Origin of the sequence: Rhodobium gokarnense (genome assembly GCF_025961475.1) — a bacterium.
GTDB classification, from domain to species: Bacteria; Pseudomonadota; Alphaproteobacteria; order Rhizobiales; family Rhodobiaceae; genus Rhodobium; species Rhodobium gokarnense.
Window position 1 is genome coordinate 115,343 of the sequence record NZ_JAOQNS010000002.1, and the last position, 57,671, is coordinate 173,013.

42 protein-coding genes and 1 pseudogene (2 of these 43 running past the window's edge) are annotated in these 57,671 nt (G+C 66.3%); 18 read left to right on the plus strand and 25 right to left on the minus strand.

What is annotated here, in order from left to right; all coding sequences use genetic code 11:
- The 6 genes from M2319_RS03360 to M2319_RS03385 all read right to left on the minus strand — a co-directional run.
- Positions 1–970: the 5' portion of an aldo/keto reductase gene (locus tag M2319_RS03360; protein ID WP_264600026.1), read on the minus strand. Its footprint begins 74 nt before the window's first position; 970 of the gene's 1,044 nt are visible here — the first part of the coding sequence; its start codon is at positions 968–970; the stop codon falls past the left edge of the window.
- A gap of 126 nt (positions 971–1,096) precedes the next feature.
- Complete coding sequence (locus M2319_RS03365; protein ID WP_264600027.1) at positions 1,097–1,774, minus strand: class II aldolase/adducin family protein; 678 nt, start codon at positions 1,772–1,774, stop codon at positions 1,097–1,099.
- Between the two features lie 82 nt (positions 1,775–1,856).
- The gene (locus M2319_RS03370) at positions 1,857–2,825 is read right to left on the minus strand and encodes a TRAP transporter substrate-binding protein (RefSeq protein ID WP_264600028.1); all 969 of its coding nucleotides are present in this window, start codon (positions 2,823–2,825) and stop codon (positions 1,857–1,859) included.
- A gap of 50 nt (positions 2,826–2,875) precedes the next feature.
- Positions 2,876–4,135: a TRAP transporter large permease gene (locus tag M2319_RS03375; protein ID WP_264600029.1), complete on the minus strand. Its 1,260-nt coding sequence runs from the start codon at positions 4,133–4,135 to the stop codon at positions 2,876–2,878.
- Positions 4,136–4,139: 4 nt separating this feature from the next.
- Complete coding sequence (locus M2319_RS03380) at positions 4,140–4,757, minus strand: TRAP transporter small permease (protein ID WP_264600030.1); 618 nt, start codon at positions 4,755–4,757, stop codon at positions 4,140–4,142.
- 224 nt (positions 4,758–4,981) lie between these two features.
- On the minus strand, positions 4,982–5,842 hold the full coding sequence (locus M2319_RS03385; protein ID WP_264600031.1) for a VOC family protein: 861 nt from the start codon (positions 5,840–5,842) through the stop codon (positions 4,982–4,984).
- Positions 5,843–6,050: 208 nt separating this feature from the next.
- Between M2319_RS03385 and M2319_RS03390 the strand changes: the two genes are divergently transcribed.
- Complete coding sequence (locus M2319_RS03390; protein ID WP_264600032.1) at positions 6,051–6,722, plus strand: GntR family transcriptional regulator; 672 nt, start codon at positions 6,051–6,053, stop codon at positions 6,720–6,722.
- A 39-nt stretch (positions 6,723–6,761) separates the two neighbouring features.
- Here the strand turns inward: M2319_RS03390 and M2319_RS03395 are convergent, their stop codons facing one another.
- Complete coding sequence (locus M2319_RS03395; RefSeq protein ID WP_264600033.1) at positions 6,762–9,179, minus strand: sucrose synthase; 2,418 nt, start codon at positions 9,177–9,179, stop codon at positions 6,762–6,764.
- A 292-nt stretch (positions 9,180–9,471) separates the two neighbouring features.
- Positions 9,472–11,643, minus strand: coding sequence for an HAD family hydrolase (locus M2319_RS03400; RefSeq protein ID WP_264600034.1), 2,172 nt, complete (start codon positions 11,641–11,643; stop codon positions 9,472–9,474).
- A 506-nt stretch (positions 11,644–12,149) separates the two neighbouring features.
- Here M2319_RS03400 and M2319_RS03405 point away from each other — a divergent pair.
- A complete protein-coding gene (locus M2319_RS03405; RefSeq protein WP_264600035.1) occupies positions 12,150–14,099 on the plus strand; it encodes a methyltransferase domain-containing protein in 1,950 nt (649 codons plus the stop codon).
- Here M2319_RS03405 and M2319_RS03410 read toward each other — a convergent pair.
- The gene (locus M2319_RS03410; protein ID WP_264600036.1) at positions 14,096–15,253 is read right to left on the minus strand and encodes a L,D-transpeptidase family protein; all 1,158 of its coding nucleotides are present in this window, start codon (positions 15,251–15,253) and stop codon (positions 14,096–14,098) included. The genes M2319_RS03405 and M2319_RS03410 overlap by 4 nt on opposite strands.
- Positions 15,254–15,673: 420 nt before the next feature.
- Here M2319_RS03410 and alc point away from each other — a divergent pair, with 420 nt between their 5' ends.
- Both alc and M2319_RS03420 read left to right on the plus strand, forming a co-directional pair.
- Entirely contained in the window at positions 15,674–16,678 is a 1,005-nt protein-coding gene (gene alc / locus M2319_RS03415) for an allantoicase (RefSeq protein ID WP_264600037.1), read from the plus strand.
- The gene (locus tag M2319_RS03420; RefSeq protein ID WP_264600038.1) at positions 16,675–17,154 is read left to right on the plus strand and encodes an ureidoglycolate lyase; all 480 of its coding nucleotides are present in this window, start codon (positions 16,675–16,677) and stop codon (positions 17,152–17,154) included. The genes alc and M2319_RS03420 overlap by 4 nt, the downstream gene beginning before the upstream one ends.
- Before the next feature lie 361 nt (positions 17,155–17,515).
- Here the strand turns inward: M2319_RS03420 and M2319_RS03425 are convergent, their stop codons facing one another.
- Positions 17,516–18,859, minus strand: coding sequence for an 8-oxoguanine deaminase (locus tag M2319_RS03425; RefSeq protein WP_264600039.1), 1,344 nt, complete (start codon positions 18,857–18,859; stop codon positions 17,516–17,518).
- A 236-nt stretch (positions 18,860–19,095) separates the two neighbouring features.
- Here M2319_RS03425 and xdhA point away from each other — a divergent pair, with 236 nt between their 5' ends.
- The 3 genes from xdhA to xdhC are packed head-to-tail and all read left to right on the plus strand — an operon-like array spanning position 19,096 to position 23,722.
- Positions 19,096–20,580 carry a xanthine dehydrogenase small subunit gene (gene xdhA / locus M2319_RS03430; RefSeq protein ID WP_264600040.1) on the plus strand — a complete coding sequence of 495 codons (1,485 nt, stop codon included), beginning with the start codon at positions 19,096–19,098 and terminating at the stop codon, positions 20,578–20,580.
- The gene (gene xdhB, locus M2319_RS03435; RefSeq protein WP_264600041.1) at positions 20,571–22,886 is read left to right on the plus strand and encodes a xanthine dehydrogenase molybdopterin binding subunit; all 2,316 of its coding nucleotides are present in this window, start codon (positions 20,571–20,573) and stop codon (positions 22,884–22,886) included. The genes xdhA and xdhB overlap by 10 nt, the downstream gene beginning before the upstream one ends.
- Positions 22,883–23,722, plus strand: coding sequence for a xanthine dehydrogenase accessory protein XdhC (gene xdhC, locus M2319_RS03440; protein ID WP_264600042.1), 840 nt, complete (start codon positions 22,883–22,885; stop codon positions 23,720–23,722). The genes xdhB and xdhC overlap by 4 nt, the downstream gene beginning before the upstream one ends.
- A 152-nt stretch (positions 23,723–23,874) precedes the next feature.
- Here the strand turns inward: xdhC and M2319_RS03445 are convergent, their stop codons facing one another.
- Positions 23,875–25,287: a uracil-xanthine permease family protein gene (locus M2319_RS03445; protein WP_264600043.1), complete on the minus strand. Its 1,413-nt coding sequence runs from the start codon at positions 25,285–25,287 to the stop codon at positions 23,875–23,877.
- A gap of 116 nt (positions 25,288–25,403) precedes the next feature.
- The gene (gene puuE / locus M2319_RS03450) at positions 25,404–26,801 is read right to left on the minus strand and encodes an allantoinase PuuE (protein WP_264600377.1); all 1,398 of its coding nucleotides are present in this window, start codon (positions 26,799–26,801) and stop codon (positions 25,404–25,406) included.
- Between the two features lie 175 nt (positions 26,802–26,976).
- Here puuE and uraH point away from each other — a divergent pair, with 175 nt between their 5' ends.
- The 7 genes from uraH (at position 26,977) to M2319_RS03485 (ending at position 38,287) form a co-directional block, all read left to right on the plus strand.
- Positions 26,977–27,333 carry a hydroxyisourate hydrolase gene (gene uraH, locus M2319_RS03455; RefSeq protein WP_264600044.1) on the plus strand — a complete coding sequence of 119 codons (357 nt, stop codon included), beginning with the start codon at positions 26,977–26,979 and terminating at the stop codon, positions 27,331–27,333.
- 89 nt (positions 27,334–27,422) lie between these two features.
- Entirely contained in the window at positions 27,423–28,655 is a 1,233-nt protein-coding gene (locus M2319_RS03460) for a urate hydroxylase PuuD (protein WP_264600045.1), read from the plus strand.
- Positions 28,656–29,315: 660 nt separating this feature from the next.
- Complete coding sequence (locus M2319_RS03465; RefSeq protein ID WP_264600046.1) at positions 29,316–30,446, plus strand: helix-turn-helix transcriptional regulator; 1,131 nt, start codon at positions 29,316–29,318, stop codon at positions 30,444–30,446.
- Positions 30,447–30,775: 329 nt separating this feature from the next.
- On the plus strand, positions 30,776–31,264 hold the full coding sequence (locus M2319_RS03470; RefSeq protein WP_264600047.1) for a protoglobin domain-containing protein: 489 nt from the start codon (positions 30,776–30,778) through the stop codon (positions 31,262–31,264).
- A gap of 114 nt (positions 31,265–31,378) precedes the next feature.
- Positions 31,379–34,735, plus strand: coding sequence for a transglutaminase family protein (locus M2319_RS03475; protein WP_264600048.1), 3,357 nt, complete (start codon positions 31,379–31,381; stop codon positions 34,733–34,735).
- A gap of 258 nt (positions 34,736–34,993) precedes the next feature.
- The gene (locus M2319_RS03480) at positions 34,994–37,399 is read left to right on the plus strand and encodes a circularly permuted type 2 ATP-grasp protein (RefSeq protein ID WP_264600049.1); all 2,406 of its coding nucleotides are present in this window, start codon (positions 34,994–34,996) and stop codon (positions 37,397–37,399) included.
- Between the two features lie 9 nt (positions 37,400–37,408).
- Positions 37,409–38,287, plus strand: a complete 879-nt coding sequence (locus M2319_RS03485) for a transglutaminase family protein (RefSeq protein ID WP_264600050.1) — start codon at positions 37,409–37,411, stop codon at positions 38,285–38,287.
- A 1,247-nt stretch (positions 38,288–39,534) separates the two neighbouring features.
- On the opposite strand, the gene M2319_RS03490 is transcribed toward M2319_RS03485, so the two are convergent.
- From M2319_RS03490 to M2319_RS03510, 5 genes are all read right to left on the minus strand, one after another.
- Entirely contained in the window at positions 39,535–40,995 is a 1,461-nt protein-coding gene (locus tag M2319_RS03490) for a glutamine synthetase family protein (RefSeq protein WP_264600051.1), read from the minus strand.
- A 30-nt stretch (positions 40,996–41,025) separates the two neighbouring features.
- Positions 41,026–42,342: an aromatic ring-hydroxylating dioxygenase subunit alpha gene (locus M2319_RS03495; RefSeq protein ID WP_264600052.1), complete on the minus strand. Its 1,317-nt coding sequence runs from the start codon at positions 42,340–42,342 to the stop codon at positions 41,026–41,028.
- Positions 42,343–42,400: 58 nt separating this feature from the next.
- Complete coding sequence (locus M2319_RS03500; RefSeq protein WP_264600053.1) at positions 42,401–43,699, minus strand: TRAP transporter large permease; 1,299 nt, start codon at positions 43,697–43,699, stop codon at positions 42,401–42,403.
- Complete coding sequence (locus M2319_RS03505; RefSeq protein WP_264600054.1) at positions 43,699–44,229, minus strand: TRAP transporter small permease; 531 nt, start codon at positions 44,227–44,229, stop codon at positions 43,699–43,701. Before M2319_RS03505 ends, M2319_RS03500 begins: the two co-directional genes overlap by 1 nt.
- A gap of 75 nt (positions 44,230–44,304) precedes the next feature.
- Positions 44,305–45,318, minus strand: a complete 1,014-nt coding sequence (locus M2319_RS03510) for a TRAP transporter substrate-binding protein (protein WP_264600055.1) — start codon at positions 45,316–45,318, stop codon at positions 44,305–44,307.
- Between the two features lie 247 nt (positions 45,319–45,565).
- Here M2319_RS03510 and M2319_RS03515 point away from each other — a divergent pair, with 247 nt between their 5' ends.
- Positions 45,566–46,327: an IclR family transcriptional regulator domain-containing protein gene (locus M2319_RS03515; protein WP_264600056.1), complete on the plus strand. Its 762-nt coding sequence runs from the start codon at positions 45,566–45,568 to the stop codon at positions 46,325–46,327.
- Between the two features lie 80 nt (positions 46,328–46,407).
- On the opposite strand, the gene M2319_RS03520 is transcribed toward M2319_RS03515, so the two are convergent.
- From M2319_RS03520 to M2319_RS03530, 3 genes are all read right to left on the minus strand, one after another.
- The gene (locus tag M2319_RS03520) at positions 46,408–48,093 is read right to left on the minus strand and encodes a methyl-accepting chemotaxis protein (RefSeq protein WP_264600057.1); all 1,686 of its coding nucleotides are present in this window, start codon (positions 48,091–48,093) and stop codon (positions 46,408–46,410) included.
- A gap of 21 nt (positions 48,094–48,114) precedes the next feature.
- On the minus strand, positions 48,115–48,732 hold the full coding sequence (locus M2319_RS03525; protein ID WP_264600058.1) for a hypothetical protein: 618 nt from the start codon (positions 48,730–48,732) through the stop codon (positions 48,115–48,117).
- 623 nt (positions 48,733–49,355) lie between these two features.
- Positions 49,356–50,420, minus strand: coding sequence for a zinc ABC transporter substrate-binding protein (locus tag M2319_RS03530; RefSeq protein WP_264600059.1), 1,065 nt, complete (start codon positions 50,418–50,420; stop codon positions 49,356–49,358).
- A 249-nt stretch (positions 50,421–50,669) separates the two neighbouring features.
- Between M2319_RS03530 and M2319_RS03535 the strand changes: the two are divergent.
- From M2319_RS03535 to M2319_RS03545, 3 genes and pseudogenes are all read left to right on the plus strand, one after another.
- Positions 50,670–51,473 (plus strand): annotated as a pseudogene (locus M2319_RS03535) (ATP-binding cassette domain-containing protein); the annotation flags it as partial.
- A gap of 34 nt (positions 51,474–51,507) precedes the next feature.
- Positions 51,508–52,332: a metal ABC transporter permease gene (locus tag M2319_RS03540; RefSeq protein ID WP_264600060.1), complete on the plus strand. Its 825-nt coding sequence runs from the start codon at positions 51,508–51,510 to the stop codon at positions 52,330–52,332.
- Complete coding sequence (locus M2319_RS03545) at positions 52,329–52,736, plus strand: Fur family transcriptional regulator (RefSeq protein WP_264600061.1); 408 nt, start codon at positions 52,329–52,331, stop codon at positions 52,734–52,736. The genes M2319_RS03540 and M2319_RS03545 overlap by 4 nt, the downstream gene beginning before the upstream one ends.
- 25 nt (positions 52,737–52,761) lie before the next feature.
- Here the strand turns inward: M2319_RS03545 and M2319_RS03550 are convergent, their stop codons facing one another.
- From M2319_RS03550 to M2319_RS03570, 5 genes are all read right to left on the minus strand, one after another.
- Positions 52,762–54,657 carry a methyl-accepting chemotaxis protein gene (locus M2319_RS03550; protein WP_319801760.1) on the minus strand — a complete coding sequence of 632 codons (1,896 nt, stop codon included), beginning with the start codon at positions 54,655–54,657 and terminating at the stop codon, positions 52,762–52,764.
- 267 nt (positions 54,658–54,924) lie between these two features.
- Positions 54,925–55,656, minus strand: coding sequence for a hypothetical protein (locus tag M2319_RS03555; protein ID WP_264600063.1), 732 nt, complete (start codon positions 55,654–55,656; stop codon positions 54,925–54,927).
- A gap of 84 nt (positions 55,657–55,740) precedes the next feature.
- Positions 55,741–56,103, minus strand: a complete 363-nt coding sequence (locus tag M2319_RS03560) for a helix-turn-helix transcriptional regulator (protein WP_264600064.1) — start codon at positions 56,101–56,103, stop codon at positions 55,741–55,743.
- 12 nt (positions 56,104–56,115) lie between these two features.
- Entirely contained in the window at positions 56,116–56,361 is a 246-nt protein-coding gene (locus M2319_RS03565; RefSeq protein WP_264600065.1) for a type II toxin-antitoxin system RelE family toxin, read from the minus strand.
- Positions 56,362–56,438: 77 nt separating this feature from the next.
- On the minus strand, positions 56,439–57,671 hold the 3' portion of the coding sequence (locus tag M2319_RS03570) for an adenylate/guanylate cyclase domain-containing protein (protein WP_264600066.1). It continues 720 nt past the right edge of the window; only the last 1,233 of its 1,953 coding nucleotides appear in the window; its start codon lies beyond the right edge, outside the window; it ends in the stop codon at positions 56,439–56,441.

Genomic DNA, 57,671 nt, shown 5'->3' on the forward strand with positions numbered 1-57,671 from the left:
CGGCGCCGATGGCAGTCTCCAGTTGCGGGATCGAGGTGGCGCCGAAGATGACGGAGCCCATGAACGGGCGGGTCAGGCAGAAAGCAAGCGCCATCTGCGCCGGATCGAGGCCGTGCTTTTCGGCAGCGTCCAGATAGGCGTCGTGGGCCGGCCAGATGGTCGGAACGAGGCGCCCGTTGATGGTCGCGTTGAGGGAGCGGCGCGAGCCCGCAGGCGTCGTATCGCCGGCATATTTGCCCGAAAGGATGCCGCAGGCGAGCGGCGAATAGGCGAGGAGGTCGACGTCCTCGGTGCAGGCGAGTTCGCCGAGATCGAGGTCGAAGATGCGGCACATCAGCGAATATTCGTTCTGGATCGTCGCCACCCGCGGCAGGCCTTCGCGCTCCGACAGTTCCAGGAACATCCGCGTACCCCAGGCGGTCTCGTTGGAGAGCCCGATATGGCGCACCTTGCCGGCCTCGATCTGGCGCTGCAGTTCGCCGAGGATATCGGCGGTGTCCTGGCGCACGCTCGCCGCGTCGATGCCGGTCGGATCGTAGTCCCAGTATTTGCGGAAATGGTAGCTGCCGCGGTTCGGCCAGTGGAGCTGGTAGAGATCGACATAGTCGGTCCTCAGCCGCTTCAGCGAGGCATCGAGCGCCTCGCGGATCGCCTGCGGCGTGATCGGCGCGCCGCCGCGCGCCCGCGACGAGCCCTCGCCGGTGATCTTGGTGGCGAGCACCACGTCGCCGCGCCGGCCGGACTTTTCGATCCAGGTGCCGATATAGTCCTCGGTCTTGCCGGGATAGTCGGATGGGCCCGGATTGGCCGGGTACATCTCGGCGGTGTCGATGAAGTTGATGCCGGCATCGAGGGCGCGGTCGATCTGGGCGTGGCCCTCGGCCTCGGTGTTCTGGGAGCCCCAGGTCATGGAGCCGAGGCAGAGGGTGGAGACGCGAAGCTCCGTGCGTCCGAGCGTGGTGTAGTCCATGGAGCTCTCCTTGGAATGCGGGAACGGCCGTGACGCCGGCGAGGGAGAAAGGGGCGCCGGCCCGGTCGAAGGGAAGGGGGTACCCGCTTTTTAGTGCAGGAGAGCGAAAAGGGTAAGGGGTTTGGCCTATTCCGGGTCACCGGCCGTGAGATAATCCCACAGGCGCTCGAAGATCATGCCGGCGTCGGTGGCGCGGAGCCTGGCTTCCTCGGCATCGAGGACGGGCGCGGTTTCGGCAAGCCCGGCCTTGAGTGCTTCGATCTCCACCCGGCAGGCGTCTTCCAGGTAAAAGGCGAGCCCGACGGCCTTCTGCAGGGTCTCGCCGGCCGTCACCGCGCCGTTGCCGCGCATCATCACCGCCCGGCCGGTGCCGAGCGCGGCGACGACGCCGGCCGCCTTGTCGTCGTCGCGCACAAGCTGCGGATCGTCCCAGAGGGGAGGGGCCGGGGAAAAATAGGCGCCGAAGCCGTGCCGGGCCCTCGGTGTCCGGCCAAGGCCGGCGAGCGCCATCATCTGCGGTGACATGAACCGCACGACGCCGCCGACCTCCGGCCGCGTGCGATAGATGCGCTGGTGGATGCGCACCTCGCCGAGGATGCCGTCCGGCAGCGGACCCTCGACCGGCACCACCTGGCAGGCCTCGCCCGGCTCCGTCAGCCCCGGCGGCTTCGACGGCGTGACCAGGAACCGGTCCGCATCGATCCGCGCCGAGCAATGGCCATAGGCATGGACGAGGCCGTGGCGGCCGAGCGCGCGGGCGGCCTTTCGAACGGTCACGGAAAGGGCGGGATCGATATCGCTCATGGCAAGGGACCGGAGGAGAGGGGGACGAGAAAAACCGGCGGCACGGGTGCCGCCGGGCGGTTTTGCGGGGGTCGGTTGGCGGCTACATGGCCGCCGCTTCGGCCTCCAGCTCCTTCAGCAGCGGCGCGCGCTCGCGCCATTCGGCGTACCAGGCGTCGATCGCCTCGCCAAAGAAGGTGCGGTCGACGGTGATCACCGGCACCTTGCTGGTCTGCAGCTTGGCGAGATAGTCGGCATCGATGCTCTCGTAGGCGGCAACGAGGCTGTCGAGGCGGGTCGCCATCGCCTCGGCGATCAGCTTCTTGTCCTCGTCGCTGACCTCGCGCCATTTGCGGGCCGAGCCGACCGCGACCATCGGGAACATCATGTGGTTGGATTCGATGATGGTGCCGGCATGGGCGTAGTATTTGGAGTTCCAGGTGCCCTCAAAATCGATCTGCATGCCGTCGATCTGGCCGTTGGCGAAGGCGTCGTAGAGCGCCGGCAGCGGCATCGGCGTCGGCGCGGCGCCGACCTTGACCCAGAAATCGAGCTCCGGCTTGAACGGCACGGTGCGGATCTTCTTGCCGGCGAGCTGCGCGCCCGAGGTGATCTCGCCGCGCATGACGATCTGGCGAAGGCCCGCCATGCCGTAGCCGAAGCCGACGAGGCCGAGTTTCGAGACCGACTTCAGGAGTTTTTGCGCCGTCGGGCCGGAGAGCAGCTTGCGCGCCGCCGGCACGTCCTTGGCGATGTAGGGCGCAAGGAAGATGCCGTAGTCGTCGCGCCGGTTGGCGAATTCGCCGAGCGTCAGGAAGGCGAAGTCGAGCGCCCCGGTCTGGAGCTGCTGCAGCATCTCCGATTCAGAACCGAGCTGGCCGCTCGGAAAGACCGTCAGGTTGATGCGGCCGTCGCTCTTTGCCTTGAGGTCCTCGGCCAGCGCGGTCGCGGTCTTGGTCCACTGGTGCGGCGGCGGGGTGATGAGGCCGATGCGGTAGTCGTCGGCCGCGGCAAGATTTGGCGCGGCAAGGATGCCGAGGGCGAGAAGGGCGGCGGCGGGTCTGAAGTGCATGTCTTCCTCCGTGTGTTCTTGTTTGCGTTTGCTGGTTCGTTTGTCGGCGGTCAGATCAGGGACATGAGGCCGGGAAACAGGACGAGGAGCACGATCACCGCGGCGGCAGCGGCCAGGAACGGCGCGACCAGGAGCGCGATCCGTTCCGCCTTGATGCCGCTCATCAACGCGGCGGTGAACAGCCCGGTTCCGACCGGCGGCGTCAGCAGCCCGGCGGCGAGGTTGAGGCAGATGATGACGCCGAAATGGATGGCGCTGATCTGGTAGACGTCGGTGGCGACCGGCAACAGCACCGGCACGATCAGGATCAGCGCCGGGATCGGGTCGATGATCATGCCGACGAGCAGGAGAAGGAGGTTCAGGACCAGCAGGAAGACGATCGGCGAGGTCGTCAGGCCCTGCAGCCAGTCGGCGACGAGCGTCGGGATGTTCTCAAAGGTGATGACCCAGGAAAAGACGCCGGCCGCGGCAATGACGAAAAGGACGACGGCGGAGCTGCGCGCTGCCCGAACGAAGGCCGGGCCGAGATGGGAGATCTCCAGCTCCCGGTAGACGAACTTGCCGATCAGGATCGAGACGATCGCCGCCATCGCCGCCGCTTCCGTCGGCGTTGCCAGTCCGCCAAGGATCGAGCCGACGATGGTGATCGGGATGAGGGCGGCCGGCAGCGCGTCGACGACGGCCTTGAGGCGCGCGTTCCACGACATCTTCTCGTTGGCCGGAAAGCCATGGATGCGCCCGAGGATCGCAATGACGACAAGGAAGGCAGCGGCGAGCAGGAATCCCGGCACGATGCCGGCGATGAAGAGGTCGCCGATCGAGATCTGGGCAATGACGCCATAGACGATGAACAGCATCGAGGGCGGGATGATCGGCGCCAGCATCCCGGCGGCGGCCGTGATCGACATGGAGACGTCGCGTGGATAGCCGGCCCGGTCCATTTCCGGCACGGCGAGCCGGCTCATGACGACGATCTGGGCGACGGTCGAGCCGAGGATCGAGGCCATCATGACGTTGGCGGCAAGGTTCACATAGGCGAGCCCGCCGCGCACCTGGCCCATCATCGCCATGGCAAGGGCCATCAGCCGCCGGCCGATGCCGCCCTCGTTCATCAATTCGCCGAGCAGGATGAAGAGCGGCAGGGCCAAGAGCCCGTAGCTCTCCAGCCCGCCGAAGAGCTGGGACGGATAGGACTGGAAGAGGACGGTGTTGCCGCTGACGGCCACATAGATCAGCGCCGAGGCGGCGAGTACGAAGGCGATCGGCACGCCGGTGAGCAGCAGCGCGAAAAAGGAAAGACCGACCGCCACGCCGCTACTCCCAGCCGCCGAGCCGTCCGAGGCTCACGGCGATGTTGCTGAGGCTGTGGACGGTGGTGGTGAGGCAGAAGATCGGCAGGATCAGCCAGAACCAGAATTTCGGCACGCCGAGGGTGACCGTCGGCTCCTGGTAGATGAAGTTGAAGTCGATCAGGCTGAAGGCTTCCAGGTCCTCCGCGCCAAGTGCCGTCACCGGGTCGAACCAGCGCCAGATCAGCACCAGGAGAACGAGGATGAAGGTGAGGAGCAAGAGGTCGACGGTAAGCGCCAGCCACGCCTTCGGCCGTGCCGGCAGGGCGTCGGAGACCAGCGTCACGGCGATGTGGCCGCGGTGGTGAATGGCGAGCGAGGCGCCGACGAAGGCCATCCAGACCATGGCGAAGACGGCAAGCTCGTCGACCCACAGGATCGGGACGGAAAGGGCGCGGGTGACGACGTTGAGGAGGAGCAGGAGGAAGGTGAGGGCGGCGAGCGATCCGGCGACGATGGCCTCGCCGCGGGCGATGAGGCCGCTGACCCGGCCGATCCATCCGGCGCGGGCGGCAAGGGACGACGGATCGGTATCGTGGTGCTCCGCGGCCCTGACGGCTCTGTCGTTTGCGGCCGACGCCATGTCGTCCTCCCTCATGCTGGCCCTTTGCGAAAGGCTCTTAATATCGATAAAAATATGCTTTATATATAAATTATTCCATGTCAACCGACACAACGCAAAAATATCGTCAAAATGGGAAATATCGTTATTTTGATCGGCGGATTGCGGCGTGAGCACGGCCGTCATCGACCGCCCGCACTCGGCCGACGCCGTGACCGGCGCCGGCGGCAATGCCCGGGGAAGCGCTACTTGCGGAACTCGGCGATGTCCGGCTTGGCGCCGAACAGGCAGAAGGATTCGTCCTCAAGGGCGAACTGGCGCGGCCGGTAGTTGGCCTCGTCCTCGATGATCATCCGGTCGCTGGTGGAGAACTCGAAGGTGTTGCCGTCATGGCCCTCGAAATAGAGGAAGTAGCCGCCGGAGGTGGCGTGGCGGCCCGGCCCGAAGACGATCCGCACCTGCTTTTCCTGCAGATAGTAGGCGGCCTTCAAGAGGTCGTCGATGGTGTCGACCTGGTGGTTGATGTGCTGGATGCCGGGCCCCTTGGTCGGGAAGAGAGCGATCTGGTGGTGCCGGGCGTTGACGCGCATCAGCGGCGCCGGGCCGATCCAGTCGGAGATCCGGGCGTTGAAATGGGTCAGCCAGAAGGCCTGGTCGCGCTTCGGATCGGTGGTGTTGAGGCCGACATGGCCGAAGCCGGTAATGCCGGTCGGCCGGTTCGGATGGTAGGGCCGGTTGGCGTCGAACGGACGGGCGAGAAGCTCCACCCGGTTGCCGGTCGGGTCGATGAACCAGCCGAATTCGTGGGTGAAGCGTACGGCCGCTTCCTCGTCACTGCCGCGCCCGCAGGCAACACCGGCGGCGTCCAGTTCGGCCAGCGCGCCGTCGAGCCCGTCCCAGCGCATCAGCTCAAACGCGATGGTGCTGTCTTTCTTCTCGCCCTTGAAGAAGGCGACCGAATGGTGCCGCTTGTCGGAGCGCAGATAGACGTGATCGTCGGTCCGAAGCACGCATTGCAGGCCGAGGATCTCGGTGCCGAAATGCTGGGCGGCGTCGAGATCGTCGGTGCCGAGCCGGACGTTGTAGATGTCGCGAAGGTCGATCATGGGCTCTCCCCCTTTGGTGTCGCGCCGCCGGATCGTTTCGGCGGCGGTGCCCGGTTTGCCGGGCCGCGTTCCTGTTGGCGTTAAGAATTACTCGCAGCACGACAGGGCGTCAACAAAAATATCGATAAAATTTAAAATTACCGATAATTTGCCAATTGGGAGCAGTCATGCATTTTGTTGAGAAACAGGGGGGAGTGCGAGTCGACCCATGACGCTGATCGAACAAGTCTACGAGTCCATCCGCGAGGCCATCGTGCTCGGGCGCTATGCTCCGGAATCGCGGCTGAAGGCCCAGCACATCAAGGACGACTACGGCGTCAGCGGCACCATCATCCGCGAAGCGCTGAACCGGCTGATCTCCGACGGGCTGGTGATCGCCAACGACCGCCGCGGCTTTTCCGTGGCGCCGTTTTCGGCCGAGGACCTCGCCGACATCATCCAGGCGCGGCTGTTGATCGAGGTCGATGTGGTGCGCCAGTCGGTGGAGGCCGGCGACGATGCTTGGGAGATGGCGCTGGTCGGCGCCTATCACGGCCTCGACAAGCTGGAGCAGGCGGTCGATATCGAGAACGAGGCGAGCCTCAGGGCGCTGGAAACGGCGAACCGCGCCTTCCACGACCAGCTCGGCGCCGCCTGTCCGTCGGCGACGCTGCGGTCCTTCTACAACCAGCTTTTTACGCGGCACTACCGCTACCGGCGGGTGGCGCTGCGCGAGCAGGCGATCCTGACCGCGGCCCGCGACGACCACAAGGCGTTGCTCGACGCCGCGCTGCAGCGCGACGCCGCCCGGGCGACGGAGATCACCCGGACCCATATCCTGAGGACGCAGAAATTTTCAGACCGCCTGATCAGCGCCTTTACAAAGACACCGGCGGGATAGGGACGGCGGGAGCGTCAGAAAAACGCTCCCGTTTCCTGTTTAGCTCGCCATCTTCTCGACCAGCGGGCGAAGCTGCAGGCCGTAGAGCATTTCCAGATAGCGCCTTGTCTCGACCCGTTCCAGGTCGGTGACATAGCGCCAGAAGCCGTAGATCCGCGACAGCGTCATCAGCCGTTCCGCATAGCGGGTCCAGGTGTAGCGCTCTTCGACACGGCGAAGGGCCTGGTCGGAGATCGTCGTCCAGCGCGACGGGTCCTCCTTGCAGGCGGCAAAGAACGCGGCCATCTTTTCCGCCGCCTCGTCGCCGTGGTTCGGGTTGATGTGGAAGCCCGACTTGCCGTCGACGATGATTTCCAGCGGGCCGCCGAAGCAGGTGGCGAACACCGGCAGGCCGGTGCTCATCGCCTCGATCACGGTGAGGCCGAACGCCTCAAAGAGGGCCGGCTGCACGAAGGCGCCCTTGCGGTCGGCAACGAACCGGTAGAGCTCGCCGGAGAACTGCTTTTCCAGGTGCATGCCGAGCCAGCGAAGCTGGCCGTCGAGGCCCAGCTCGTCCATGAGCTGGTGCATCTCGTTGATCTGCTCGCTCTCTTCCTGATCGCCCGATTTGGACGGGTCGACATGGCCGGAGACGAGCACGAGATTGCATTCCTCACGCAGTTTCTCGCATTCGCCGAACCACCGGGCGAGGCCGGTGATGTTCTTGATGCGGTCCATGCGCGCCATGGAGAACAGGAGCGGCTTGTCCGGATTGGCGAACTTGCCGCGGATGTCGCCGCCCGGATCGCGGGTGAACACCAGTTCCTCGATTTCCGAGTCCAGATGCGGTAGGCGCCGCTCCGTGTCGCTCGGCGGGAAATAGACGTTGGAGTCGGCGCCCGGCGAGACGATGTTGAACTTCGGATCGAACACGTCGACGCCGTGCACGACCCGGTAAAGTCCCGGCATGGTGAAGGCGCCGTGGGATTCGTACTGGCCGACGCTGTCCGGCGTGCCGGCGATCTCCTGGAAGCTCGAGGTGATGATGAAGTCGGCCGCGTTCATGGCGATGAGGTCGGCCGTGAACTGGCAACTGAAGTGGTAGTGGTCGTCGTTCTCGTGCCAGAACAGGTCCGAATAGAGGTACTTCGTCTTTTCCAGCGCGTGGGCGATGTTGCACTGGGTCACCTTCAGCCGCTGCGACAGAAGCGTGGCGACCAGGTTGCCGTCCGAATAGTTGCCGATGATGAGGTCGGGCCGGCTGTTCAGCTCGGCCAGCACCTCGCGCTCCACGTCGTAGGAGAAGCGCTCCAGATAGGGCCAGATCTCGAACCGCGAGATCCAGTGCGGATGCACGGTGCCGTCGGCGTTGTGGAACGGCACGCGCAGGATGGTGGCGCTGTGGGTGCCGACGATCGGCTCCAGCCGCTGGTCGGAACTGGTGCCGTCGGCCTCCGGAATGAGCCGGGTGACGACGACGATGCGCGGCTCGATGTCGAGGCCCTGGCGCGCCAGCCGGTCGCGCATTTCCCGCTCCAGCGCCCGCACCTGGTCGAGGATGTAGACGATCTGGCCGCCGGTGTCCGGCCGGCCGAGCACGTTGGCCTGGCCGAACCAGCCATGCGGCGACAGGATGACGACGGAAAAGATCATCGGCACGCTGGACAGGAACTCTTCCAGCATCCGCGGCGAGGGCGCCTCCAGGATGTCGAGGAGGTTCTGCATCATCTCCGCGATGAGCTCGCCGTTGCGGCCCCAGCCGACCTCGAAGCCGAGCGGATGCAGCTTGACGGCAAGGTCGGCCCATTCGGTCTCGGGCTCCTCCCGCGAGAGGATTTCCAGCGCCCGGCGCAGCGCGTCGCGCAGGCCCGTGACGTCGCTGATGCGGTCGTTGATCATCAGCTGCTGGCCGAGATAGCGGTGGACGCGCAGGAACTCCAAGAGCTTGCGGTCGCCGTCGCCATGGCCGTCGAAGAGGAGGCTTGAGAGCCGCCGGTTGAGGAACTCCACGCCCGAGCCGATCGAGCGCGATTCCCGCATCTTGAAGAATTCGCGAGTGAACGGCTCGAAATCGATTTCCAGCGTCCACTCGTCCTCGCGCGGACCGGTGCCGAGGGCCAGCTTCTCCATGCATTGCAGGTAGGTGTCGGCCGACACCTCTTCGACGTCGAGCGTGTTGAGATGGATGCGCACATAGGCCCAGCGCGCGATCCGCATCCGGAGCGACAGGTAGAACCAGTCGCCGTCGCGGGCCGCCTCCTGGGCCTTTTCCAGCGTCTTGACGAGCAGCGTGTCCTGGATCGACGTGCCGTCCTGCGTTTCCTCGTCCGGCATCGACCGCAAGGCGTCGAGCAGGTCGGAGCGCAGCATGAAGCGGCGATCGAGAGAGTTGATGTGGTGTAGGACCATGTGCGTTGCCGGCCGGTGTTCATCGACAAAGGCCTTGAGGTCTTCGACCACGCCGTTTTGGATGCTCATATCCGCTCCCGTTCTATGGACCAGAGATTGGTTGGAAGGACCGCGACCGCGGTGCCGTATGCGGCATGGCCGGGAAGGCCGACGCCGGCATATGGCGGAATGTCTCATCCCTTACATAGGCAAGGGCGGTGCGGTTGTCGAATGCCGCCCCGAAGGGACGACGGTGCCCGTCTGGGTTGTTCGGTTTTGCTTGGCCGGAGCCGGACGGTTCAGGAAGATGTCATGCCGCCTTGGGGCCAGAACCCGATTCGTGGAGGGACGGCACCGGTGCATGCCAGGAGGCGCCCGGCGCTCATGTCTCCGCGCTTTCCGTTTCCTTTTCCTCCGGCTCCGGTGCCCGGCATTCACCAAAGAAGTCGTAATGGTCGATGGCTTCCAGGATGCCGCGGGCGAAGGGCTGGGTGGCGAAATAGATGCGCTCCAGGTCGACGAGCTGCGACAGCTCCTCGTCGTGGCGGTTGGCGACCACGGCGGCCAGGGTGTTGCCGCGCATCATGTCCTCGTCGGCGCCGGAGCCGCCGGCGACCAGCGTCTGGTCGATCGGAATGCCCCAGCGGTCGGTGACGTAGCGCACGGCAAGGCCCTTGGTCGCCCGGATCGGCAGGATGTCGAGGAACTGGCCGAAGGACAGCATGATGTTCACCGCCATTTCCTCGCGGTGCATCAGGCTGTTGAGCTCGTCCATGGAGGGCGCGACGCTGGGATCGTAATAGTAGCTGATCTTGAACCAGCTCTGTTCGGCCGGCGGCTGCAGGGCGAGGCCCGGCGTGTCGGCAAGGAGTTTACGCACCTTGCGCGGCATCCAGTGGTGGTCGATATGGCGCGCCCAGGCAATGTCGGCGGTCAGGTCCGGCGCATAGTGGATCTGGGTGCCGCCGGAGGTGATCAGCACGTCCGGCTCGGGGATCTTGTTGCGGCGCAGCGCCCGGAGCGCGCTGTCCAGCCGGCGCCCGGTGGCGATCCCGAAGCTCGCCGTCGACCGGTTGCGGCGCATCTGTTCCACGAACTCCGGCAGCGAATCCGGGTCGCCGAGGAGGTTCTGGTCGAGATCGGTGAAGATCGCCCGGTCGCGGTAGAACGAACCCTTGCGCCGCAATTCGGGCCGGAACAACAGGCCCGAGCGGTCGATGACCGGCACCGCCTCGTCGAGATAGGTCCGCGAATGGGCCTCCCAGGAATAGTGCGTCCTGACGCCCTTGACGCCGTTGCTGGCGTAGGTCTCCCAGACGTCGTCGTCTTCCAGCACCTTGCGGATCGCCTCGGTGATGGCGTCGGTGTCGAGGACGTCGACGAGGAGCCCGTTGTCGCAATTGCCGATGATGTCGCGCGGACCGCCATCCTCTGTGGCGACGATGGGAATGCCGCTCGCAGCCGCCTCGATCAGGGTCAGGCCGAAGGGTTCGGTCAGCGCCGGGTTGACGAAGACGCCCTTGCGCGCCGAGGCGAGCCGGTAGATCACCGGGACGTCGTCGGACTTGTGCCGTTTCGGATATGCGACCTTGCCGTAGAGGTCGTAGCGGTCGAAGAGGAGCAGCAGGTCGGTCAGCACCTCCTGCGCGCCGTCATCCATGTCGGCGATGTCCTCGCGGTTGCCGGCGACGATGACGAGGTTGGCAAGCTCCTGCAGCTCCGGGCTTTCGCCATAGGCGGTGACGAGGCCGGAAATGTTCTTGCGCGCATCGGGCCGCGAAAGGGCGAGGATGAAGGGCTTGTCCGGCTCGTTCAGGAACCGGTCGATTTCCGCGGTGATCGGGGCCTTTCGCGGGTCGCCGTCGGCCTCGGACGGCGGATAGAAACGGTTGAGGTCGGCGCCCGGCGGGATCACTCGCATCTGTTCGGGCTGGTAGTGGTCGTAGAGCGCGTACTGCTCCTCGATCTCCTGGTGGGTGCTGGTGATCACGCGTTCCGCCGTCGCCAGCGTGTTCTCCTCCGCCTCGATCCGCCGGCTCATATTGTAGCGGGCTTCGATCTGCTCGCGCGACAGGCCGGTCGCCAGCAGCCGGCGCCGCTTGACCCGGCCGAGCGAATGGCCGGTGTGGATAAGCGGCACGCCGAGAATGTGCGCCAGCCGCGTGCCGACATAGCCGCCGTCCGCGTAGTGGCTGTGCAGGAGATCGGGCGTGCGCCCCTCGGCGCGGAAATGGGCGAGCGCGTTGTCGACGAAATTGTCGAGGTGGTCCCAGAGGTGCTCCTTGTAGAGATATTCCTCGGACGGGCCGGCATCGATGCGGACGATGCGCACATTGTCGCCGATCTCCTCGATCGGCTCGCCATAGTCGGCATCGACGGCGGGGTCGGCGACGAGCCGGGTGAAGAGGTCGACCTTGCCGACCTCCTTCATGCGGCTGAGGGCCTCGACGAGTTCGACGACGTATTTCGTCTGCCCGCCGGTGTCGGCGTCTCGTCCGAGTTCAAGATTCTGGCCGCGGATCAGTCCGTGAACGCTCAAATGAACGAGGTACAAGTCCCCTTCCTTGATGTTTACCACGACTGATCAAGCTCCTTCTTGTCTTTGGCCCATCTTCTTGGGCCTGAGGGCAACGCGTTGGCGCCTTTTCCGGCAAGCCGGCGACCGGATCGTCCCTCTATGATACAGGATTCCTCGCCCCCGGTATAAAGCCTCGCCCGGCGTTTTGTCACGGCGTGCCGGAGAATCGGAGGCAAATCGCGGCTCGCAAGGAGCACTTCCGCCCGCAGGACGAAATGCTGCAGCGCCCGTTCGGTTCCGTCCCGGGCGGCAAAAATTTTTGCAGTGCAGCGAGGGGGCTGCGGGCGGCAAAAATCGTGTTGACTGGGGCCGCGGTTGGTTTAGTGAGCATGTCGGATCTTGGTCGCCGAGGCCAGGAGGACGGCTCGCGGAAAAGAGGGCACCGGACCCGCAAATTTTGGCGGCGACGGCAAGCGGCGGCCACCCTCGCAACCTCCATCAAGACATCCGTGATCAGGGTGTTTTCTGGAGCCGCTTATCCCATGTCGAACCCGAATTCCCGCCTGCCGCGGGCGCCGTTGCCCCTGCCGCAGCGCACGCTCGGACCCGTCGCCGATCTGGAAGCCCATCTGCCGGAGGAATGGTGGCGGCGCCTGTTCAACGCGCTCTACATCAAGACCGATGGCGACGTGGTGGAGAACACGGAGAACACCCGCCGCGAGGTGGACTTTCTCCTGAAGGCCGCCGACGTCACGCCGGACAGCCGCATCCTCGACCTCTGCTGCGGCCAGGGGCGCCATTCGCTGGAGCTGGTGCGCCGCGGCTTTCGCCACGTCACCGGCCTCGACCGCTCGCGCTACCTCGTCCGGCTGGCAAGGAAGCGCGCCGCCGCCGAGGGGCTTTCCGCCACCTTCCGGGAAGGCGATGCCCGCAACCCGCGGCTCACCGCCGACAGCTTCGACTGCATCACCATCCTCGGCAATTCCTTCGGCTATTTCTCCAGCCAGGACGACGACGCCAAGGTGCTGAGGAGCGCCGGCAAGCTCCTGAAGCCGTCCGGCACGCTCTATCTCGACCTGTCCGACGGCGACTGGATCAAGATCCACTACGAGCCGCGCTCCTGGGAGTGGATCGATGGCCATCACTTCGTCTGCCGCGAGCGCTCGCTGTCGTCGGACGGCAACCGGCTGATCTCGCGCGAGGTCATCGTCCATGACGAACTCGGCGTCCTGGCCGACCAGTTCTATGCCGAACGGCTCTACACCCGCGAAACCCTGACGGAGTTGCTGGAAGCCTGCGGCTACCGCGACATCCGCTATCACGGCCAGATGGAATCGCTCTCCGACCGCGACCAGGACCTCGGCATGATGGCCCGGCGCATGGTGCTGACGGCGCTGGCGCCGGTGAAGGCGAAAAAGACCCGCAAGCCGCGTACGACGCTCAACGTCACGGTTCTCCTCGGCGACCCGCGCCTTCCGGATACCGTCAAGCGCGACGGCCGCTTCAACGAGGAGGACATGGAGACGATCCGGCTCCTCAAGGAGGCGCTCACCGACATCGGCCGTCTCGATGTCACCTATCTCGACAACCACGCGACCCTGGAGCGGGACCTCTCGGACCTTTCCACCGACCTCGTCCTCAATCTCTGCGACGAGGGCTTCAACAACGATCCCTTCAAGGAGCTGCACGTCCCGGCGCTGCTGGAAATGGTCGGCCTGCCCTATACCGGCGCGCCGCCGCGCTGCCTTGCCAACTGCTACGACAAGGGGCTGGTGCGCGCCGTCGCCGCCCAGCTCGACGTGCCGGTACCGCTGGAAACCTATATCCGCCCCGGCGACCAGGGCGCGACGATGCCCTCCGTCTTCCCGGCGCTCCTGAAACCGAATTTCGGCGACAGCAGCGAGGGCATCACGCGAGACGCGGTGGTCTCCAACCAGCAGGAACTGCTTGCCTATCTCGATGGCCTCCGGGCGCTCTTTCCCGACAATCCGGTGCTGGTGCAGGAGTTTTTGTCCGGCGGCGAATACAGCGTCGGCCTGATCGGCAATCCGGACCGGGGCCTGCGCGCCCTGCCGCTGCTGGAGGTCGACTATTCCGGCCTCGACCCGGCGCTGCCGCAGATCCTCTGCTACGAATCCAAATGGCACCCGGAGAGCCCCTACTGGACGCGCATCAGATACCGCGAGGCAACGCTTGCCGACCAGGATCAGGCGATGCTGATCGACCACTCCATGCGCCTGTTCGAGCGCCTCGGCTGCCGCGACTACGCCCGCTTCGACTTCCGCGCTGACGCGGCCGGCACCATCAAGCTGCTTGAGGTCAATCCGAACCCCGGCTGGTGCTGGGACGGCAAGCAGAACCTGATGGCCGGCTTCGCCGGCATGTCCTATGCGGAGCTTCTGGAAGCCATCATCGGCGCCGCGGAGGAGCGTCTCGGCCTCAATGGCCGGCGCCGGCCCGAGAAGGTGGGCGCGGCGCGGGCAAAAAACTAGTTCTGCGCCAGCGTCGGTAGCTTCGGCTGGACGATGAAGTCGGTGCCGCGGCCGGTCTCGCGGCCGATGCCGTCATCGGTGATGACGAGCGAGGAGCCGGGCATCAGCGCCTCGGAGATGCGGGCACGAAGATCGTCCGGGATGTCGATCCGGTCGAGCGCCTCGCGCGGGCTGGAGATGTGGCTCCCCGCGACCGTCAGCGCCATCCAGGAGACGTTGGTCTCGCCGGGCTGGAAATCCGCGATCGAGAAGACGTGGGTGCCGAGCGGCGCCTCGACGTCGCGGATCTGCACCGGCGCATCGAACAGCGGCTTGCGGTTCTGGCGCACATAGAGGTGACCCTTGATGTCCGGCCGGCCGACCGCCTTGTGCAGCGCGGCGACGAGTTCGTCCGTGACCATGCCGGTCGGGGCAACGCCCGTGGCGCGCTGGAACGACTGGATCGCGCCGCCCGTATTGCCGCCGAGATAGCCGTCGATCTCGCCCGGGTCGTGGCCGAGTTCCTTCAGCATCGACTGGATGTCCATCATCCGCTGGCGCCCGGTGCGCCGCGTGACAAGAATCCTGAGCGGCTTGGTCGAGCGGTTCTGGTAGCGCGCCATGCGGTCGACGAGATATTCGAAATCGGCAAGCGCGACATGCGGCGGCACGGCCTCCGCATCGCCCGGCTCCTCGTGCGAGGAGACGACCGCGTCCGGCGCTACGGGCTGGAACAGGTTTGCGTCGTGGATCGGCGTCAGCCGCGCCGGCTCGGCGGTGAGGATGACGTCGGCGCCGACCTCGGTCATGCCGAACAGCTTCTGCGCAAACGGCTTCGGCAGCCGGATGCAGCCATGGGAGGCCGGATAGTTCGGCACGTGGCCGGCATGCAGCGCGATGCCCGACCAGGTGATGCGCTGCATGAACGGCATCGGCGCGCCGCTATAGATGTTGGAGCGGTGCCATTTGCGCTTTTCCAGGATGCTGTAGACGCCGACGGGGGTCGCATGGCCGGGCTTTCCCGACGAGATCCGCGAAGAGGTGACCAGCTTCAGCCCACGATAGACGTCGACCCGCTGTTCGGACCGCGAGATGACGAGGCGCAGACGCCCGGCTTCGGCGATGTCGCCGGCATCCTTGGCCGTTTCCGCCGCAAGGGTGGGGCCGGACGCCATCAGCGCCGTCGCCGCAAGGCAAAAGGCGGGAAGGAAAGGGGTATACCGGTGGTGCCGTCGGGTCATGATCGAATCCGCTCGTGTTGCGCTCAGGTCGTTGCCATCGGGCTTGTTGGTGTTTCGTCGCTAGGGATAGCCATACAACTGAATTACCACGGTATTCAGTGCTGCATATCACACAAAAGATTTATTTGCGCCGCATTTGCGCAATGATATGGCCCTGAAACCTAACGGAAAAGGACGCCCTTGCAGCTTTCCGGATACACTGTTGCAGAAAAACCTTAAGGAACCGCGACAGCAGGTGTCGTGTCCGAATTCGGACATGCGGGGCGGCGAGGCGGGTTTGCCCCTTGTCTCCCTGGCCGTTCCTGCTATTCCCGACCCCGTCGGCCGATGCCGCAACCAACCGCAGGACGTCCCATGGCAGAGATCATCGCCGCCGCCGCAACGCTTCCGGACTGGGCCGAAGGCACCGTCAACCTTGCCTCGCCGCGCCTCGGCAGTGCGACCGTTGCCTGCTCCGACGATTCCTTTGCCGTCATGGGCCGGATGCTCACTGAGGCCGCCCCCGTCTTCAAGCCGGACGTCTACGACGACTTCGGCAAATGGATGGACGGCTGGGAGACCAAGCGCCGGCGCGACACCGGACACGACTGGTGCATCGTGAAGCTCGGCGCGCGGGGACAAATCCGCGGCGTCGACATCGACACCTCCCACTTCACCGGCAATTTTCCTCCGGCTGCTTCTCTCTGGGCGTCGGACGCCGAGACGCTGCCGGAGGGCGACGCCGGCTGGACGGAAATTCTCTCTTCCACGCCGCTCGGCCCCTCGGCGCACCATTTCGCCGAGGTCCAGAATGCCGGCCCCTGGCGCTGGCTCCGGCTCAACATCTTTCCCGACGGCGGCATCGCCCGGCTCCGGGTCTACGGAACCGTCGTCGCCGACTGGTCCGGCGACGCAACGGCCGAGCTTTCGGCGTTGAAGAACGGCGGCCGCATCGTCGCCTACAACGATGCCCATTTCGGCAACGTCCAGGCGATCCTGACGGAAGGCCGCGGCGCCAACATGGGCGACGGCTGGGAGACGCGGCGTCGCCGCGAGCCCGGCAACGACTGGATCATCGTGCAACTCGGCGCTGCCGGCATTGTCGAGAAGATCGAGGTCGACACGGCCCATTTCCGCGGCAACTACCCGGACCGCTGCTCGCTGCAGGCGATGCTGGCCGGCGCCCATGACGATGCCGCGATCACCGTCCAGTCCGTCAACTGGCCGCTCCTGATGGGCGAGAAAAAGCTTCAGGCCGACACGGTGCACACCTTCGAGGCCGCGGACCTTGCCGACCTCGGCCCTGTCAGCCACGTCAAGCTCAACATCTTTCCCGACGGCGGCATCAGCCGGCTGCGCATCTTCGGCAAAAAGGCATGAGGGACCTCGTTCCCGAACCGCTGACGCGCGACGCCTTCGCGCCCTTCGGCACGGTGATCGAGACGGCGGGTGCCAAGTCGTTCCAGATCAACGAGGGCTTCGCCACCCGCTACCACGCCCTCGCCAGCGCCGACCCCGGCGACGGGGGCACGGCGATCCTCTCCATTTTCCGCGGCCGACGCCGCCCCGATCCGATCCGCATCGCCATGCTGGAACGCCACCCGCTGGCCAGCCAGGCGTTCGTGCCGCTCTCGGCCCATGACTGGCTCGTCGTCGTCGCCGAGGAACCGCGCGCGGAGTCCCTGCGCTGCTTCCATGCCCGCGGCGATCAGGGCGTCCAGTACGCCCGCGGTGTCTGGCACCACCCGCTCCTGGTGCTCGCCCCAGAGCAGGATTTTCTCGTCGTCGACCGAGATGGGCCGGGCGGGAACCTTGAGGAGCGCACCCTCGACGCGGAGGCATATGTGCGGATTTAGTTTGCTCGGAAGCCGCTTCGCAGACAACGCCGCCGCCGTCTCGGCGTAAGGCCCGTCACGGGCATAACACTCAGCCGTCGCCCCGGGTGAGCGTAGCGAGGCCCGGGGTCCAATGCCCCTGTCCACACGGTATGCCTTCGGCGAGCGCAAAGTCCGCGTCTGGATTGCTTCGCTTGCGCTCGCAATGACGGGAATTGGCTATTTTCTCAGGAATTTCAACGTCATCGCGAGGAGCCGAAGGCGACGCGGCGATCCAGCAAACGGTTGCCACGGGCTACGGCGTCGATAGGGACATTGGATACCGGGTCTCCGCTGCGCTCCGCCCGGCATGACGGGAGAGGGGGACGCCCGCCCCCCGAATTCACCCCATCAACCGCGCGACCCGCCCCTTCGCCGCTTCCAGAACCGCTCCCAGATCGACCCCCGTCAGCACGCCACCGGAAACCACCCGCCGTCCCTCCACCAAGAGGTCACGAACGCCAAACGGCCCACACAACACCAGCGCGGCGACCGGATCCCACGACCCGGCGGCCGCAAGCCCGGAAATATCCCAGATCGCGATGTCCGCGCGCTTGCCGACGTCGATCGACCCGCAATCGTGCCGGCCCAGAACCCTTGCGCCGCCGAGCGTCGCGATCTCCAGCGCCTCGCGGGCGGACATCGCATCGGCGCCGTTCTTCACCCGCTGCAAGAGCAGCGCCTGGCGCGCCTCGGAGAGCATGTGACCACTGTCGTTGCTGGCCGAGCCGTCGACGCCGAGGCCGACCTTGACGCCCGCATCGCGCATCTGGCGGACAGGGGCGATGCCCGAGCCGAGCCGGCAGTTGGAGCAGGGGCAGTGGGCGACGCCCGTGCCGGAGCGGGAAAAGAGGTCGATCTCGGACCCGTCGAGCTTGACGCAGTGGGCATGCCAGACGTCATCGCCGGTCCAGCCGAGGCTTTCCGCATAGTCCCCCGGCCGGCAGCCGAATGTCTCCAGCGAATAGTCGATGTCCTCGTCGTTCTCGGCGAGATGGGTGTGGAGCATCACGCCCTTTTGCCGGGCAAGCTCCGCCGTCTCCTTCATGAGGCCGGTGGAGACGGAAAAGGGCGAGCAAGGGGCGAGTGCCACCCGCACCATCGCGCCGTCGGCCGGATCGTGGAGGGCGTCGACCACCCGCTCGCAGTCCTTCAGGATATCGGGCTCGGCCTCGGTCAGCCGGTCCGGCGGCAGGCCGCCCGCACTCTCGCCGACGCTCATGGAACCGCGCGTCGCATGGAACCGGACGCCGATGCTTGTCGCCGCCGCGACCGTATCCTCCAGCTTCGCCCCGTTCGGAAAAATGTACTGGTGGTCGGAACTCATGGTGCAGCCGGAAAGCGCCAGCTCGGCGAGCCCGACCTGGGCCGAGACAAAGAAATCCTCCGGCGTCATTTTCAGGAAGATCGGATAGAGCGTCTTCAGCCAGCCGAAGAGGAGCGCGTCCTGGCCGCCCGGAACGGCGCGCACCAGCGTCTGGAACAGGTGATGGTGGGTGTTGACGAGCCCCGGCGTGACGACGCAGCCGGAGGCATCGATGGTCTCGTCGACGGCCTCGGCCGCAATCCCTTCGCCGACGGCGACGATCACCCCGTCCTCGACGAGCACCCTGCCGCCGGAAATTTCGCGGCGTGCCGCGTCCATGGTGACGACGACGTCGGCATTTTTGATGAGGGTTCGCGTCACCGGCGGCTCCGGAAAATCGTTGGAAAAACGGCCGCGGGCGCGGCCGGCACAAACACCAAGTGTGCGTTGCGCTTCGCGGACGCGCAAGCGGCCTTTGCCGCTTTCGTTCGCCTGCTCAAAATATGGACTTGCAAGGAACAAAGCCGTTGGACGACAGTGGGTTGCATGCGGAGAAACGAAAGGGTGCACATGGCGCACGGAGGAGGCAGCCTGAACGGCGCGGGAGCCGCCCGCCGATGACCGCCATCCGCCGCGAGATCCGCTTCCTTCTCAACGACGACGAGATCCGCCTCACAGAAGTCGGACCGAACGACACGCTGCTCGACCACATTCGCCTTGCCCGCCGCCTTACCGGCACCAAGGAGGGCTGCGCGGAGGGCGACTGCGGCGCCTGCACGGTGCTGGTCGGCCGGCTGACGGCAAAGGGGCTCCGGTACGAGCCGGTCAATGCTTGCATCCGCCTGCTCGCCTCCGTCGACCGCTGCCATGTGGTGACGGTGGAGCATCTGGCGGGCCCCGATGGCCTCCACCCGGTGCAGCAGGCGATGGTTTCCGAGCACGCCAGCCAGTGTGGCTTCTGTACCCCCGGCATCGTCATGTCGCTCTATGCCCTCTGGCTGTCGGTGCCCGAGCCCGGCGAGGCGGAGATCGAGACGGCGCTGCAGGGCAATCTCTGCCGCTGCACCGGCTACCAGCCCATCGTCGACGCCGCAAAGGCCGCCTGCGCCCTCGGCAACCCGGCCGAGGATGCGTTGGTCACGAACCGCGAAGCGATCGCCGCAAAGCTCAAATCCTTCGACGGCGCGCGCGTCGAGGTCGAGAAAGACGGCGCCCGCGCCTTCCTGCCCGCCGACCTTGAGGATTTTGCCGAACTCCGCGCGGACATGCCCGAAGCAACCATCGTCGCCGGCGCCACCGATGTCGGCCTCTGGGTCACCAAGGAAATGCGCGACATCTCGCCGGCGGTCTTTGTCGGTCATCTGGCAGAGTTGAAGGAGATCACGGAAGACGACGCGGGCCTTACCCTCGGCGCCGCCGTCACCTACTCCGAGGCCGCGGCTTCGGTCCGGCGCATGTTCCCGCACCTTGCCGAATTCTGGCCGCGCATCGGCGGCTGGCAGATCCGCAATATGGGGACGGTCGGCGGCAACATCGCCAACGGCTCGCCGATCGGCGACACCCCGCCGGTGCTGATCGCCCTTGGTGCCCGTGTGATCCTCCGCCACCGCGAGGAGCGCCGGATTCTTGAGCTCGAAGACTTCTTCCTCGACTACGGCAAGCAGGACAGAAAACCCGGCGATTTCCTGGAAGCCATCCACATCCCCCGGCCGGCCCCCGACACCCTCAACGCCGCCTACAAGATTTCCAAGCGCCGCGACGAGGATATTTCCGCGGTCTGCGGCGCGTTCTCGCTGCGGCTCGACGGCGGCACGGTCGGGTCTATTCGCATCGCCTTCGGCGGCATGGCGGCAACGCCGAAGCGGGCAAGCAGGGTCGAAGCGGCGCTTGAGGGCAAGCCCTGGACGGAAGAAACCGTCGCCAAGGCCGCCAACGCCTTCGCCGAGGATTTCTCGCCGATCAGCGACTGGCGGGCATCGAGCGACTACCGCGCCCTCATCGCCCGCAACCTCCTCCTTCGCTTCTTATATGAAACCTCGGAGGTCGGCGAGCCCGTCCAACTGTCCGCCATGCCTGTCCCGGAGGCCGCCGGATGGATGTAAAAATCCGCGGCGGCGTCCATGCGCCGGAAAAACATGACTCCGCCGAAAAGCATGTCACCGGCCGGGCCGACTACGCCGACGACATCGCCGCGCCGGAGGGCACGCTGCACGCGGCGCTCGGCCTGTCGACCGTCGCCCGCGGCCGGATCAAAGGCCTCGACCTGTCCGACGCAAAAACCTTTCCCGGCGTCGTCGGCGTTCTCACGGCGCGCGACATTCCCGGCGTCAACGACGTCTCCTCCACCGGCCGTCATGACGATCCGGTGTTCGCCGAGGACGAAATTTCGTTCCACGGCCAGCCGGTCTTTGCTGTCATCGCGGAAACCCGCGAGGCAGCGCGGCGGGCGGCGAAGATGGCGCGCATGGATGTCGAGGAACTGCCCCACGTCATCGATGTCGCCGATGCCAGGGACGCCGGATACCCCAACGTCACCGAGCCGCTGACGCTGCAGCGCGGCGAGGTCGGCCCGGCGCTGGATGCGGCCCCGCATCGCCTCAAAGGGACCATGCGGGTCGGCGGCCAGGATCACTTTTATCTGGAAAGCCACATCGCGCTCGCCATTCCCGGCGAGGACGACGAGGTGACGGTCGTCTCCTCCACCCAGCATCCGAGCGAGGTCCAGCACATGGTCGCCCATGTGCTCGGCGTGCCGTCGAACGCGGTGACCGTCACCGTGCGCCGCATGGGCGGCGGCTTCGGCGGCAAGGAGACCCAGTCCTCGCTGTTCGCCGCCGTCGCCGCGGTGGCGGCGAAGAAATACGGGCGCGCGGTCAAGCTCCGCCCCGACCGCGACGAGGACATGGTGGCCACCGGCAAGCGCCACGATTTTTTGATCGACTACGATGTCGGCTTCGACGACGACGGCCGCGTGCTGGCCGTTTCCGGCGACTTCGCCGCCCGCTGCGGGTTTTCCGCCGACCTCTCCGGCCCGGTGACCGACCGCGCGCTCTTCCACGCCGACAATGCCTATTACTATCCGACTGTGCGCCTGACCTCCCGGCCGCTGAAGACCGATACCGTCTCCAACACCGCGTTCCGCGGCTTCGGCGGGCCGCAGGGCGTGATCGCGGCCGAGCGCATCATGGAGGAGATTTCATACGCGCTGGGCAAGGACCCGCTGGAGGTCCGCAAGGCCAATTTCTACGGGGTGGGGGAGCGCGACGTCACGCCCTACCACCAGACCGTCGCCGACAGCATTCTGGAGCGGATCGTCGGCGAACTGGAGGACGACGCCGACTACGCGGCGCGCCGCGAGGCGGTCCTCGCCCACAACGCAGGCCACCGGATCCTCAAGAAGGGCATTGCGCTCACGCCCGTGAAATTCGGCATTTCCTTCACGGCCACCTGGTTCAACCAGGCCGGCGCGCTGGTCCATGTCTATAACGATGGCTCGATCCACCTGAACCATGGCGGCACGGAGATGGGTCAGGGCCTCTTCGTCAAGGTCGCCCAGGTCGTCGCAGACTGCTTCCAGGTCGATCTCGACCGGGTGAAGATCACCGGCACGACGACGGCCAAGGTCCCCAACACCTCGGCGACGGCGGCCTCCTCCGGCACCGACCTCAACGCCATGGCGGCAAAGGCGGCGGCGGAAGAAATCAAGGAGCGGCTCGTCGCCTTCGCCGTGGAGAGCTTCGACGTGCCGGCCGACCAGGTGGCGTTCGAGCCGAACACGGTCCGCGTCGGCAACACGCGGTTTCCGTTCCCCGAGTTCATCAAGAAGGCCTATCTCGGCCGGGTGCATCTCTCCGCCGCGGGCTTCTACAAGACGCCGGACATCCATTGGGACCGGGCGGCCGGAAAAGGCCGGCCGTTCTACTATTTCGCCTATGGCGCGGCGGTCTCCGAGGTCAGCGTCGACACGCTGACCGGCGAATACCGGGTCGACCGGGTCGATATCCTCCACGACGTCGGCCGCTCCCTCAATCCGGCCATCGACCGGGGGCAGGTCGAGGGCGCGTTCATCCAGGGCATGGGCTGGCTGACGACGGAGGAGCTGTGGTGGGACGACAAGGGGCGGCTGCGGACCCACGCCCCGTCCACCTACAAGATCCCGCTCGCCTCCGACCGGCCGCGCGTCTTCAACGTGCGGCTTGCGGAGTGGTCGGAAAACCGCGAGCCGACCATCCGCCGCTCCAAGGCCGTCGGCGAGCCGCCCTTCATGCTGGCGATCTCGGTGCTTGAGGCCCTGTCGATGGCAGTAGCCTCGACGGCCGGCTATCGCGTCTGCCCACGGCTCGATGCGCCGGCAACACCGGAACGGGTGCTGATGGCGATCGAGCGGCTAAGGGGGGCAAAAAAATGATCGTCTCGCCCTCGGCCCTCGATGCCTTCCTCGGCGCCTCGGACAAGATCGCGCTGGTCCGGCTCGCCGTCGCCAAGGGCTCCACGCCCCGCGCCGCCGGGACCTGGATGCTGGTGTCGGAAGAGGCCATGCTCGGCACCATCGGCGGCGGCCAGATGGAATTTCTGGCCATCGATACGGCGCGAAAGCTGCTGGGCGAGGCAGGTTCGCAAAGCCCGGTCCTCGACCTCGCCCTCGGCCCGGAGATCGGCCAGTGCTGCGGCGGCCGTGTGACGCTGAAGGTAGTGCTTCTCGGCGCCGACGAGGAGGCCGCGATCCGCGCGGAGGTCGCGGCGAATGCCGACGCCCTGCCGTCGGTCTACGTTTTCGGCGCCGGCCATGTGGGCCGCGCGCTGGTAAAGGCGCTGGCGCTGCTGCCCGTCCGCGCTGTCCTCGTCGACAGCCGCGAGGAAGAACTGGACCGCGCCGGTCCCGAGGCGGAAAAGCAGCTAACGGCCTTGCCGGAAGAGGTCGTGCGCGCGGCCAAGCCCGGCAGCGCCTTCGTCGGCATGACCCACGAACATTCCCTCGATTTCCTCATCGTCCGCGAGGCGCTCCTGCGCGGCGATGCCGCCTATGTCGGCATGATCGGCTCCAAGACCAAGCGGGCGAGTTTTGAGCGCTATTCCGCGCGGCAGGAGCCGACAGTCGATGCCGCGCGCCTCGTCTGCCCGATCGGCGCGCAAGGGAGTCGCGACAAGCGCCCGGAGGTGATAGCGGCCTTCGTCGCCGCGGAGGTGATTGCGGTGCTGACGGCGGAGACGGCAGCGACACCGGCGGAGACCGCCGGCGCCTGACCGTGCCGCGCCGCCCGATGGATTGCCGCGTCGGCCTATCGGCCTCCTCGCAATGACGTTGATACTAAATAACAAATCGTCATTGCGAGCGGAGCGAAGCAATCCAGAAAGCGGCGGGTGCCGGCGCGCCCGACACCTGCCCTCTTAACTCCTCATTCCGGATCATTCCGGTGCCCGGCCATGCCGCCGGAAATCTCCTCCGTTGCCTCGCCGGAGAGCGGCTGCGGCAGGACGAGGTTGAGGATGATGGCGAGGAACGCGGCCGGCAGGAGGCCGGAGGTCAGCAGCACCTTGGCCGTTCCCGGCAGGTGCTGCAGCGCACCGGGTTCGAGCTGCAGGCCGAGGCCGATGGAGATGGAGATCGCGAAGATCACCATGCTGCGCCGGTCCCAGTCGACGTCGGCGAGCATGGAGATGCCGGCGGCGACGACCATGCCGAACATGACGATGACGCCGCCGCCGAGGACCTCGATCGGGATGGTAGAGACGATCGCTCCGATTTTCGGGATGAGGCCGGCGACGATGAGAAAGACCGCGCCGATGGTGACGACGTGCCGGCTCATCACGCCGGTCATGGCGATGAGGCCGACATTCTGGGAGAACGAGGTGTTGGGCAGCGCGCCGAAGACGCCGGCGACGGCCGAGCCGAGGCCGTCGGCGAAGGTGGCGCCGCGGATTTCCTCCGTCGTCGCCTCGCGGCCCGCCCCGCCCTTGGTGATGCCGGAGACGTCGCCGACGGTCTCGATGGCGGAGATGACGGCCATCAGGCAGAAGCCGATCACGGCGGCGAGGCTGAACTCGAAGCCGAAATGGAACGGATCGGGCAGGGCGAAAACGGCGGCATTTGCGACATTGTTGAAGCTCACCATGCCCAGGAAATAGGCAACGATGTAGCCGGCGATGAGCCCGACGAGGACGGCGGCGACGGAGAGGATGCCGCGGGTGAAGAATTTCACGGCCAGCGTCACGACGATGACGATCAGCGCCACGGACCAGTTCTGCAGGCTGCCATATTCCGGCTTGCCGATGGCCGGCACCCCGCCGGCGGCGTACTGGATGCCGACCTTGACCAGCGCCAGCCCGATCATGGTGACGACGAGGCCGGTGACGAGCGGCGGCAGGGCGAAACGGATCTTGCCGATGAAGGGGGCAAGGCAGGCGTGGAACATGCCGCCGATGAGGACGCCGCCCATCAGCGGCGCCATCGCCTCCACCCCCTTGCCGGCAACGATCGGGATCATGATCGGAATGAAGGCGAAGCTGGTGCCCTGGACGATGGGAAGCCTTGCGCCAACGGGACCGAAGCCGATGGTCTGGAACAGGGTGGCGACGCCGGCAAAGAGCATCGACATCTGGATCATGTAGATGAGGTTGGGGAAGGCCGGCGAGTTGGAGCCGAAGCCGAAGCCGGCGGCGCCGGCAACGATGATCGCCGGCGTCACGTTGCTGACGAACATCGCCAGCACGTGCTGGATGCCGAGCGGCACGGCGGTCGCCAGCGGCGGCGTGTAGTCCGGATCGCGCAATTGCTCCGGGGTCCCGATGGACTCTGCGTATTCGGCCATTCCCGTCTCCTTTTCGGCGTCGGCAAAGCCCGCGAGGGGGCGTTGCCGCGTTTTTTGTCGGAGAACTGCCTAGCAAGAACCGCGCCGGTTGCAGCGCGATGCAAGCCGCAGCCGGGTCAGGACAGGAGTGCGTCGAGCCTGAGCTTCGCGATCCGCTCCACCTGGCCGCAGGCGGCGGCAAATTCCGTCTCCCGGTCGTTGCCGATGCGGGCCTCGAAGGCGGCAAGGATGTCGGCCTTCGTCAGCCCCTTGACGGCGATGATGAAGGGAAAGCCGAATTTTTCCTTGTAGGCTTCGTTGAGCTTGGTGAAGCGGGCGCGCTCGCCATCCGTCAGGGCGTCGAGCCCGGCGCCCGCCTGCTCGGCGGCGGAGTCCGCCGTCAGGCGCCTGGCCGTCGCCAGCTTGCCGGCAAGGTCTGGATGGGCGTTGAGGACGCCGAGCCGCTCCTCCGGCGTCGCCCTGCGGAACTGGTAGGTGAGGGCGGCGTGGAGGCCAGAAGCCGTGTCGTTGACGGGGCCCAGCTCGTCTTCGAAGGCGCGCTCGGCGATGAAGGGCGAATGCTCGAAGATGCCGCCGAAGTGCTCCAGGAATGCGTCCCGGTCCATCTGCGAGGGAACGAGCACCGGGCGCACGGGCGGATGGCGCTCCGTCCAGTGCCGGGCGATGTCGATCCGCCGCGCGAACCAGACCTTGTCGTGGCTCCGGGCGTAATCGATGAAGCGGCGCAGGGCGCGTGCCCGTCCCGGTCGGCCGGCGAGCCGGCAGTGGAGGCCGATATTCATCATCTTCGGTCGGCCCTCGCGGCCTTCCAGGTAGAGTTCGTCGAAGGAGTCCTTCAGGTAGGTGAAGAACTGGTCGCCGCTGTTGAAGCCCTGGGGCGTCGCGAACCGCATGTCGTTGGCATCGAGCGTATAGGGGATGACGAGCTGGTCGCGGCCGGCATGGCGGTACCAGTAGGGCAGGTCGTCGCAATAGGTATCGGAGACATAGTCGAAGCCGCCGATTTCCGTGACGAGGTCGACCGTGTTGACCGAGCAGCGCCCGGTGTACCAGCCGCGGGGTCTTTCACCGGTGACAGCCTCGTGCATCGCGATCGCCTGCAGGATGTCTGCCGTCTCGGCCTCTGGAGAAAAATCCTTGTATTCGATCCATTTGAGGCCGTGCGAGGCGATCTCCCAGTCGGATTCCTGCATCGCCGACACCTGCTCCGGCGATCGTTTCAGCGCCGTTGCGATGCCATAGACCGTGACGGGGATGCCGGCGTCTGTGAACAGGCGATGCAGCCGCCAGAAGCCGGCCCGGGCGCCATATTCGTAGATCGACTCCATGTTCCAGTGCCGCTTGGCGGGCCAGGGGGAGGCGCCGACAACCTCGGACAGGAACGCCTCGGAGGCCGCGTCGCCATGCAGCAGGCAGTTCTCCCCGCCCTCCTCGTAATTGATGACGAACTGGACGGCGATCGCCGCACCGTCCGGCCAAGCGGCACCCGGCGGGGTGGCGCCGTAGCCGTGCATGTCGCGGGGATATCGAAACGCCAAGGCGGGCCTCCTTTTTCTTGCCTTCGATATAAGATCAAGGAACGATCGAAGTCACGCCGGTACTGCGCAGCGTTCCGGTTCGGCTTTGATCGGGCTATGCATTATGGAAAAGCTTATCTGAGCGGGTCGGACAGGGCAGGGGGAGCAAAAAATGGCGGACGGCTATCTCACCACACACATTCTCGACACGGCCAATGGTGTTCCTGCGGCCGGCGTCGGCATCGTGCTCTATCGCCTTGAGGGGGAGACGCGCACGGAACTGGCGCGCACGACGACGAACGACGACGGCCGCACGGATGCCGCGCTGATCCCACCGGGCGCCCTGCAATGCGGAACCTATGAACTGGAATTCGCCATCGGTGCCTATTTCGCCGGCAAAGGCGTCGACCTCAAGCAGCCCTTCCTCGACGTGGTGCCGATCCGTTTCGGCATTGAAGATGAGGCCGCGCACTACCACGTGCCGCTGCTGGCCTCGCCCTTCGGCTACTCGACCTATCGCGGCAGCTAAAATCCCAAATGGCCGGCGCGTTTCTTGCTAGGTTTTTCGACGGATAGCGCCGGCAATCTGAGCGCCGACGGCAGAAGGGGTGACGGGCTTTGTACGAATTCGCACTTTACTGGGACTGGATGTCCTTCGCCGTCCGCTGGCTGCACGTGATTGCCGGCATCGCCTGGATCGGCTCGTCCTTCTATTTCATCGCCCTCGATCTGGGCCTGCGCCAGCGGCCGGGCCTGCCCCACGGTGTCCACGGCGAGGAGTGGCAGGTCCATGGCGGCGGCTTCTATCACATCCAGAAATACATGGTCGCGCCGGACCACATGCCGGACCACCTGATCTGGTTCAAATGGGAGAGCTACACGACCTGGCTCTCCGGCTTCGCGCTCCTGTGCGTCGTCTACTACGCCGGCGCCGATCTCTATCTGGTCGACCCGGCCGTCCTCGACGTGCCGGCCTGGGGCGGCATCCTCATTTCGCTCGCCACCATCGGCGTCGGCTGGGTGATCTACGACCTCGCCTGCAAGTCGCCGCTCGGCAAGAACGACACCTTGCTGATGGTCGTCCTCTATGTCGCCCTCGTGGTGCTTGCCTACCTCTTCACGCACCTGTTCACCGGCCGCGCCGCGCTCTTGCATCTCGGCCTCATCACCGGCACGGCGATGTCGGCGAACGTCTTCTTCGTCATCATCCCGAACCAGGCAAAGGTCGTCGCCGCCCTCAAGGCCGGGGCGACGCCGGACCCGATGCTCGGCAAGAACGCCAAGCAGCGCTCCACCCACAACAACTACCTGACGCTGCCGGTCCTCTTCCTGATGCTCTCCAATCACTACCCGCTCGCCTTCGCGACCGAGTACAACTGGGTCATCGCCTCGCTGGTGTTCCTGATGGGCGTCACCATCCGCCATTTCTTCAACACCCACCACGCCGGCAAGGGAAATCCCTGGTGGACCTGGGCGGTGACGGCAGCCCTCTTTGCCGCGATCGCGTGGCTGTCGACGGCGGGACCCGGCGCGCCGGGTGACGGCGAGGAGGCGGCCCTGACGCCCCACGAAGAACGCTTCGTCCGGGTCGCCGGCTTCGAAGACGTCGCCAATGTCGTTGCCGGCCGCTGCACCATGTGCCACTCGGCCGAGCCCTACTGGGAGGGCATCGTCGCCGCGCCCAAGGGGGTGCGGCTGGAGACGGAAGCAGAGATCGCACGGCATGCCCGCGAGATCTACCTCCAGGCCGGACGCAGTCACGCCATGCCGCCCGCCAACGTCACCTTCGTGGAACCGGCCGAACGGGCGCTGATCCGGACCTGGTACGAGGCGGCGATCGCCGGCTCCTGAGCCCGGCACGGCGCCCGGCAAGGGCATTGCGCATCGCATTGGCGACGGAAGCACGTTGCGGAAATGCGACAGAACTTCACAAGGGGTCTCGCGCAGGTATTGAGATCAGCGCCAAATCTCGTGTAGAAATTGTATGCAGTTATTCAGCTAAACCCCGAAAACAAATATAGAAAACACTGAGAGGCATCTTTTCAGTGACCCCGCGGGACGTCCACATAGTGGCCCTGCAACCCATGAGACGCCTGCAGTTTTGCAGGGACAAGCCTCAGATATTCCACATATATTAGCGCACCAGGGAGGGCCCGCTTTCGGGGGAGGCGGGTACGTCGCCGGGCTTTACGACGGCGGCGAAAACGACAACGGAAGTTGTCCGGAGTGTGAAAGGTCTGTTTCCCGCCTTCGGGGAGTTGTCGGCATCGCCGGCAGCGGGAACGGATGACCGGTGTGGCGCTCCGGCAACGAAAAAGAGGGAGACGGTCTGCGCCGCAAGCGGGGCGCAGGGCGCGATCGACACCATGCAGGGGCGTCCGCATCGTCGGAACCGCCGACCTTTCCGTCAGGCATCCATCTGGCCGCTATCACGAGCCCGGCAGCGGAGGAGGGCATAGAATCGCGGGCGGCCCTGCGTCAGTTGACCGACTAAGAAAAAGAACGAGAACCATGACCGGCACCTCCGAATGCAGCGACCTCATCGATCTGATCTATCTTTGTGCGACCGACCGGGCCCGTTGGCCCGAGACGCTGGATGCCATCAGGGGGCACCTGAATTTCGACTGGATCGCCATTGTCGGCTGCGGGACCGAGCCATCGGCTTTCCGGAAATATTACGAGACCCTCGGAAACGATGACCACTGGCGCGAATACGACCAGTACTACAAGTATATCAACCCCGTCAGCCGGTACCTGAAGCAGAATCCCGATCAGCAGATATTCTACGACCGCATGGTGATGGAACGCCACGAGCTGGCGAGCAGCGAGTTCGATGCCTGGGCCGCCCGCTACAACAGCCGCCATATCCTCGGCACCTCGATCATGCCGCTTTCGAACGGCACCCAGATCTATCTCGGCTTTCATCGGGCCGCCGAAAAGGGCCACGCCACCGCCGCCGAAATCGCGGCTTTGGAGGTCCTTGCGCCGCATCTCGGCCGGGCGTTCCGGACCTCCCATGCCGCCGCTTGCGGGCGGCCGGCGGTCCCGGTCCTCGACGCGGTCGTGGAAAGCTACGTCGCGGGCATCGCCTTCCTCTCCCTGGAGGGCGAGATCGCCCGGACCAACAAGGCCTTCGACGAAATCCTGAAGAGCCACCAGTGCATCAGCGTCGAGAACCGTCGGCTCCGCATCGCCGATGTCGCCGTCCAGCAGGAACTGGAACGCAAGCTCTACATCGCCTTCCAGAGCCGCCGGCGCGGCGAGACGCTGCAGAAGGACCAGATCCTGTTTCGCACGGCCAAGGACGACATCTTCGTCGGCGTCTACATCCACCCCCTGCCGCAGCAGCCGGCCTTCGAGTTCTGCACCGAGGACGCCGTCATCGTCTACCTGCACAGCTCCATGAACTACAGCCCGACGGCGACGGAGCGCTTCGCCGCCCATTTCCGGCTCACGGCGACGGAAAAGAAGGTGCTGGAATCGCTGCTGAAAGGCTATTTCCTGGAGGAGCACGCCGAGCGCCACGACATTTCCATCGGCACGGTCCGCTGGCACATGCAGAACATCCTGCAAAAGACCCGGACCCGCAACCAGACCCAGCTCGTGCGCGCCGTCTCCTCGATGCTCTTCTACCGCTACTGATCGCTCGTTCAGTAGAGGGACGTTGTGCGCATAGTGATGACTCTATCACTGGGCGAGTTCTGCGTGATTATACTTATATGATTGCTTGGGATGAAGGGATTTTGAACAGAGGGCCCGAAATAAAAGGCGTTCTCTTTTCAATTTTTCTGGCAATGTTACCTTTTGTTCATACGTAGTATTGGAGGCTGGGACAGCAGCCGCCGTTGGAGCATTGACGATGCCGGCAATGGCTGCATCGGACGGGCAAGGCTCGCGTCACGACATGTCGGTGGCGGCCCCATGGGGCGGGCGGCAACCGGCGGCGGCGGAGCCGAGAGGAAGGGGCCACCATGACGTCACATCTGCAAGAGACCGCTCACCGGGTCGTCGAGCCGAGCGCGTTCATCCGTCTGGAACGGGAGGACGCGGCCAACGGCCGGGCGATCTGGCACCTCCTTGAGCACCGCATGGACGCCGTTCTCGATGTCTGTTTCAGCCGCATCACGCAGAACGACACGGCCGGCATGGACAAGGACCAGACCGTCGATTTCTTCCTCTGGCAGGTCGACCACTGGCGGCGCCTTTTCACCGGCACGATGGACGAGGCCTATGCCGCGGACATCCGCCGCACGGGCGTTGCCCAGAACCTCAGCGGCGTCGATCTGCGCTGGTACAGCGTCGTCTACACGACGATCGCCAACGAGATCGTCAAGGTGATCGCCATGGCCTTCGAGGGCGACGGCCGCAGGATCGCCGCCCTGGTCGCCACGCTGAACCGGCATATCGCGGTCGACTCGCAGATGACCCTGTCGGCCTACAGCGCCCACCTGCTCGACTGAGCCGCCGATTGCGGCCCGGAACGACGGCCGGCCGGAAAAAGCGTTGGTGCGTCGCAGGGAATTGTGGAACCTTCCGGTGACACCGCACGCGTTCGATCCGGGAGTTTCCACGACTTGTCGATCCAGGCCGCCATCCGCCACCTGACCCATTACCGCTACGACCGTCCCGTCAGCCTCAGCCCACAGGTCATCCGTCTCAGGCCCGCACCGCACAGCCGCACCAGGGTGATTTCCCATGCGCTGAAGGTCAGCCCGCCGGATCACTTCGTCAATCACCAGCAGGACCCCTACGGCAACTGGCTGTCGCGCTTCGTCTTTCCCGAGCCGGTGACGGAATTGAAGATCGAGGTCGACCTGGTCGCCGACATGACGGTCTACAATCCGTTCGACTTCTTCGTCGACGACAGCGCCGAGCACTGGCCCTTCGCCTATCCGGAGGACCTCAAGGACGACCTCGCCATCTACCGCACGCCGGAGCCGGCCGGCCCCAGGCTGCAGGCCTTCCTCGACACGGTGCCGCGGGAAAAGGTCCGCACCGTCGATTTCATCGTCGCCCTCAACGCGCGCGTCTCCGGCGAGGTCGGCTACATCATCCGCATGGAGCCAGGCGTGCAGACGCCCGAGGAAACGCTGACCCGCGCGTCCGGCTCGTGCCGCGATTCCGGCTGGCTGATGGTCCAGGCGCTGCGCCATCTGGGCTTTGCCGCCCGCTTCGTCTCCGGCTATCTGATCCAGTTGAAGCCGGACATCGTCTCCCTCGACGGCCCGCCGGGCACCGATCACGACTTCACCGACCTCCATGCCTGGTGCGAAGTCTATATCCCCGGCGCCGGCTGGATCGGCCTCGACCCCACCTCGGGGCTGCTGACCGGCGAAAGCCACATCCCGCTCGCCGCCACGCCCCACTACCGCAATGCCGCGCCGATCTCCGGCTCCGCCAGCTATGCCGAGGTCGACTTCGACTTCCACATGGAGGTAATGCGCACGGCCGAGCACCCGCGCATCACCAAGCCGTTCTCCGACGAGGCCTGGTCGGCGCTGAATGCTCTCGGCGACAAGGTCGACGCCGCCCTTGAGGAGGGCGACGTGCGTCTCACCATGGGCGGCGAGCCGACCTTCGTCTCCATCGACGACTTCGAATCCGACGAATGGAACACCCATGCGGTCGGCCCGATGAAGCGCGACCTCGCCGACACGCTGATCCGGCGCCTGCGCGACCGCTTCGCCCCCGGCGGCTTCCTGCATTACGGCCAGGGCAAGTGGTATCCGGGCGAAAGCCTGCCGCGCTGGACGTTCTCGCTCTACTGGCGCCGCGACGGCAAGCCGATCTGGGCCGATGCCGGCCTCATCGCCAAGGAGGGCGCCGACACCGGCGCTGGTCCCGACGAGGCCAAGACCCTGCTGGAAGGCATGGCCGATCGCATCGGCGTCGAGGCCGACCTCGTCGTGCCGGCCTATGAGGACCCGGCCGAGTGGGTGCTGAAGGAAGGCAGGCTGCCGGAGAACGTCACTCCGGAAAATTCCAAGCTGAAGGACGCGGAGGAGCGCAACCGCATCGCCCGCGTCTTCTCGCGCGGGCTCAACGAGCCGGCCGGCTACATCCTGCCGGTGCAGCGCTGGCAGAGCCGCGCCTCCGGCCCGCGCTGGCGGTCCGAGCGCTGGAAGCTGCGCCGCGGCCACATCTTCCTCATCCCCGGAGACAGTCCGGTCGGCTTCCGCCTGCCGCTGGAAGCTCTGCCGCACGTCTCCGAATCCCAGTACCCCTACACCTTCGTCGCCGATCCGAGCGTGCCGCGCGGCCCGCTGCCGGATTTCGCCGCGGCGATGGAAGAGGCCGCGGCGGAAGAGCCGGAAGCGAAGGGCGACCGGCCGCAGCCGGCGGCGAGCTTTACCGCGGTGGAGCCTGGCCAGGAGCGGGTCGAGCAGGTCGCCGGCGGCGACAACGAGCACCCGGTGCGGACCGCCCTCAGCGTCGAGCCGCGCGACGGCCGGCTCTGCGTGTTCATGCCGCCGGTGGAATCGGTGGAGGACTATCTGGAACTCGTCGCCGCCGCCGAGGCGACCGCCGCCGAAATGGGCTTGCCGATCCACATCGAAGGCTACGCCCCGCCGGGCGATCCGCGCATGAACGTCATCCGCGTCGCCCCCGATCCGGGCGTCATCGAGGTCAACATCCACCCGGCGACGAACTGGAAGGACTGCGTCCTTACCACCGAGACGATCTACGAGGAGGCGCGCCTCACCCGCCTCGGCGCCGACAAGTTCATGATCGACGGCCGCCACACCGGCACCGGCGGCGGCAACCATGTAGTGGTCGGCGGCGCGACGCCGATGGACAGCCCGTTCCTGCGGCGGCCGGACCTTTTGCGGAGCATCATTCTCCACTGGCAGCGCCACCCGAGCCTCTCCTACCTCTTCTCCGGCCTCTTCATCGGCCCGACCAGCCAGGCGCCGCGCATCGACGAGGCCCGCCACGACAGCCTCTACGAGCTGGAGATCGCGCTCTCCCAGATCCCCCATCCGGGCGCGGGAACGCCGCCGGCGCCCTGGCTGCTCGACCGGCTCCTTCGCAACATCCTGATCGATGTCACCGGCAACACCCACCGGGCCGAGATCTGCATCGACAAGCTCTATTCGCCGGACGGCCCCACCGGCCGCCTCGGCCTTGTCGAATTCCGCGGTTTCGAGATGCCGCCGCACCCGCGCATGAGCCTTGCCCAGCAGGTGCTCCTGCGCGCCCTCATCGCCCGCTTCTGGCAGGCCCCGGTCGGCGGCGACCTGACCCGCTGGGGCACGGTCCTGCACGACCGCTTCATGCTGCCCCATTTCGTCTGGGACGATTTCCTCGATGTGCTGAAGGACCTCGCCGGCCACGGCTTCGAATTGAGGCCCGAATGGTTCGAGGCCCAGGCCGAGTTCCGCTTCCCGTTCTGCGGCGCCGTCACCTATGAGGGCGTGGAGATGGAAATCCGCCAGGCCCTGGAGCCCTGGCATGTGCTCGGCGAGACCGGCGCCATCGGCGGCACCGTGCGCTATACGGACAGCTCCGTGGAGCGCCTGCAGGTCAAGCTGACGACCACCGACCCGGATCGCTACGTCGTCACCTGCAACCGCCGCCGCGTTCCATTGAACAAGACCGGCACGGGGGGCGTTGCCGTCGGCGCGGTGCGCTTCAAGGCCTGGCAGCCGGCGATGGCGATGCACCCGGCGCTGCCGGTCGATGCGCCGCTCACCTTCGACATCTTCGACAACTGGTCCGGCCGGGCGCTCGGCGGCTGCGTCTACCACGTCGCCCATCCGGGCGGGCGCAGCTACGACACCTTCCCGGTCAACGGCTACGAGGCCGACGCCCGCCGGCTTGCCCGCTTCGAGGCCCATGGCCACACGCCGGGGCTCTACGAGCCGCCGCCGGAGACACCGCACAAGGAATTCCCGATGACGCTCGACCTGCGCCGTCCGCCGGGGCTGTGACGGCGCCCCTTCGGGGCGGCGATGCTATTCTGTGAACAAAATCACCCATAATGCCGCAAGCAAGGGAACCGCGGCGCGATCTTGTTGATTGTAGACTTAATTCGTCTAGGCTCGTTTTCCGAAAAAAGCGGTCTGCAATCTTTCCGGCACTTAACCGCGATAGAATTGGCGACGGATGCGTTCCGGCCCGTGTCCTGTTGTGACAAGGTGCCGGGATCGCCGCGATGAAACGGTATTCAACAGGTCGGACCGACGGACATGACGACCGAGACTGCAGCCGAGACGGACATGCTCGACGCGCTTCTGAAAAACTATCGCCCGCCGACCGGAAGCGCCGATGAGCTGCTCGACGCCTCGGGTAATATCCGTCCTGTCTGGAACCCCTTCGTCAACTATCTCGCCGGCCTTGCCCCGGAGGATATCACCCGCCAGTTCGGCAATGCCGACCAGTATCTGCGTGATGCCGGCGTGTTCTTCCGCCAGTACGGCGAGGAGGGTGCGGCGGAGCGCGACTGGCCGCTCAGCCATGTCCCCGTCATCATCAACCAGGACGACTGGACGCAAATCGCTGAAGGGTTGAGCCAGCGCGCCGACCTGCTCGAGGCGCTTGTCGCCGACCTTTACGGCCCCAACCGGCTGGTCCGCGACGGCTATCTGCCGGCCTCGCTGATCGCCCGCAGCCCGGAATGGCTGCGCCCGTTGGTCGGCGTCGCCCCGCGCTCCGGCCATTTCCTGCATTTCATCGCCTTTGAGATCGGCCGCGGCCCGGACGGCACCTGGTGGGTGCTCGGCGACCGCACCCAGGCGCCCTCCGGCGCCGGCTTCGCGCTGGAAAACCGCGTCGCCACCACCCGCGCCTTTTCCGATTTCCTCGCCAGGGCCCATGTCCACCGCCTCGCCGGCTTCTTCCGCGAGTTCCGCGACGCGCTGACCGCGCTGCGCGGCGACGACGAGGGCCGCGCCAGCATCCTGACGCCGGGACCCCACAACGACACCTATTACGAGCACGCCTATATCGCCCGCTATCTCGGCCTCTGGCTGCTGCAGGGCGAGGACCTCACCGTCGAGAACGGCCGCGTCATGGTCCGCACCATCTCGGGGCTCAGGCCGCTCAGCGTGCTGTGGCGCCGGGTCGATGCGGAATGGGTCGACCCGCTGGAACTGAACGAGGGCTCGCGCCTCGGCACCGCCGGCCTCATCGGCGCCATCCGCTCCGGCAACCTGACGATGGTCAACGCGCTCGGCAGCGGCGTGCTGGAGACCCGCGCCCTTCTCGCCTTTCTGCCGCGCGTCTGCAAGGCGCTGCGCGGCGAATCCCTGCAGCTTCCGAACGTCGCCACCTGGTGGTGCGGCCAGGAGGCGGAGCGCGACCACGTCAAGGCCAATCTCGACGGCATGCTGGTCGACGACGCCCTGTCGACCCGGCTGCCCTTCGAGCCGTCGCGCACCCGGCGCGGCCGCCGGCCCGGTCCGGACCGCGATCCCGAGGCGCTGTTGAAATGGATCGACGGCGATCCCGGCGCCGTCGTCGGCCAGGAGGTCGTGACGCTGTCGACGACGCCGGCCTATGTCGACGGCGAGCTGCTGCCGCGGCCGATGAGCCTGCGCGTCTTCCTCGCCCGCACGCCGAACGGCTGGACCGTCATGCCCGGCGGCTTTGCCCGCATCGGCCACAGCGATGATCCGGCGGCAATCGCCATGCAGAAGGGCGGCTCGGCCGCCGACGTCTGGATCGCCGCCGACGGTCCCGTCGACCACTCCGTGACGCTGACGCAGCCCGAGACGCCGTTCCGCCGCCGGCGCCCGCCCATGCTGCCGAGCCGCGCCGCCGACAACCTCTACTGGCTCGGCCGCTACATCGAGCGTTCAGAGGGCCTGTTCCGGCTGACCCGCGCCTACCACGCCCGCCTTGCCGAGGCCGAGGACCCGGCCTCCGATCCGCTTCTGATCGCCCTCGGCGAGCACCTTGCCGGCTTCGGCGTGGAGCCGGAGGAATGCCTGCCGGAGGGCCTGTGCAGTGCCGTCGATGCCGCGGTGACGAGCGCCAGCCAGATCCGCGACCGCTTCTCGATCGACGGCTGGACGGCGCTTTCCGAATTGCGCCGCGAGGTCAATGGCATGCGCCGCAGGGTCCGGCCGGGCACCGACTGCGCCGCCGCCATGGGCGTCCTGTTGCGCAAGATCACCGGCTTTTCCGGCCTCGTCCACGAAAACATGTACCGGGTCTCCGGCTGGCGCTTCCTGCGCATCGGCCGCGCCCTGGAGCGGGCGCTGGCGACGACCTCGGCCCTTGCCGTCTTTGCCGATCCGGAAAGCCCGGTCGGCGGCCTCGACCTTGCCGTTGAGATCGGCGACAGCGTCATGTCCCACCGCCGCCGCTACTCCGTCGCGACCAGCCGGCCGACCGTCGTCGATCTTCTCGCCCTCGACGACAGGAACCCGCGCTCCGTGCTCTACCAGCTGTCCGACATCCATGACCATGTCGATGCCCTGCCCGGCGCCAGTGTCAACGGCCAGCCCTCCGAACTGGTCAAGGCGGTGCTGCGCGCCGAGACCGATCTCATGGTCGAGAGCCCGGAGACCTTGGACACGACGGCGCTCTATGCCACCTGGAGCGCCATCGCGGAGATCTCCGACCGGCTTTTCGAAGCGTATCTGAGATAGGCGGCGCCCGTGCTTTTCGATATCCGCCTTCAGATCACCTACGAATACGAGGACCCGGCGGTCGCCGCCCGGCACATCCTCCACCTGATGCCCGCCGGCCTCGACGGCGAGCAGCGCCTGATCGCCGGCTCCATCGACATCCAGCCGCCGCCGGACGAATGGATCAGCCGCACGGATTTCTTCGGCAACCAGGTCGCCGAGATCGCCTATCGCTCGCCCCATTCGGAGGAGTCCTTCCTCGTCCAGGGGCGGGTCGAGCGTTTTGCCCGCGGCGCGGAACTGGACATCACGCCTCCGCTTGCCGGCCTTTCCCGGGAGATCGCCGGGGTCCATTCGCTGGGGCCCGACGCGCCGACCCATTTCCTCGGCGCCTCCAAGCGGGTGCCGATCGACGACGACATCACCGCCTATGCCCGCGAGCAGATATCGGACGGCATGACGGTCTTCGACATCGTCAGGACCTTCGGCCTGGCGCTGAACCGCGACATCCGCTTCGACCCGGAGGCAACGACGGTGGAGACGCCGCCGCGCGAGGCCTTCGACAACCGGCACGGGGTCTGCCAGGACTTCACGCACATCATGATCGCGGGGCTTCGCGGCCTCGGCATTCCGGCCGGCTATGTCAGCGGCTTTCTGCGCACCGAGCCGCCGCCGGGCCAGCCGCGGCTGGAAGGCGCGGACGCCATGCACGCCTGGGTCCGCGCCTGGTGCGGCATCGAGACCGGCTGGATCGAGTACGATCCGACCAACGCCATGATGGTCGGCCAGGACCACATCGTCATCGCCCGCGGCCGCGACTATTTCGACGTCGCCCCGGTCAAGGGCGTCTCCCGCAGCTCCGGCACCCAGACCACCAAGCAGGCGGTGGACGTGATCCCGCAGGGGTGAGGGCGGCGTGCCTAACCCGCTTCGGCCTGTCCGATCGTTCTGAAACGCTGCATGGATTGCCGCGTCGGCCTTTCCAGGCTCGCGTCGCGCGCCGCTCCCCGTCCTTCGGACCCTCGCAATGACGTTGAAATTATTGAGAAAACCGTCATTGCGAGCGCAGCGAAGCAATCCAGAGCGGCGTGGCGGGGTTGACTGAGGTTTTTTGGAGCGCCTCCCTATCCGGCGAATGGATCGCTCCCGCCTGCCACACCCTCGACCGTCACCCCGGCCCCCGAGCCGGGGCCTATTGCCCCTGTCTATACGGTATGCCGTCCGTTGTGGGAACGAGGAGGTTGCCCGCGGCTGATGCCGCGACAAGAACCGCGACGGCATACCACGTCGACACGGGCAATGGGTCCCGGCTCTCCGCTTCGCTCCGGCCGGGATGACGGGAGAGGGTGCGGCTACTCGGAGGCATGCTGCCGGCGCCGCTCTGGATCGCCGCGTCGGCCTGACGGCCTCCTCGCGATGACGCCGAGAAAAGACAATGGTCAGTCAAGACGACCCACTCCCGCCTGCCACAACCTCCGCCGTCACCCCGGCCCCCGAGCCGGGGCCTATTGTCCCTGTCCACACGGCATGCCCGGTGTTGTCGGGCTGAGGCGGTTGCTCGATGCCGACGCCGCGGCAAGACTCGATAGGGGCTACTGCGTGGAGACGGAAAATGGGTCCCGGCTCTCCGCTGCGCTCCGGCCGGGATGACGGGAGAGGGTGCGGCTACTCGGAGGCATGCTGCCGGCGCCGCTCTGGATCGCCGCGTCGGCCTGACGGCCTCCTCGCGATGACGCCGAGAAAAGACAATGGTCAGTCAGGACGTCCCACTCCCGCCTGCCACATCCTCAGTCGTCACCCCGGCCCCCGAGCCGGGGCCTATTGCCCCTGTCCACACGGTATGCCCGGTGTTGTCGGGCTGAGGCGGTTGCTCGATGCCGACGCCGCGACAAGACCCGATAGGGGCTACTGCGTGGAGACGGACAATGGGTCCCGGCTCTCCGCTTCGCTCCGGCCGGGATGACGGGGGAGGGGACGCGACAACCTTCGAAAGCGCCAAAGTCGCGGCTGTGGCTGGGTAGGCCGCTGGAAGGAGAACTCCCTCCGGTTCTCGTTGGTGCGAACCAACGAAAACCGGCAAGCGCAAGCGCGCGCCGGCGCCTTTGCGTCGTAAAGCCTGCGTGGCGTCTGAACGCGACCGGTTCCGGAGGGGCCGGTCAGAACAAAGTGAAATACTCCCGCTGCTCCCACTCGGAGACCGTGGTCAGATAACGGTCCCACTCCGCCCGCTTGATGCGCGAGAGGTAGGCGACGAACTCCGGGCCGATGGCGCCGGCAAAGAGCGTGCCCGCCTCGAAGGCCTCGACGGCCGAGATCAGGCTCTTGGGCAGTTCCGGCGCGCCGCTGTCATAGGGCGTCTCGACCGGTGCGGGGGCTTCCAGCCCGCGCGCAAGGCCGTCGAGGCCGGCAAGGATCTGCGAGGCGAAATAGTAGTAGGGGTTGGCAGCCGGTTCGGCGACCCGGTTCTCGATCCGGCTCGCCCGGTCGTGCGGGCTGAAGAGGGCGCGGATCATCGCCCCCTTGTTGTCGTGACCCCACTGGATGCGGTCCGGCGCCAACTGGTAGGGCTGGTAGCGCTTATAGCCGTTGACCGTCGGCGTGGTCAGGAGGCAGCACTCCGCGGCGTGCTCCAGAAGCCCGGCGATCCAGGCCGAAGCGGTCGGGCTGATGGTGCCGTCGGCGGCCGGCATGAAGAGGTTGTCGCCGGTCGCGAGGTCCTGCACGGACTGGTGCAGGTGCCAGCCGCTCGCCGCCCCGTTGTCGACCTTCGGCCGGCACATGAAGGTGCCGTGCAGGCCCCGCTGGCGGCAGTACTGCTTGGTCATCGACCGGAACAGCATCATCGCGTCGGCATGGGCCATGGGGTGATCCGGATCGAAGGTGAATTCAAGCTGGCTCGGCCCGAACTCGGCCTCCATGGACCGGATCGGCAGGCCGAGGGTCTCGCAGCCGCGCCGCAGCTCGTCCATCAGCCCTTCCAGCATGTCGTAGACGCCTTCCGTCAGGAGCTGGTAGCCGTGGGCGAGCAGGCTGGTCTCCGGCGGCAGGCCCGGCATGCCCGCATCGCCATGGGCGAGCCGTGTCTCCTCGATGCGGAAGATATGGAACTCGACCTCAAGGCCAACGGTGAGTTGCAGGCCGCGCTCCGTCAGCTTGTCGAGCGCCGTCTTCAGCACGGTGCGGGCGGAAAACGGGATCGCGCTGCCGTCCTTCTGGACGACATCGCAGAGGATCGAGGCCGAGTGCGGCGAGAACGGCAGCACCCGGTAAGTGGCCGGATCGGGGACGAGGAGGATGTCCCCGGCACCGACCAGCGCGCCGGTGCCGAAGCCGGCGTCCGTGCCCCAGACCGGAAACACGGTTCGGTGCGAGGTGTCCTTCAGGAGCAGGGTGGAGGGCGCGGTGATGCCGTTCTTGAAGGCGGAGGCCACCGCTCCCGCGACCATCGTCTTGCCGCGCAGGACGCCGTGCTGGTCGGCGAAGGAGAACCGCACGGTCTCGATGCCATCGGCCTGGAGGCGCTCGATGACGTCGGCGGCCAGCCGCGCGTCCTCCGGCGTCATGTGGCCGTGCTCGGCGAGGAACCCGGCGGCAATGTCAGAAGCGATATCGGCCATCGTTCGGTCCTTTACGTCAGGAACGGGCGCTCACAGCGCTGCGTCCCAGGAGCAGGCGGTGCGGCGGGCGGCGTCGCTGTCGCGCCAGAGGCTGTCCCAGTCGTCGCTCGGGCCGATCGCATCGATGGCGACCGGGCCCTTGACCTCGGCAAGATCGCCCTCGCCCAGCATCGGCAGGCCTTCGGTGGAGCCTTCGGCCACCTTGGCGATGGCGGCGCGCATCAGCCGCCGGTAGCGCGAGATGCCGACATCCGTGCGGCCGAGATGCTCGCGGGTGCGGTCCTGGATCGGCCCCATGGATTCCACCGCCCACTGGTCGTGGACGTTGATGTCGAGGCCCATGCCCGTATAGGTGAGGTCGCGCTGTTCGTCCGGATCGTAGCCGTAATTGTTGCGCTTGTTGCGGACCGGCGCGTAGTCCGGCAACCGGTGCTCCTTGAGGCGCTGTTCGCGCATCAGGGTCTTGTTCACCGGCTTCCCGAAGCTGACGAACATGGAGTACCAGTAGCAGGTCTCGTCATCGATCGGCACGTGCCACTGGGTGATCGTCATCTCGTTCGACATCGGGATGCAGATCGCCTCCGGGAACACCTGATTGGTGACGCGCACATGGCTGCGCCCGTCCGGCATGTGCCGGAGCGCGATCAGCCTGAGGCCGTAATCGGTCTCCTCCACCTTGATCTCCGGCCGCGGATAGTCGCGCAGGAGCTGGGTCATCGGGATATCGGTGTCGGCGGCGCGGTCGCGGAACTGCTTGCCGTAGCCCTCGTTCGGGTCCTCGTCCTGCAGGAAGCGGTGCAGGAACGAGGCGTGCGCCGGGTCGATGCCAACCTCTAACGCCTGCAGCCAGTTGCACTCCCACAGCCCCTTGAAGGCAAAGACGTGGCTGTCCGGCGCGGCAAAGCAGTCAAGGGCCGGGAAGGGCGGCGGATCGCCGGGGCCCATATAGGCAAAGACGATGCCGTTCTTCTCCTCGACCGGATAGGACGTCACCTTGATCTGGGTGTGCATCTGGCTCTTTTCCGGCTCGCCGGGCTGCTCCACACACTGGCCGGTGCGGTCGAAATGCCAGCCGTGGAAGGGGCAGCGGAGGCCGTCGTCCTCGCGCCGCCCGAAGCACAGGTCGACGCCGCGGTGCGGGCAGAACCGGTCGATGAGGCCGAGCTTGCCGGAATTGTCGCGAAACAGCACCAGATCCTCGCCGAGGAGTTTGACCGGCACGACGGGGCGCTCGGCGACCAGTTCGTCGGACAGCGCGGCCGGCTGCCAGTAGCGGCGCAGCACATCGCCGGCCGGCGCGCCGGGACCGACGCGGGTCAACTGGTCGTTCTGTTCCTGGCTCATCATGGCATGGGTCTCCTCGGGTGCTCTGTCGTCTGCAGCGACGGTTGCTGAAAGGATGCCATCACAGCCGCCCCGGAAGGAACAGCGCGATGGCGGGAAAGGCGACGAGAATGGCGAGCCGCACCAGGTCGGTGACGACGAAGGGCAGGACGCCGGCCATGATCGTCTTGATGTTGAGTTCCGGCGCCGCGCTCTTGACCATGAAGAGGTTCATGCCGACCGGCGGCGAGATGAGGCCGAGTTCCACGGTGACGACGGCGATGATGCCGAACCAGACCGGATCGAACCCGGCCGCAACGATCACCGGAAAGAAGATCGGCACGGTCAGCAGGATCATCGCCAGGCTTTCCATGAAACAGCCGAGGACGATGTAGAAGAGGAGGATCGCGCCGAGGATCTGCCAGGGCGACAGCCCGTTTCCTTGCATGAAATCGACCATGGCGAAGGAGAGCTGCGAGGTGGAGATGACGAAGCCGAGGACCTCCGCGCCGATCAGGATGAAGAAGATCGTCGCCGTCGTGTAGACCGTCGCATAGACCGCCTCGCGGAACTGCTTCCAGGTCAGGCCGCGAAACAGCGCGTAGATGAGCGCGAACAGCGCGCCGGCGCCGCCCGCCTCCGTCGGCGTGAAGAAGCCGCCATAGAGCCCGCCCATGACGAGGCCGAAGAGGCCGAAGGCCGGCAGGAAGCGCTTTGCGGCATCGAGCACCGTATCGGCGTTGGCGGTCTCCGGTGCGCTGCGGTCCCGGGCCGGCCACAGCCGGGCGAGCAGCATGACGGTGACGACGTAGAGCGAATAAGCAAGGATGCCGGGCAGGATGCCGGCAAGGAACATCTCGCCGACCGACTGCTCGGTGATGAGGGCGTAGAGAAGGAGCGCGATCGACGGCGGGATCATGATGCCGAGCGTGCCGCCGGCGGCGAGCGAGCCGGCAGCGAGGCGCGCGTCGTAGCCCCTCTTGACCATTTCCGGATAGGCGACGCGCGTCATCGTCGAAGCGGTGGCGAGCGAGGAGCCGGAGACGGTGGAAAACACCGCGCTAGCGGTAATGCCGGCCGCGCCGAGCCCGCCCGACCAGCCGCGGGTCAGCCGCTCGGAAGCGCGGAAGAGATCGCCGGCCATGCCCGATTGCGAGACGAGGTTGCCCATCAGGATGAACAGCGGCACCAGGGTGAAGGAATAGGAGGACGCGGTCTCGTAGGCGGCGGTCTTGAGGACCGAGAGCGCCGGGTCGACGCCGATCATGGCGGCAAAGCCGCCGAAGCCGACGACGATCATGGCAAGCCCGACCGGGCAGCCGAGGAGGACGACGGCGAACAGGGCGAGGATCGACAAGATGCCTGTGGTCTGCATATCCATCAGGCAAGGTCCCCGTCGATATTGCTCGGGGAAACGAGTTCGGCAAGGGCGGCGAGCGCCAGCACCGCGCATTCGGCGGTGAGCACGACATAGACCGGCCACAGCGGCAGGCGCAGCACCTGGGTGATGTCGCCGCGGGCGTAGGTGGTGCCGATCTCGTCATAGAAGAGACGGACGAGCGCGATGGCCACGGCAAGCGTGGTCAGCGACCAGAACCGGTTAAGGGTGCGGCGCACGACGGGGGGAAAGCGGCCGACGAGGACGTCGACCCGCACCATGCCGTGCTTCAGGGACACCGGGAAGGCGGCAAAGACGGCGATCAGCAGCGTGTAGCTGGCAAGCTCGATGGCGCCGGGGATCATCGGGTTGACCGCGCCGTCGGTGAGGTCGAAGACGGCCCGCCCGACGACGTTGAAGGCAACGACGAAAAAGAGCCCCAGCACCGCCGCAAAGGCGATCAGTTCGGTGATCTTCACAGCCGCGCGCGGGACGGCCGCAACGAGGCGAAGGGCGGGCGGGGAACCGGACATCGGCGACGAGCCTTCACGGGGCAAGCGGGACGGGCCGCCCCGGCAAATGCTCGCCGGGACGGTGCGAGCGACCTCTTAGTTCAGCTCCGCCTTGCAGGCGGCGACGTACTCCTTGACCTTTTCATAGGTCGCGGTGCCGGGAAGGCCCTTGGAGTCCAGCTCGGTCAGGTAGATCTCGGTGGCGCGCTTGGCGGCGGCCTCCCATTCGGGACGCTCCGCCGCCGGGATGTCGTAGATTTCCGAGGTCTTCTTCAGCTCCACCAGCGCTTCCGCGTCGGCCGTGTCGTAGCCGCGCCCGGCGACCAGCGACCACTTCATGCCGCTGTTGTCGTCGATCGCCTTCTTTGCCTCCGGCGACAAGGCTTCGTATTTCGCCTTGTTCATGGTGGTGACGAAGGCCAGGGAATAGAAGCCGAAATCGGTGTGGTACTTGGTGAGTTCGGCGAGCCGGAACGCGATGACGGATTCCCAGGTGATCATGTAGCCGTCGATGACGCCGCGTTCGACATTCTCGTAGATGCGCGGGGCCGGCAGGCCGACCGGCTCGGCGCCGAGTTCGGAAAGGAGCGTGCCGATGACGGTCGTCGGCCGGCGCAGCTTCTTGCCCTTCAGGTCGGCAAGCGTCTTCACCGGGGTGTCGCGCATGTGGAGCTGTCCGGGCGCATGGGTGTGCACGTAAAGGACGTGGGTGTCCTTATACTCCTCGTCGAGCGCACCGGAATCATAGAGCTTCTGGAAGGCGCAGGAGCCGACCTCGGCGGTCTGGAACAGGCCCGGCAGTTCGACGATCTGGCTGAGCGGGAAGCGCCCGGCGGTGTAGCCCTGGACGGTCCAGGCGATGTCGGCGATGCCGGTCTTGGCGTTGTCGTAGCCGGCCGGCGCCTTGCCGAGGGTCTGGGCCGGGAACACGGTGGTCTTGACCGCGCCGCCGGAGGCCTCTTTGACGGCTTTGGCCCAGGCAACGAACAGGTCGTCCTGTTGCCAGCTCTGGGCCGGCATGAAATGTGCGAGACGAAGGGTGGTGTCGGCCTGGGCCGCGGAAAGGAGGGAAAGTGAGGCAATGCCGGAGAGCGCGAGACGCCGGATCATGGTCGGGAAACCCCTCTGCTGGATCGGTTTCGTGCGATAAACGCACGTTTTTTTGATATTCGAGCAATAGAATTATTATCGGTGGATTGATTTAAGTCAATTCTTGTGTATGCACTTTTGCGTAGCTGAAAAAAGCCCGGCATTCGGGGGCTGAAACGTTCCTCTGCCTCAAAGCTGGGCGCCCGCTGCCGCCGTATGTGGCAGCGCATAATAAAAGAGCCGGAGGGCCAGCCATGCGAGGGAGCGAATGATCGGTGACAAGGATATTTCCCTGACCTTTGCCAAGGGCATGGCGGTGCTGAAGGCGTTCGACGCCGCCCGCACCCATCTCAGCATCGCCGATATCGCCGGCGTCACCGGCTATGACCGGGCGATCGTCCGCCGCCTGGTGCTGACCCTCGTCCATCTCGGCTATGTGCGCCAGTCCGGCCGGGTGTTCTCGCTGACGCCGCGGGTGCTGGTGCTGGCCGGCGGCTTCTTGCAGGGGCGCGGCTACGGCAAGAACGTGCAGCCGACGCTGTCGGCCCATTCGCGCCACCTCGGCGAGGCGATCTCGCTGGCGATGCTCGACGGACTGGAAGCGGTCTATGTCGCCCATGGCGACGTGGAGGACCGCCCGGTCAGCATCGGCTTCACCATCGGCAGCCGCATCCCCCTGTTGCCGACCGCCATCGGCCGCGCGCTGCTCGCCTTCGCCTCCGGCGACCTGCGGGCCTCGGCGCTGTCAGAGGCGCCGGCGGAGCAAGTCACGGCCGACACTCTTACCGACCGTACCGCGATCGGCGAGGCGGTCGCGGCAGCGGGGCGCGAGGGCTACGCCCTCGTCGACAACGAGTTCGAGCCCGGCGTTGCCGCCCTTGCGATCCCCGTCGGCCGGCCGGGCAACGTCCTTGCCGCGGTCGGCATCTCCGGGCCACGCGAGGCGTTTTCCGCGCCCGCCCATGTGGAGCGCGCCCGGCGCGCGCTCGCCGACTGCGCCAATGCCCTGGAGCCTCTGCTGGCGGACTGACCGGCAACCGGCGCGCAAAAGAAAACGGCGGCCCTTCGAGAAAGGCCGCCGCCGGTTTCGTCGGTGCGATGGGAGCTTGCTTACGCGGCGCGCACGCGCTTCAGGAACCCGTCCATCGTCGAGCGGAGCTGCTCGGAGCGGCTGTGCAGGTCGCCGATGGCGGTGCGCATGTTGGCGGAGAGGTCGCCGGTCCTGGTCGCCGATCCGCTCACCTGCTCGATCGACATGGAGACCTGCTGGGTGCCGGTCGCCGCTTCGGAAACGTTGCGGGCGATCTCGCTGGTGGCCGCGTTCTGCTGCTCCGCCGAGGCGGCCATGTTCGAGGTGCGTTCCGCGATCGTCTTGACCATCTCGGCGATGACGCCGGTGGCGTTGATCGACAGGTCCGCGGCGGCGCGCATCTCGGTGATCTGGGTGTCGATCTCCTCGGTCGCCTTGGAGGTCTGCTCGGCCAGCGCCTTGACCTCGGAGGCGACGACGGCAAAGCCGCGTCCCGCCTCGCCGGCCCGCGCCGCCTCGATGGTGGCGTTGAGGGCGAGCAGGTTGGTCTGCTCGGCGATATCGTTGATGAGCTGCGTGACGTCGCCGATCTTGACGACCACATCCTGCAGGCTGGCGACCGCGTGATTGGTCTTTTCGACCTCGACCTCGGCCTGGGCGGCGATCTGCGAGGAGGAGTGGATCTGCTGGTTGATCTCGTTGATCGAGGCAGAGAGCTCTTCCGTCGCGCTCGCCACCGTCTGCACGTTGGCGGTCGCCTGTTCGGCCGCCGACGACACGGTCATCGACTGGCTCGATGTGTCCTCGGCGATATTGAACAGGGTCGAGGCGGTCTCGTTGAGCTGCTCGGAGGCCTGCAGGATCTCGTCGGAGATCGACATCACGCTCTCCTCGAACTCCTTGGCGACCCGCTCCATCTCAGCCCGCTTCTCCGCTTCGGCAAGGGCGGCCTGTTCGGCGGCCCTTTCCTCAAGCTCCTTGGTGCGCAACAGGTTGCCGCGGAACACGCCAAGGGCGTCGCCCATGCGGCCGATCTCGTCCTTGCGGTCCGAATGCTCGACCTCGGCGGACAGATCGCCGTCGGCAAGGCGCTGGGTGGTGTTGGCAAGGCTGGCCAGCGGGTTGGAGATGATCCGGTAGTTGAGGTAGCCGAGCAGGACGGCAAAGCCGGCGATGACGAAGGCGCTGGCAAGCGAGATCATCTTGACGAGGCCGAGGCCGCTTTCCTGCGCCTGGGCGAGCACCTTCTGGCGCTCCGCCAGAGTGTCGTGAATGGCCTGAAGCCGGTCTTCCACGGCGCCGATGGCCTTGGTGCCGGTCTGGGTGATTTCCATCGCCTTGGCCAGGTCGACGGTCATCGGATCGCGCATCAGCTGGATCTGCTTTTGCGCATAGCCGTCGAGCCAGGCGCGCCAGCCGGTCTCGATCTCGGCGATCTGGCCGGGCTCGATGTCTTCGGTGGTCGCGGCGAGGGTTTTCAGGGCGGCGAGGCTGTCGGCGACCTTCCGGGTGCCGTCATCGACCTTCTGAACCCATTCGCGGTTGCCCGTGAGCAGGAAGTTCTTGGCGGCGAGCACCTGGTCGGTCATCAGCACGTCGGTTTCGCTGACGTGCTCGATGAAGGTCTTCAGGCGGGCGTTTTCCTCCACGGCGTCGACCGCGGTAACGGATTGGGTGTAGGCGATGATGCTGGAGACGATACCGACCACGGCGATCAGCGCGAATGCGGCAACGCCCTTGGCGGTGACGGAAAGATTCTTGATCATGTCGATGCCTTCTTGCGCTTCTTAGCTGCCGGCGGCCTGGCGGCGGGCGGCTTCCGTCAGGTTGACTTCCACGGTTGCGGCACCGATCGGCGTCTTCCCGTCTTCGGCAGTCAGGGTGTAGTTGAGCTGGGCGCGCCAGATCTTGAAATCGTCGTCCCATTCCGGCTCGTCGATGAACACCGCGTCCGGCCCGACCGGATAGGTCTTCTGGAACTTGGCCTCGTCGCCCTGCCAGAAGTCGCCGGTGATCGACGACTGGCCGACATTGAGGCCGTTGTCGTCCATGACGAAGATCTCGACGTAAAGGCCGACGGAGCGGCCCTGCATGCGCGACAAGTAAACCGACAGCGGGTTGGACAGGGTCGCGGAGATCAGCGGCTTGTCCGCCGCCTCGCGCTCCTCGCGCCACTGCTTGTCGAGGGCGTCGATCTCGGCCTGCTGCAGTGCTCCGTAGCGCTCGTTCTGGGCTTCCACGGACATCCGGACGATTTCAGTATCGACCCAGGCTCTGGCGTCGGCGATGATCGCCGGTGTGATCAGCGCCTTGGCGTCGGGGGCGGGGCCTTGCTCGGCGGCATTGGCCTGAACCGCGCCGAACAGCGCAGCGCCGAAGAAAGCGATAAGAAGCCTGCTGGACATTTGGCATCCCCTGGGTAATGTGCCTGACTTAATTTGAAGACGAAGCAGTTTAAAATTGCGTAAATTAGAATACAAAAAGGCTGGAAACGTAGTATATACATTGAATACACTACTGCAGCAGCAAATATACTTAAAATTGCAATAATTTACGGCTACAAATCAAGAATTGCTGCACCTTTTCAGGCTGGCTGCAGCGTTCGCGGGATGCCCGATCCGGTCGCGAACGGCAGGCGCTTGCGGGACGCCGACCGGAACCCCGGACGTTATCTGCGAATGATTGAAAAACCGTTGGCCTGTGTCCGTTTTTGGAAAAAGTCTTTTTTGAAGAATGCGTTAGGCAGAAATGCGCGGCGTGCGTCAGACGCCCTGTTCTTGGCGGTCCGCAACCCGCCGGCCTCGCCCCGCCGTCGTCCATCTCCGGCGCCGATGACGGCGCTCTTGCCGGCCATGAGGCCGCCAGACCGGCTCCCGGGCACGGGCCTTTCGCGTGTGCCGTGCCGGAGCCTCTCGGAAGCGCCGGCCGGGCGCCGACGCGAGCGTCGTCGGCACGGCCCGGCCGGCCAAAAGCATTCGTCGATCGGTTTCATTCCCGCATTTCTTGGCGAATCGGCCGCCGTCCTGTCCTAGCTGCGTTCCGCCAGGCACGTGCGAAGAGAAGTGCCAAGGTTCTCAAGCAGTGAGAAGTATAGTTCGGAACCATTGTCAAGTTCTGCCCCGAGCGGGTCGAGCGTCGCGCACGTGGCGCCCGTGCCCTCGGTGACGACGGCGATCAGCCTCGGCGTGAATTGCGGCTCGGCAAAGACGCAGGCAGCGCCGAGCTCCGTAATACGCCCGCGGATTTCCGCGACGCGCTCGGCACCGGGAATGGATTCCGGATTGACGCTGATCGAGCCGGCCGAGGCGAGCCCGAAGCGGTGCTCGAAATACTGGTAGGCGTCGTGGAAGGTGATGAAGGGCCGGCCGCGCACGGGCTTCAACTCCTCTGTCAGCTTTGCCTCGAGGCCGGCGAGCCGGTCGTCGAGCGCCTTTGCGTTGGCGGCATAGGTCTTTGCGTTCTCAGGATCGGCCTCGGACAGGACCCGGGCGATCTCGGCAACGAAGGCGCGCGCATTCTCCGGGTCGAGCCAGAGGTGCGGATCGACCGCGCCGTGGTCGTGGTCATGCCCGTCGGCGTCGGCATGTTCGTGCTCATGAGCATCTGCATGCTCATGTTCGTGCGCATCTTCCCCCTCATGCGCATGATCATGATCTTCGTCATGATCGGCTTCGTCCGAATGCTCATGGTGGTCGGCCTCGCCGTCATGGTGATGCCGCTCGAAGGCGCCGCCCGATCGCGTCGGCAACAGGGTGAGGCCCGGCGCCTCCATCAGCGCCACCTGCCGCGCGTCGCTGCCGAGGGTGGTGATCGCCTTTTCCAGGAACGGCTCCAGCTTCGGCCCGACCCAGAAGATCACGTCGGCCTCCTGCAGGTCCTGGGCCTGGGACGGTTTCAGGCTGTAGGAATGGGGCGAGCCGGCGCCGTCGACGATGATCTCCGGCGTGCCGACACCCGCCATGACGCCGGCAACGAGCGAATGGAGCGGCTTGATGGAGACGACGACGCGCTCCGTCGCAAGGGCGGCGGGTGCGAGGCCTACGGTTGCCGAGGCAATCAGGGCCGAGAGGGAGAGGGCGGCGATAGCGCGCATGGCGGAACTCCGAGGCTGGGCGGCCCGCACGGGGCCATGGATTGTGGATGAAACGTTATTACATTACATTTGTTGCGTTACCTTATAACGCGTGCCATATAGGCGATCAAGCCCGGTCCTTGGCAGAATCGCGAAACGGCCGGGCCCGGCCCGAAACGGTCGCCGGACGGTGCGCGGCAATCGCCACAATGCCGGCCCGCGGACCCGCAAGGCCGATTGCCCCTTTGATGATTGGACCCTGGTAAAGACATGTTGTCGCCAGCCCAGACCCTGTTGCGGCTCGAAGACGCCGGACGCTACGCCAGCGGCAAATGGCTGGTGCGCGGCGTCGACCTCACCGTCGACCGCGGCGAGATCGTCACCCTGATCGGACCCAACGGCTCGGGCAAATCGACGACGGCCAAGATGGCCTGCGGCATCGCCGCGCCGGACGAGGGACGGGTGATCCGCGATCCGGCGCTGAAGATCGGCTACGTCCCCCAGAAGCTCACCGTCGACTGGACCCTGCCGCTGACCGTGTCGCGGCTGATGCGGCTGACGGCGCCGCTGTCGACGGCGGAGGCCGAAGCGGCCCTTGAAGAGGTCGGCATCGCCCACCTTGCCGGGGCCGACGTGCAGACCCTTTCCGGCGGCGAGTTCCAGCGCGCCATGCTGGCCCGCGCCATCGCCCGCAAGCCCGATCTGCTGATCCTCGACGAGCCGGTGCAGGGCGTCGATTTCTCCGGCGAGATCGCCCTTTACGAGCTCATTTCGGAGATCCGCGGCCGCCTCGGCTGCGGCATCCTCTTGATCTCCCACGACCTCCACGTGGTGATGGCGGCGACCGACAGCGTCGTCTGCCTCAACGGCCATGTCTGCTGCAAGGGAACGCCGAAATCGGTGCTGGAGAGCCCCGAATACCGGCGCCTTTTCGGTGGCCGCGCGGCCGCGACCCTTGCCCTTTACGAACACCACCACGACCACACCCACCTGCCGGACGGCCGCGTGGTGCATGCCGACGGGACGGTCACCACCCATTGCCATCCGGACGACGGACACCATCATGGCCCGGACCCGGCGGCACTGTCGGAAAAAAAGGAAGGCGGCGATGCTTGACGATTTCTTCGTGCGCGCCCTCGTTGCCGGCGTCGGGGTTGCCCTCGTCGCCGGCCCGCTCGGCTGCTTCATCGTCTGGCGCCGCATCGCCTATTACGGCGACACGCTGGCCCATTCCGCCCTTCTCGGCATCGCGCTCGCCCTCCTCCTGGAGGTCGACATCACGCTCGCCGTCTTTTTGATGTCGGCGGCGATCTCGCTCATCCTCGTCGTCCTGCAGCGCCGCGAGCGGCTCTCTTCCGATGCGCTCCTCGGCCTGTTGTCCCATTCCGCCCTGGCGCTCGGCCTTGTCTGCCTTGCCTTCATGACCTGGGTGCGGGTCGACCTGATGGGCTTCCTGTTCGGCGATATCCTCGCCGTCTCCAGGACCGACATCGCGGTCATCTATGGCGGCGGCGCGCTGATCCTTGCCGTCCTTGCGATGATCTGGCGCCCGCTCTTTGCCGCCACGGTCAACCGCGACCTTGCCGCCGCCGAGGGCCTCGACCCGGACCGCGCAAACCTCTTCTTCATGCTGTTGATGGCGCTGGTGGTGGCGATCGCCATGAAGATCGTCGGCGTGCTGCTGGTCACCGCGTTGCTGATCATTCCGGCCGCGACCGCACGCTGGTTTTCCCGCGGGCCCGAGCAGATGGCGCTATTGGCCGCGGCCATCGGCGTTGCCGCCGTCATCGCCGGGCTTTATGCATCCCTGGAGTGGGACACGCCGTCCGGGCCGTCGATCGTCGTCGCGGCCTTCGCCTTTTTCCTGGTCGGCCTGTCGTCGCTCGCCAGAAACCGCTACGCTGGCGCCGTGCCTCCGGAGCCAAGGGAATGACTGGGAACGAGCTCGCGCAAGACCTGACCCGCAACCAGGCGCTGGTGCTTGATGCGCTCGCCGATGCCGGCGCGCCGCTCAGCGCCTATTCGATCCTCGACCGGCTGCGCGGCGAGGGGTTCCGCGCCCCGCTCCAGGTCTACCGCGCCCTCGACAAGCTGCAGGAATACGGCCTCGTCCATCGGCTGGAAAGCCTCAACGCCTTCATCGTCTGCAGCCACCCGGACTGCGTGCCGCACGACTCCATCATCTTCGCCATCTGCGAGCAGTGCGGCGCGGTGACGGAGTTCGCCGATAAGGCGATGAACCGTGACGTCCGCAAATGGGCGGACGCGGAACACTTCCACCTGACGAAATCGGTGATCGAGTTGCGCGGCACCTGCCGCCGCTGCGCCGCCAACTGAGCGGTCTGCCCCGGCCAGGGTCCGGTCAGGCGGACCGGACGCTGTCGAGGAACTTCGTCACTTCGGTCTGCAGCCGCTCGCTGTCGCTCGACAGCCTGCGTGCGGAGGAGAGCACCTGCGAGGAGGCCGCTCCGGTTTCTTCCGCGCCGCGATTGACGTCGGAGATGTTGGAGGCGACCTCGGCCGTTCCGGTCGCGGCCTCGGTGACGTTGCGGGTGATTTCCTGGGTTGCCGCACCCTGCTCCTCGATTGCAGCCGCGATCCCGGCGGAGATGTCGGACAGGCGCCCGATGGTCGCCCCGATCTCCTTGATCGCGCCGACGGACTCGCCCGTGGCCGTCTGGATGTTGCCGATCTGGGCGCCGATCTCTTCTGTGGCCTTGGCGGTCTGCTCGGCCAGTTGCTTGACCTCGGCGGCGACCACGGCAAAGCCCTTGCCGGCCTCGCCGGCCCGCGCCGCCTCGATCGTGGCGTTGAGGGCGAGAAGGTTGGTCTGCTGGGCGATCTCGGTGATCAGGTTGACGACGTCGCCGATCCGCGTGGCCGCCTCCGAAAGGGTCCCGATGCGTGCATCCGTGCGGTCCGCCTGCCCGACGGCCTCTGCGGCGATCTGGCTGGACTCCAGCACCTGCCGGCCGATTTCGTTGACCGAGGCGGCCATTTCCTCGCTGGCAGATGCCACCGACTGGACATTGGCGGAGGCCTCGTCCGACGCGGCTGCGACGCTGGTCGACAGCTCGCGGGTGCGCTGCGCCGTCCCGGTGAGGACGTCGGCCGAACTCTCCAGTTCCCGCGACGAGGTGGAGACGGTCCGGATGATGTCGCCGACGGCGCTCTCGAAACTGTCGGCAAGGCGTTCCATGTCGGCCTTGCGGGCGGCCGCGCGCCGCGCTTCCTCGTCCTTTTCCTGGTCTTCCAGGCGCTTGCGCTCGATGGCGTTGCTCTTGAAGACTTCGACGGCGGCAGCCATCTTGCCGATCTCGTCGCTGCGCCCGGTGTCCGGGATCTCGACGGCCAGGTTGCCGTCGGCAAGGACGCCCATGGTCGCCGTCATCCGCGACAGCGGGCGCACCACCGAGCGGCCGATCAGCCAGGCAGCGAACATGACGAGGACGGCGACGGCGACGATCGACCAGGTGATGATCGACCGGGTCTGGCTGAAGACGGCATCGCGCGCTGTCCGCGCCTGTTCGGCGGTCGTGCCGATCCGGGCGACGATCTGGCCGACCGTCGGCTCCAGCGCCGCGTAGGCGGCGGACATCTCACTGGTGCGGACGCGGACGACCTCGGCGGCGTCGGACCAGGCGAGGAAATCGCGCTGGTACGCGGCGATCAGGTCGGAAATCTGCGCCTTGTCGGCCGCCGGCAGGTCCGAGGCGGCGAGCGTCGCGGAGAAGGTCTCGACGCCTTTCTTCAGCCGGTCGACATATTTCGGGTCGCCGCGCAGCATGAAGTCCTTTTCGTGCCGGCGCAGCATCAGCATGTCGGCGGCGAGCCGCGGCGCATCGAAGGCCTTCAGCCGATCCTCGACGTCGTGGACCGAGCTGCGCAGGCTCCCCTGAAGCCCCTTGTCCGGCGCCAGTCCGCGCGCGATGCTGGCGGAAACCACCGCCTTGAAGCTCGTCACATAGGTGTCGAAGCCGGCCTTGACCTGGTCGGCCTCGCCGGTGATCTCCCGCCAGTCCGACGCAACGGCATCCTTGCGGATTTCGGCAAGGATGCTGTCGACCGTCTGGCTGATCTCGGCATGGCGGTCCGCATATTGCGTGTCGGACCGCAGCAGGAAGTCCTTTTCCGCCCGGCGCGCGTTGAGGAGGGCCGCATCGAGAAGCAATGCCTGGCGACCGATCTCGTCGGCCTTGACCGCCCTGTCGCCGTACCGCGCCGCCTTGTTGTCGCCGGCAAGATAGACACCGCCCAACGCGAGGACGCCGACCATGCCCAAAAGGCCGATCGAAAAAATTCGGATTCCCAAGCCGCCGACCATCTGCACTGACCTCTGAATTGCGGTAACCAATTTGATTCGAAGTAAAGCCGAGTCGCTTCTTGGTTGCAGCCTGCTCAAAAAAGATTAAATGGTCCTTAAGACTGTAATATTCGGCTGAATGGCGGGCCAGTCACAAATTATACATTAAATACGCAATAATCGGAGAGCGCGAAGTCGAATCTGGCGTTTTTACCCCTGGTTTTATTTCAGTCGTCCCGAATGCAGCCCTGTAATGACGAGGCTTGCCTGGCGCTTGCAGTCCTTGTCGATCATCCACCGGAGGATACCGCCCCAATCGTCGGCCTTGATCGCATCGGGCCGCACATGCAGCGTGTAGCGGCGCGGGTTGCCGTCGATGGACAGCACCAGCCGGTCGCCGTCATGGGAGAGCCGCGCCGGCAGCTCCATCGTCGCCTTGCCCATCGGCCAGCTCTTTTCGGAGAGTTTTTCGCGCTCGCCCCGCACCGTCACCGAGGCCGGGCGGAGAGCATCCTTGCGCCAGAGCGTCAGTGGTGCGGCTTCCACGCAGCGCTCGCCGGAACTGTCCACATTGATCATCCAGATGTCCGGCTGCGGGGCGATGCCCTCGCGGCCGTCGGCGCGCCGGGATGCGCCCAGCACGTTGGTTTCGCCGGACGCACCGGCAACGAAGCCGGCGATCCGGGAAAGCCCCGGCGGCAAAGCGGCCTCGTCGGCGGAGGCCGCCGCGGCGCCCTCCCGTGGGCCTTCAACCCGGGTCACCGTGCCGTCCTCGGCCAACAGCGTCAGCGTCTCGCCGGCGGCAAGGCCGATCGCGTCCGCATCCTCGATGACGGTCCCTGCGGCGTAACGCCCGTCGCCGGTGGTCGCCGCGATGACGACCAGCGGCCCCTGCGCGGCGGCAGCGCCCGCCGCACCGACCAGCAGCATCAAGCCTAGCAAAAGCCGCAACATCGCCGCCTCCCTTTCGATCCATCAAAGCATGGAATTGGGGTCGCGGTCACTTGGCCGCAAGCGGGACAGGGCCGCGGACACGCGTCAGGGGACGAGGTCGTCGATGTCGAGGTCCAATGCCTCGGCCAGCGCTTTTACCGTCGACAGCCGGGGATCGACCTTACCGGCCTCGATGTCGCTGATGGTCGCCGAGCGCTGGCCCGACCTTTCGGCCAGTTGCGCCTGCGTCAGTCCGGCCGCCTTGCGCCAGGCGACCAGCGGGTGCAGATCGCCGGCGAGGACGCGCCGGGCAAGGTCCGCCGGCAGGGCCGGGCCACTGCGTCCCTCCGCCGCCCGCGCCGCGTCGGCGATATCCTGGGCGCGCGCCGTCAGTCGGGCATATTCGGAAGCCGTGATCGTCACCAGGCTTTCTCCCTCCGGGGTCGCCGATACCAACGGCTTGGTCATGGCCCGTTCTCCTTAGCGATAGATGTCGCGACGATGGGCGACGCGGGTGACCGTCATCGTACCCGCCGCCTCGTCGATATCGAAAACGGCCCGCCAATCGCCGACGCGCAGGCGATAGGTGGAGGTCGTTCCCTGCAGCTTCACCACATCACCAACCGACGGGTCGGTGGCGTAGGCTTCGAGGGCAGAAAAGATGCGGTCGCGGACCGGGATCACCTTCATCTGCTTCAGCGCCTTTCGCGTGATGAAGAGCTCCATTGCCCAATCCCGTCATCTAATACGGTATAACGTATGAATTGAAAGGAAAACACGCTTTAGCGTAATTCAGCCTATCATCATTTCGCTGCAAGCACGATGGTGGTGGAAGTCTGGCCCGCGGCGATGCGGCCGAGCCAGAAGGCGGAAAGCGGATCGCCCGGGGCCTCCCGAAGCGCTTCTTCGAAGCCCGCGCGTGCGGCGTCGAGATCGCCCGCTTCCAGTGCGGCAAAGCTCTTGCGATAGGTCTCTGCCGTCGCGCCGTTCCCCGACAGCGGCTCGAAACAGGCAATGCCGATGCTCTTTCCCTTCACCACCAGCGTGCCGATCGGCCGGAAGGTCCGGTCGGGCGCCGCCTCCGCCACGGTGCCGCTGACGCAGATGCGCCCGCCGATCGTGCGGTTGGCGGCTTCGAGCCGGGAAGCCGTGTTCACCGTGTCGCCGATGGCCGTGTAGTCGAAGAACCGCTTGCCGCCGAAATTGCCGACGATCGCCTCGCCGCGATGGACGCCGATGCGGGTGACGCCGAGCGATATCCCGCGCTCTTTCAGCACGCTCCGGTAGCCTTCGGAAAACGCGTCGACGGCGAGCGCCAGCGCGACGGCCCGCGCCGCCTGGTCGTCCTGGCTTTCCGGTGCGCCGAAGAAGCCGACGACGGCATCGCCGACGATCTTGTCGATGGTTGCCTCATGGGCGAGGAAGAGGCCGCAGACCCGGTCGAGATATTCGTTGAGGAGTTCGGCCACCTCCTGCGCCGGCAGGCCCTCGGCGAGGTGGGTAAAGCCTTCAAGGTCGGTGAAGACGGAGGTGATGATGCGCTTCTCGCCGCCGAGGGCGAGGGCCTCCTCACTCGACACCATGCGGCGAACCAGCGCCGGGCTCACATAGTGGGAAAAGGCGTGCTCGATATAGTCGCGCTGGGCCCGGTCGCGCAGCCACTGCACGGCGGCAAGGATGCCGCCGACGACGAGCGCGGCAAGGCTGGGGGCAATCAGCGGCAATTGCAGATGGGCGTGGGTGAAGACCTGGATGCCCACGGCCCAGAGCGCAAGGAGGAGGGCGCCGAGGCCGACGATCCTGAGGAGCGGCGAGGAAAGCCCGGCAAAGACGAGGGCCGTCAGCACCGCAAGGAGCGCGGTGAAGCCGAGTTCCCCAAGCAGCTCCAGCGTCTCGTAATGGGTGCCCGCGAGCATCTGGGCCAGCATCTGGGCATGGATGAGGACGCCGTGGATGAGCCCGGCCTCCGCCCCGAGCGCCGTGGTGAACGGCGTCTGGTGCAGGTCCGCCGTCGGCAGCATCGCGCCGATCAGCAC

Bases quoted from the DNA above. Each gene is read 5' to 3' on its own strand.
- M2319_RS03490 (WP_264600051.1), bottom strand. From the start codon at position 40,995: ATGGCCGATATCGCTTCTGACATTGCCGCCGGGTTCCTCGCCGAGCAC.
- M2319_RS03500 (WP_264600053.1), bottom strand. From the start codon at position 43,699: ATGGATATGCAGACCACAGGCATCTTGTCGATCCTCGCCCTGTTCGCC.
- M2319_RS03565 (WP_264600065.1), bottom strand. From the start codon at position 56,361: ATGGAGCTCTTCATCACGCGAAAGGCGCTGAAGCAGATGAAGGTGATC.
- M2319_RS03545 (WP_264600061.1), top strand. From the start codon at position 52,329: ATGACTGGGAACGAGCTCGCGCAAGACCTGACCCGCAACCAGGCGCTG.
- M2319_RS03405 (WP_264600035.1), top strand. From the start codon at position 12,150: ATGTCGAACCCGAATTCCCGCCTGCCGCGGGCGCCGTTGCCCCTGCCG.
- M2319_RS03520 (WP_264600057.1), bottom strand. From the start codon at position 48,093: ATGATCAAGAATCTTTCCGTCACCGCCAAGGGCGTTGCCGCATTCGCG.
- M2319_RS03365 (WP_264600027.1), bottom strand. From the start codon at position 1,774: ATGAGCGATATCGATCCCGCCCTTTCCGTGACCGTTCGAAAGGCCGCC.
- M2319_RS03380 (WP_264600030.1), bottom strand. From the start codon at position 4,757: ATGGCGTCGGCCGCAAACGACAGAGCCGTCAGGGCCGCGGAGCACCAC.
- uraH (WP_264600044.1), top strand. From the start codon at position 26,977: ATGGCGGACGGCTATCTCACCACACACATTCTCGACACGGCCAATGGT.
- M2319_RS03560 (WP_264600064.1), bottom strand. From the start codon at position 56,103: ATGACCAAGCCGTTGGTATCGGCGACCCCGGAGGGAGAAAGCCTGGTG.
- M2319_RS03540 (WP_264600060.1), top strand. From the start codon at position 51,508: ATGCTTGACGATTTCTTCGTGCGCGCCCTCGTTGCCGGCGTCGGGGTT.
- xdhA (WP_264600040.1), top strand. From the start codon at position 19,096: ATGACCGCCATCCGCCGCGAGATCCGCTTCCTTCTCAACGACGACGAG.
- M2319_RS03390 (WP_264600032.1), top strand. From the start codon at position 6,051: ATGACGCTGATCGAACAAGTCTACGAGTCCATCCGCGAGGCCATCGTG.
- M2319_RS03555 (WP_264600063.1), bottom strand. From the start codon at position 55,656: ATGTTGCGGCTTTTGCTAGGCTTGATGCTGCTGGTCGGTGCGGCGGGC.
- M2319_RS03495 (WP_264600052.1), bottom strand. From the start codon at position 42,342: ATGATGAGCCAGGAACAGAACGACCAGTTGACCCGCGTCGGTCCCGGC.
- M2319_RS03410 (WP_264600036.1), bottom strand. From the start codon at position 15,253: ATGGCGTCCGGCCCCACCCTTGCGGCGGAAACGGCCAAGGATGCCGGC.
- M2319_RS03515 (WP_264600056.1), top strand. From the start codon at position 45,566: ATGATCGGTGACAAGGATATTTCCCTGACCTTTGCCAAGGGCATGGCG.
- M2319_RS03465 (WP_264600046.1), top strand. From the start codon at position 29,316: ATGACCGGCACCTCCGAATGCAGCGACCTCATCGATCTGATCTATCTT.
- M2319_RS03525 (WP_264600058.1), bottom strand. From the start codon at position 48,732: ATGTCCAGCAGGCTTCTTATCGCTTTCTTCGGCGCTGCGCTGTTCGGC.
- M2319_RS03445 (WP_264600043.1), bottom strand. From the start codon at position 25,287: ATGGCCGAATACGCAGAGTCCATCGGGACCCCGGAGCAATTGCGCGAT.
- xdhB (WP_264600041.1), top strand. From the start codon at position 20,571: ATGGATGTAAAAATCCGCGGCGGCGTCCATGCGCCGGAAAAACATGAC.
- alc (WP_264600037.1), top strand. From the start codon at position 15,674: ATGGCAGAGATCATCGCCGCCGCCGCAACGCTTCCGGACTGGGCCGAA.
- M2319_RS03395 (WP_264600033.1), bottom strand. From the start codon at position 9,179: ATGAGCATCCAAAACGGCGTGGTCGAAGACCTCAAGGCCTTTGTCGAT.
- M2319_RS03370 (WP_264600028.1), bottom strand. From the start codon at position 2,825: ATGCACTTCAGACCCGCCGCCGCCCTTCTCGCCCTCGGCATCCTTGCC.
- xdhC (WP_264600042.1), top strand. From the start codon at position 22,883: ATGATCGTCTCGCCCTCGGCCCTCGATGCCTTCCTCGGCGCCTCGGAC.
- M2319_RS03480 (WP_264600049.1), top strand. From the start codon at position 34,994: ATGACGACCGAGACTGCAGCCGAGACGGACATGCTCGACGCGCTTCTG.
- M2319_RS03505 (WP_264600054.1), bottom strand. From the start codon at position 44,229: ATGTCCGGTTCCCCGCCCGCCCTTCGCCTCGTTGCGGCCGTCCCGCGC.
- M2319_RS03385 (WP_264600031.1), bottom strand. From the start codon at position 5,842: ATGATCGACCTTCGCGACATCTACAACGTCCGGCTCGGCACCGACGAT.
- M2319_RS03510 (WP_264600055.1), bottom strand. From the start codon at position 45,318: ATGATCCGGCGTCTCGCGCTCTCCGGCATTGCCTCACTTTCCCTCCTT.
- M2319_RS03530 (WP_264600059.1), bottom strand. From the start codon at position 50,420: ATGCGCGCTATCGCCGCCCTCTCCCTCTCGGCCCTGATTGCCTCGGCA.
- puuE (WP_264600377.1), bottom strand. From the start codon at position 26,801: ATGCACGGCTACGGCGCCACCCCGCCGGGTGCCGCTTGGCCGGACGGT.
- M2319_RS03470 (WP_264600047.1), top strand. From the start codon at position 30,776: ATGACGTCACATCTGCAAGAGACCGCTCACCGGGTCGTCGAGCCGAGC.
- M2319_RS03420 (WP_264600038.1), top strand. From the start codon at position 16,675: ATGAGGGACCTCGTTCCCGAACCGCTGACGCGCGACGCCTTCGCGCCC.